Consider the following 57,671-nt stretch of genomic DNA (forward strand, 5'->3'; position numbering starts at 1 on the left):
GGCGACTACGCGTATCTCGCGCACAACCTGGAGACCGTGGAGGCGGGCATCGACATCGTCACGCCACTTGCGGGGATCGAAGCCCGGACGGGGGGCGAGGTGACGCACGTCCCAGGGTGCACGGTCAGCGGCCCGTCGACGGACGAGTTCGAGGACGCGGTGACCGCCGTTGAGGACGCGGACGTCGCGGTCGCGTTCATCGGCGCGCGCTCGACCGTCGAGTTCGAGACCGCGCCAGACGAGACGCAGACGGCAGCGTCGACCAGCGGTGAGGGACGCGACGTGACGGACCTCGGTCTTCCCGGGGTGCAGGCCGAGTTCGTGCGGGCGGTCGCCGAGGCGGACACCCCGCTCGCGGTCGTGGTTGTGAGCGGGAAGCCGCACTCGCTTGCGGACGTCGCCGACGCCGTCCCGGCACTCGCACACGCATGGCTCCCCGGCGAGGAGGGAGGCAACGGCATCGCGGATGTGCTCTACGGTGACCACAACCCCAGCGGCCGGCTTCCGGTGTCGCTGCCGAAGAACGTCGGTCAGCTTCCGGTTCACTACAGCCGCAAGCCTAACACGATGAACGAGACGCACGTGTACACGGACAGCGACCCGTTGTACCCGTTCGGTCACGGCGAGAGCTACACGACGTTCGAGTACCGCGACCTCGCGCTGGTCGACGACGAGATCGGGCCCGGCGACACTGTCGAAGCGTCCGTCACCGTCGAAAACGCCGGCGACGTCGCCGGTCACGAGGTCCTCCAAGTGTACGGCCACGACCGCAACCCGCCGCTCGTCCGCCCGGTCCAGGAGCTCGTCGCGTTCGAGCGCGTCTTCCTCGAACCGGGAGAGTCGGCGGCGGTTCACGTCTCCGTCGGCGCGAGCCAGCTGGCTGTCCGCGACAGGGACCTGAACCTGACCGTCTACCCCGGGACGTACGAGCTTCGCGTCGGCAGCTCGGCGTCCGACATCCGCGCGAGCGAAACGTTCGATGTCGTCGGCGAGCGGAAGCGCATCCCCCGGAGCAGTCGGCGCTACTTCAGCGAGACGCGCGTGGAGTAACGGGTACGGCGGTCCCGAGTGAACGAGCGCGGCGGTCGGGTCGACACGGAAGGCCCGACCGCAAGCGATCCGTTTCTGATTATCATCCGTCCGAGACGCGACGCTACGACCGTTCGACCGTAATCGCGTGGGACGGACCGGCGACGACGGCGAGGTCGCGGCCGGGCACGGTGTCCTCGCCGAGGACGATCTCGTTCGAACCTGGGTCGACGGAGACGGCGTCCGTGCGGAAGTTGGTGACCCAGGTGTGGCCATCACGCTCCGAGAGACGGACGTCCTCGGGGAGGCGGTCGCAGATAGGGACATCGGCGCGGTCGAGTACATCGACCGTGAGCGCGTCCGCCAGGTCGGCCTCGGGCCAGACGCCGACGTAGGTGGCGTGACCGTCGCCGTGGGCGTTGCGAACCACGGCGGGATTGCCAGCGGCGACGTCCGAGCGGTGATGGCCGACGACCGTCGCGCCGTCCGTAACGAGCCACTCCGCCCACGTCCGGTAGCCGTAGGCGTCGCCATCGAACTCGACGCGGGTCTCCAGGCCCGGGGAGAGACTCTCGTGCTGTTCAACGCGCGCGCCGACGACGTCGGTCAGCGGACCTGGCGCAAGTTCGTCGCGCAGCGTGTCGTGTTCGTCCTTCGTCGCCGACCGGACTGTCAGCAACAACTCGCCGCCGTCGGTGACGTAGTCCGCCAGTCGGGCGGCGAGGTCGTCGGGGACGAGGTGGAGTGCGGGCGCGACCGCCGCGGCGTAGCCGTCGAGATCGGCGTCGGCGGGAACGAAGTCGACGGTGACGCCCCGTCGGCGGAGCGCACGGTAGTACGTCCGGAGGTGCGCCCAGTAGTCGAACTCCGGCGCGTGCCGCTCGGCATGAAGCGCCCACATGCTGTCGTAGTCGAACAGGACAGCGACGTTGCCGACAGGCGCGTCGAGGTCGGGCAGTCGCGCGAATTCGGCGGCCGCCTCGGCGGCCTCGGGGAGGCCGCGGTCGGGCGAGCCGTCGTAATTGTTGAGCGCACCCCAGTACTGCTCCTGACCGAACCGGCAGCGCCGCCACCGGAAGTATGAGACGACGTCGGCGCCGTGGGCGGCCGCCTGGTGGGCCCACAGTCGCATCATCCCGTCGGCGGGTTCTGCGGAGTACGGGTACGCGCGGACGTCGCCCGCCTGGTTCTCCATAACCCAGAAGGGACCGCCGCTCGCGCCGCGGAACAGCGCGTGGTTCATGCCGGTGACGTCGGGGTCGCCAACCCGCTGAACGGTCGCAGCGGTGGCGTCCGCCGGGTCGGGCGTGTCCGGCGCCCGCTGGCCGTGCAGCGTCGGGTAGGAATCCCACGCGGCGAAGTCGAGGTCGGCGCTCACTTCGAAGGCGTCCAGCTGTTCGAAGTCGCCCATGAAGTTGTGGGTGACGAACCAGTCGTCGTTCGCCTCCCGGAGGAGGTCCACCTGCAGTCGGTTGTAGTCGACGACGCTGTCGGAGGCGAACCGGGAGTAATCGAGGAGTCGACTCGGATGGTGGTAGGCGGGCGTCGGCCCCGGCGGGTCCACCTCGTGGAAGTCGGCGTACTCCTGACTCCAGAAGACGTTCCCCCACGCCTCGTTGAGCGCGTCGATCGTATCGTACCGGTCGCGGAGCCACGCGCGGAACGCCGACGCACAGTCGTCGCAGTAACAGCGGACCGTGTCGTGACAGCCGAATTCGTTGTCGGTCTGCCAGCCGGCGACGTGCGGCGAGTTCGCGAAGCGCTCGGCCGTGCGCTCTGTGATGCGCCGACTCTCGCGGCGGTACGCCGGGGAATTGAAGCAGTAGTGTCGGCGGCTGCCGAACTCCAGTGGCGTGCCGTCGGGACGCTCCTGCCGGACGCTCGGGTACTCGTCGAGGAGCCACTTCGGCGGCGTCGCCGTCGGCGTGCAGAGGACGGCGCGCATGCCGCTGTCGCCGACGAGGTCGACAGCATCGGCCAGCCACTCGAAGTCGTACGCGCCGGGTTCGGGTTCGAGGCGACTCCAGGCGAACTCCGCCATTCGGACGTAGTCGATGCCGGCGGCCGCCATCCGTTCGACGTCGTCGGCCCACCGCTCTCGCGGCCAATGTTCCGGGAAGTAGCACACGCCAGTACGCATCGTGAACACTGTCGTCGAGCGTGATAATAACTGGCGGGGGTCGGGCGGGTGCCTCGCAAGTGTCCGGGGCGGCGAGACGCCCGTCGACGGGAAGCTGGACCCCGCAAACCGCGGATTTTTTAATCCGGGACGGTGAAGAGGCTGGCAATGTCTGTCAATCTCCGGAAGCGGAGCAACATCGGGTTGCTCCTCGCGCTGATAGTAGCGACGATCGCCGTCATGGTCCTCGGCCTGATGTGGTTCCGCGGGCGAGGTGAGCCGCTCGTCGTGGAGGTCGCGTACGGCTCGCTGGTGCTCATCGCCGCACTGTTCGTGTACGACAAGCTGCTAGTCCAGTGACCCGACGTCGGTCGCAGGGGAGCGCCGAAGCGATTAATACCCGCCGTCAGTATCGATACGTACTCTCGTCGACGGAGCTACCATGACAACGAACGACCTGTACACGGGATGGTCGTCAGTGCCGTCCCGTGAGACCCGGCAGATGATTCGTGATGCGTCCCGGCAGATGGGGAGTCTGGTCCGGAGCACCCTCGGTCCGCAGGGGATGGACAAGATGATCGTTCGGCGGATGCCCGACGACGAACTTCGCTACTTCGCCAGCAACGACGGCAGCGCCATCATCGAGGAGTTCGACGGAGAGACGGACCACCCGATAGCTAAGCACTTCATCCGGGCCGTCGAGGACCACGAGGACGACTACGGCGACGGCGCGACGACCATGACGCTGCTGGCGTCGGAGCTGCTGGCGACGGCGATGGACCTCGCCGACCGGGGCATCCACCCCAACGACGTCGTCGAGGGGTTCTCCATCGGCGCCCAGCGGACGCTCGAGACGTGGACCGACACGTCGATTTCGCTGGCGGACGCGAGCGGCAAGTTGGACCGTGAGAAACTGCGCGCCGTTGTGATGACTGGGATGACGAATGGCCGCGAGAAGGAGTGGCCGCTCGGAGCGATCGCGGACACGGTCGTCGACGCGGTCGTGCGCGTCTCTGACCCTGAGACGGGAAGTGTCCGCCTCGACCACGCGAAGACGGTCACCGTCCCCGGCGGCGAGGTGACCGACACGGAACTCGTTGAGGGCGTTGTTCTCCCGGAGACCGTCGTGACCGCCGAGCGGCTCCTGCCAGCGACCGGCCCGGTGCTGCTCGTCGACGGCGCGCTCCAGTCACGGAGCCTCTCGGCGGACGTGAACATCAACGTTGAGTCCGAGGGTGATGTCGAGCGGACCGTCGGCGGCCTCGACGAGAGCGAAGCCATCGCCGCGAACGTCGCGCTGACGGGAGCGGTCGCCGTCGTCGCGACCGGCGACGTCGACATGGCCGTCGCGAAGGAGTTGGCACACCATGGGGCGATACTCCTCCGGAACGTGAAGACGACGGACTTCAGGTACATCGCCCGCGCGACCGGCGCGAGCCCCCGTGGGCCGATCCGGCCGAACACTCTGATCGACGAGACCGTCCTCGGGAAGGCGACGGTCCGGTTCCGCGACACCGGCCGCGACGATGACTGGGTCGCTTTCGAGCCGCCCGCGGGCGTCGACGCGCCCGCCGTCACGCTCGTCGTCCGGGGGGGCACGCAGACGGCAGCCGAGGAGGCCGAGCGACGGATTCGGGACGGGAAGAACGCCCTGCGTGCCTGTGTGCTGAACCCGACGGCGTTACCCGCCGGCGGCGCCGCCGAACTGGCGGCCGCGGGGGAGGTCCGGGCGCTCTCGACCCGCTTCGACGGCCGCGAGCAGCTCGCCGTCGAGGCGTTCGCGGACGTGCTGGAGTCCATCCCAAAGACGCTCGCGCGCAACTCCGGACTGGATCCGCTCGGCGCGCTGGCGGACCTGCGCACCCGCCACGACGCGGGTCACGGCCGGGCGGCCGTCTCCGCCGACGGGACGATCGTCGACGACGTGACCGCGGACGGGGGAGGACTCGACCCCTTCCAAATTCGGGTATCGGGGCTGATCCGCGCCGTCGAGTTCATCAATGTCCTCACTCGCATCGATGGCGTGCTGCTCGACGAGCGCGAGCCGACGGTCGACCGCGTGCTCGGCGAGCCGACGTACGGACCCGGCGAGATGCCGGAGAACTAGAGGAGTTGGGTCGCGGTCACCGCGACCAGCGTCACCGGGAGCACCGAGAGGACGCTCGCCTTCTTGTCGACGTCGTACAGTTCGCTCACGACGGGGAGCATTAGGACCCCGACGAGTATCCACCCGCCGGCCATCGTGACATCGACGATCCGCATCTGGATGGTGTCTCTCACCGCCCGGTGCGTCTCCGCGACCTCCGTCGCGGGCGCGGCGCCCGCGATGACGGGGTCCGGCGCCGGAATCGTCAGCGCGAGCGCGGCCGCGAGGGCGACCAGCGGGACGAAAAGCAGCGTCAGGTAGCCACCGATCTTGAAGACGGTCGTGTCGAGCGTCGTCTTCTCGGAGAAGTAGCCCGCGAGCGCGCCGACGACGCCGAAGTAGAGGAACCACGTGAACCCGACGAAGAAGAGTCCGTAGAAGAGGTTGATACCCAGCGCGAGCGGCCAGCCGGCGAAGACGTACCCCTGCGACATCGCGAACGGCTCTGCGAGGTGCTCGAAGATGCCCCGCGAGAGGCCGTGGACGAGCAGGCCGAGCAGCGGTGGGAGCCAGCCGTATCGCTCGACGGTCCCGACGCAGTCGCGGACGCTGCCCGCGTGGGTCAGCTCGTGACCGAGTCGGCGCCACGAGCGCTCGCTCACCTCGCCGCCGCTCGACACTCGCGGGGCTGGGGTTGCGTCCGCGTCGCGGCCGAACTCGGGAACATCGTCGGTGCTCATGGAAACGAAGCGGACGCACTCGGCCGGGGAGCCGGGGCCGTTCGCCGCTCGAATCCGGCCGCCCGGAGCGTTTCGGTTCGGGTCACGGGACTCAGTCGCTGGCCTCGGCGGCGGACTCGGCCTGCGCGTCCGCGGTCGCCATCCAGCCCTTGTTCACGTTCTCGCCGGTTTCCGGGTCGAACACGTGCATGTGATCCGTATCGAGCGTCAGGTAGACGCGCTCGTCGTTCCGCTCGTAGCTGTTGGGAATCGACCCCGGGAGGATGAACGCCTTGTACTCCTCCTCATCGCTCTGCTCGTCCTCGCCGATCTCGACGTGGTCGGCGACGACGTCGTCGACGCCCGTGCCGTCCTCGAGGTCGAAGTACAGCAGGTCGTTGCTCCCGAGGGGTTCGATGATGTCGACGGTCGCAGGTACGGAGCCCTCGACGGCCGTCTCGTGCACCTCGATGTGTTCGGGGCGGATGCCGAGCAGGAACTGGTCGGCGTCGCTCTGCGCGGCGATGGTCTCGGCCTCGCGCTCGGAGATCTCGACGTCGACGTCGCCCCGGAACCGCGGCCGCTCGCCAGTCCGATCGAGCTCCGAGACGAACATGTTCATCGAGGGGCTGCCGATGAACTGCGCGACGAACGTGTTCTCCGGCTTGTTGTACACCTCGCGAGGGGAGCCGACCTGCTGGAGTTCGCCGTGGTTGAGGATGGCGATACGGTCGCTCATCGTCATTGCCTCCTCCTGGTCGTGGGTGACGTAGATGGTCGTCGTCACGAGTTCCTGCTGGAGACGCTGCAGTTCCGTTCGCATGTGCTTGCGCAGCTTCGCGTCCAGATTCGACAGCGGCTCGTCGAAGAGGAACACCGCCGGATTCCGGACGATGGCGCGACCAGTCGCGACCCGCTGGCGCTGCCCGCCGGAGAGGTGCTTCGGCTTCTGATCGAGCAGCTCCTCGATGCCCATCAGTTCGGCGGTCTCCTCGACGCGGGCGTTGATCTCCTCCGCCGAGAGGTTCGTCGACCGCTTGAGTCCGAACGCCATGTTCTCCCGGACCTTCAGGTGCGGGTACAGCGCGTAGTTCTGGAACACCATCGCGATGTCGCGGTTGCGCGGCGGCAGCCAATTGACGACCGTGTCTCCGATGTGGACTTCGCCGTCGGTGATCTCTTCGAGGCCTGCAACCATCCGCAGCAGCGTCGACTTTCCGGAGCCGCTCGGACCGACGAGTGTCAGGAACTCCCCGTCCTCGATCTCGAGGTCGAACTCGTCGACTGCGAGGATGTCCCCCTCGTAGACCTTCGTTACACTGTCGAACAAGATCCGGCTCATATTGAACTAAGAATCATATTGTAACTATTTATTACTTTGGTCCTTCTATCGGCGCCCTCGGTCGTTGTTCGATCGGCTGGTCGCACGCAACCGGCGCGAAGGCGCCGCGGCGGCGGGACGGCTACGTCTTGACCGCCCCCTCTGCGAGCCCGTTGATGATGTACTTCTGGAGGAAAAACAGGATGACGAACAACGGCAGGGTGGCCCCCAGCGCGCCGGCCATCATCAGGTCCCACTGGAGGGTGTACTGGCCGACCCAGGATCCCAGCCCCGGCGGGAGCGTCGTCTTCGCGTCGTCGTTGATGAGGATGAGTGCCATCACGAACTCATTCCACGCGAAGATCCACGCGAAGATGGCGGTCGTCGCGATCGCCGGTGCTGACAGCGGCACGACGACCCGCACGACCGCGCCGATGCGGGTGCTACCGTCGATCATCGCCGCCTCCTCCAGCGATTCGGGGAGGTTCTCGTAGAACCCCCGAAGCATCCAGATGGAGAATGGCAGCACGAACGCGACGTATGCGATGGTGAGGCCGAGGAGGCTGTTGAACAGGCCGATGTTCCGGAAGATGAGGAACAGCGGTACCGCCACCAGGATGAGCGGGAACATCTGCGTGAGCAGCAGGAACGTCGCGACGGCCTTGCGGCCCTTGAACTGGAGGCGACCGATGCTGTACGCGCCGAACGTGCAGACAAGGATGCTCAGCACCGTGGACGCCACCGTGACGATGGCGCTGTTGCGGAACCACGTTGGGAAGTTCGTCTGGTTCAACATGCGACGGTACGCGTCGAGGCTGGCGCCCTCCAGCCAGGCGCCGGGGTTCTTGATGAACGTGTCGAAGGCAACTTGGTTCAGCGACACAATGAACATCCAGAACACCGGCAGCAGGACGACGAATATCAGCGACCACAGTAACGCGTGGAAGCCGACGGCTTTCACCCACTTCTCGACCTTCGGCGATACATCGATACCGAACAGATTCGACGTGTGTCTCGGTCTGCTCGCCATGTTACTTGCCTCCGACTTCTTCCTGGTACAGCCGTAGGTAGACCATCCCGTACCCGAGCATGATGACCAGCATCACAACCGCGATGGCGGCCGCCAGCCCGAAGTTGCTGTGCATGAACGCTTGGCGGTAGATGTAGACCGGCAGCACCATCGAGGAGTTGCCGGGGCCGCCGTCGGTCATCACGAACACGAGCGTGAAGTGATTCAGCGTCCATAGGCTCATCAGCAATGTCGTAACGACGCCGATGGGCTGAAGGAAAGGCAGCGTGATGTGCCTGAACAGGTCCAGGCGGTTCGACCCGTCGACGCGGGCGGCCTCGTAGAGATCCTGCGGAATCCCCTTCATTGCCGCGAGGAACGTGATCATGAAGAACGGGAAATTCCGCCAGACGTACGCCACCATCACGGAGAACAGCGCGTAGCGGGAGCGGCCCAACCACGGGATGCCCTCGCCGAACCCGAGGACCTTCATGAGTCCGTTGAACATTCCGAGTTCGTAGTTGAACAGGAGCGTCCAGTTCAACGCGACCGCGATGAAGGGGATGGTCCACGGGAGCAACAGGAGCGTCGTAGCAATCGACCGGCCCTTGAACTCGCGGTTAAGCAGGACAGCGAATCCCAGTCCGATCGCCGCCATAAGGACGACAGAGGCGAACGACCAGACGAACGTGTTCTTCATGACGACCCAGAAGTCCGGGAGGCCGAACACTTCGACGTAGTTTTCGAGTCCGACGAAGACATCCTCGCGGAGGCCGCCGTACTCATAGAAACTCAGCGCGATACCTCGTAAGATCGGGACGACGCTTATTAGTCCGAGCGCCGCCAGCGACGGCAGCAGGAACACCCATCCCCAGAGGCTCTCCTTGGAGAACCAGTACTGGTACTCCTCTGGGATAGTAATCCCACCGAATGTCGAGGTGGTGTTTGACATGCTTTATCGAAATAGATACGTGCAACTACTTTATTTGTATGGATTATTCGCGTGACTACCGGCAAAGAGTCGCTGCTCGCCGACCAAGGACAACCCCGCGAGCGGACCTCGATTCCTCACTCATAGGGGTTGTATATCTTTGGCACTCCGTCGCCGTTAATCCACGGCTGGACAGAGTCGGGGGCGTCATCGAGCGACGGGCCCTGTTTCTTCGGCTGCAGTTCGTAGTCGGTGTAGTCGGCGTCACTTATCATTGACCGGATGTCGTTACCGACGTTACGCAACGCCGTCCTCGGGTCGTCGTCGGATCCGATCATCCCCGAGATCGGGGTCGAGTACCCGGTCGTGCTACCCTCGATCGAGCCGAGGAACGGCGCGCAGCGGCCGGCGCCGGTGATGCCGTAGCGGACGGCGTTCGGCGCCTGCTTTAGTCGCGTCTGCAGCCACGAGTCCGGAATCTTCGTCGGATTATCGGTGAACAGCTCCATCTCCTCCTGCCCCTTCCGAACCGGCAGGAAGTTTGGCGCCGACACGGGAAAGTACTTGTTCATCGTCTCCGGTTGGGTCATGTAGTTCATGAACCCGACCGAGATCTTCGCGTCGGTGTCGTTGGTGGTGACCTCCTTCCGGAACGACGTCAGACAACTGCCACCCATGAACGACTGCCGTTCGCCGTTCGGGCCGGTGGGCATCGGCGTCAGTTCCGTCGCCTCCGCGAGCTCCTTGTCCTCCTGGTTGACGCCGTCCTGTGGGTCGATGAGACTGCGGGCGAGGTCGGTCGGCAGGTGGGCGATGGCCGTTCGCTCTTCCCTGTAGAGTTCCTCGCCGGACGTGCTATCGACGCTCCCCCAGCCGCCGGGGATGATGCCCCACTGCTCGCGGAGGCTTAACGCCCACAGGTGTGCGAACAGCGACGCCGCGCTGTCGATCTCGACAGTGAACTGGCCGTCCGAGGACCCGTAGAAGGACCCCTCCGACTGGTGCGTGAAGGCGGCCATGTTTTGCCCCGATGGGAAGTCCTGCGCCCCCGGCGTCGTGAATCCGGAGGCATCCGTGTTCTCGGAGACGGCTTGGCCGGCCTCGATGAGTTCCGCCCACGTCTCGGGGGGCTTGGACACGCCCGCCTTCTCGAGGAGGTTCATATTGAGGTGGCTGGTGCGGAGTTCCATGAACCACGGGAGGCCCCAGAACTCACCGTCAAACCGCCCCCACGCGGAGATGGTGTCGTACCAGTCGTCGTACTGGTTAAAAAGCTCCGTGTTGGACCGGGCGGCGCCGCGGTTGCCGAAGTCGACCGCGTGTTCGCAGGCCATCTCGGAGACGTTCGGCATCGACCGCCCCTCGATCGAAGCGCTCCACTCCTGGAACACTTGGTCCCAGACGATGACCTCTGTGGAGACATTGATGTTCTCGTCGGCGGTGTCCTCGTAGCCCTTCGCCGTCTGTTTGATCGCTTCGGTCTCCGCGGGGATGTACCCCCGCATAGTCCACCACAGGAAGTCCTGTTCGCCGTTGCCGTCAGTTCCGCCGTCGCCCCCCAAGCAACCGGAGAGGCCCGTTGTCGCCGCGGCGCCGCCGACGGCAGCGGCTGTCTCCATGAATCCGCGGCGTGAATACTCGTCTGCCCTGTCGCTCGGGTTCTCGACGGATTCCGAATCGGAATCGCCGCTAGTATCATCTATCGACAACATGACCAGACTGTCGTAAAGAAGCATTATATAATTACCGGGGAAGGTCATCGGCCACCACGCCAGGGGGTCGCCTCACGAGTAGTTGTGGCTGAGTTCGATGACGTTCGCGGTGCTGAGCACCTCGTCGGGCAGTTCCTCCCGGAAGCGCTGGTCGCTCACGCGGTGTAGAGGACAGGAGATGCTAATCGCGCCGATGCTACGATCCTGTTCGTCGGTGATGGGCGCGGCGACGCAGCAGAGGCCGGTGAGACGCTCCTCGCAGTCGAGCGCGAACTTCTGCTCGCGGATGCGCTCGAGTTCCTCGAAGAATTCCTCGCGGTCCGTAATGGTCGACTCCGTCATCTTCGGCATGCCGTGGGTATCGAGGACGTCGACGACCTCCCCGTGCGGGCGGAACGCCAGTAGCGCCTTGCCGAGGGCGGTGCAGTGGAGGTACACCTGCTTGCCCTCGTACGTATCAAGGTCGACGGCGTTCTCCCCGCTGGCCTGGTAGAGGTAGACGCCCTTTCCGTTCTTCTCGACGAGCAGGTTCACGAGTTCGTCCGTGTTGTCTGCCAGTTTATCAGCCTCCGAGCGCGCGGAGGCGTAGATGTCCATGCGGTTCCGGGCGTACGCCCCGAGGCCGAAAAATGAGATGCCGATGTGGTACTGGTCGCCCTCCTTGAGGAGGTACTCCCTGTTGACGAGCGTGTTGAGGTGGTTGTGAACCGCACTCTTACCCACGTCGACGCGAGCGGCGATCTCCGAAACGCCCGCACCGTCGAGCTCCTGGACCACCTCGACGATATCGAGAGCCCTGTTGACGGAGCGGACGGGGTGTTTTGGCTGGGACATACCCCGCCTTACTCGCGAACCTAAATATAGATTGTTCTGCATCGGGCGAGAGCCGTTCACTTCTGCTTGTATGCGGTCGGTATAATAACCGTTTGATTAATCATGGAATAGACGTACAGCTGGCGATCCATCCGGATCGGACGACGTCGTCGGTCGACGGTCCGCCGAACTACTCCGTCACAGCTCGACCGGCCCGCGGGTGTCCGCTGTCTCGTGGATCGCGCGGATAATGCGTATGTCCTGTAGGCCGTGGCGGCCATCGGGGAAAACCGCCTCGTCGGCGAGCAGCCGGTTCGCAAAGTAATCGAATTCCTCGCGCATCTCCCGTTCGGCATCGAACACGTCGTGTTCGACTCTAACCGACAGGCCGCCCCACGAGAGGTGGAGGACGCACTCGCCGTGGAACGCGGGGTGGAGTTCGATCTGTCCCTCAGTGCCCGTGATCTTGAGCTGGCTGTCCTCGTAGGCGTTCTGACTCGACGAGGAGATCATCTGGACGTCGTCCTCGAAGACGAGGATGAATGACGAACGCTCGTCCTGAACGTCGTCGAACGCCCCAGTCGGAGAGGACGTGGAGTTCCAGCCCGGTCGTCTTCTGGTTGATCTTCACGATGCCGGCGTCGATGTCCTCGACGAACCAGTTAGCCTTATCATGGTCGTCAGTGACGATGCTCGCCGAGAGGCCGTACTTCACGCCGTTGGCGACGTCGATGGCCTGCTCGTAGTCGCTCACCGGGATGACCGACAGTACCGGCCCGAAGATCTCCTCCTGGGCGATGCGTACGCCCAGTTCGACATCCGTGAAGACGGCTGGTTCGACGAAGTAACCCTCGCGGTCGAGTTCGCTGCTGCCGTACGCCAGCGTAGCGCCCTCTTCCCGACCGATGTCGAGATACTCGAGGGCGCTATCAAGTTCGCTCTTGCCGACGTGCGGCCCCATGTCAAGATCGTCGAGGCCGTAGCTGATCTCGGCGCCGAGCGGTATCAGACAGGTCATCGCGCTCGGGTTCGCACGGCAGAGGGGGCGGCTATCTACCTCGCCAGCGACGCCGCCTCGTACGTAACGGGGGAGGTGGTGACGGTGGCCGGCGGATTCGCCGACAGTGTCCTCTGAGCCGTGGTCGTGACCCGCCATCCCGCTCGACGGAGTGCGGTTCTGACCTCGGCGAGATCTACTCCGGCACAACCATCCTCGAGGTCAGCAATAGTGACGAATGTTTGTAGATAGTAATTATCGTTCTTTAATTTAGAACAGAGGCCGTTCAGTATTCCCGTTTGGTCGGCTCTGAATTACTCGGTGGTGAATTATAATATACCAATACAGCCGCTGGACCGCCCGAAAACTGCGTCGTAGTCCCACACTATGTCGGCTCAGCGCGCGAATCTACGAGAGGAACTGAATCTGTTGCTCAACCGTCTGTTTTGTCCTGTACCACCTCTATTCTGGATTACCGAACGCGATTTCGAATGATTTCGGCAGATTACTCCAGTACCAACCCGGCCTCCGTCGGTGCATCCGCAGATTTCAACTAGGCCACCACCGAACGTCGATTACTAATCTAGAGTTGTAATTTTCCGCGCCGTAAAACGATGGGCAAACCAGCCGAGCCCTCATGACGTACCTGTCCCTGTCACAAAATCATTCGCAAACGAGCGCAGTTCGTCGTATACTCGGTCGACGTCCTGATCGCAGCTGCGACCATGCGCCAGCTGAACACGGAACTAGTTGAATAAAAGCTTCATCAGCTCTCCTGAACGACTAATCTTAATCGGAGTCAAACGCCCGAGATAGCGGTTTACGAGCTCCCTCATGGAATGTGGATTGAGGTCGCCCATTCTCCGACTTAATTCTGGTGTGTTGCTAGATATTCATCATAGAAGTCAAAATAATTTGCTAGGCTGGAGGAGTATAACTCTTTTCAGTGCTATTTTCTTAAAAATACCTGTGGCTGTTCGTTAAGGGGGCCAAATTCAATGTCCAACCATTAGTGTTTACTGTTCGATTGGTCCGGTGAGGGATCGACTCTGGTCTCAGTAGTCGAGGTAGTGGTTTAATTCTGCGAACGCAGCTATGAAGAGGATGACTTCAGCAGACACGCCGTCGACAGCGCGGACGTAGTTCGGCTCATTCCCTCGCAGACTGTCAAGAAGTAGTTGGCTTTGGTGGTACCACTTGCGAAGGTTCGTCGTCTCAAGGATCGGCTCCAGTGGTTCCCGGTTAGTGGTGTTCGCCTCCGTCGAAATCTGCCAGGTGTCTGGATCAGTCGCCTCTCGCCGTAGTTGCGCCGCTTGATCGACGAAGTAACAGGCTGAGCGATGGTTCCGATTAGGAAGCTCGACGAGATCAGGAGATGACGTTTCACAGTCCGGCTCGCAAATGGACACCGGTCACGGAAGACGCACCCACTCGGAGGTTCGCTCACATCCGCTGGTGAGCCAGAGATTGAGACGGGGGCCGTCCTCGACGGACTCGATTTCGGGGACGAAATTCTTCAGACCCATTGTATGGAATTTGTAGGTTGATGAGCACGTTTCTGACGCTCCTTTGTTTCATCACTTTCCTACCATAGAGGATCGAGAGGTCGTCGCACTTTTCGGCAATTACGCCGATCTCGTGCGTAATGAGGAGTAGTGAACTATCAATTCGATTCTGAATGTCGACGTTTTTGTCGATAATCTCAGATAACTCTGAGGCTTACAGCTGTTGTAAGCCGGGCGCACCCTCGCGGGTGTAATCGCGGCCGACTAACCGGTGGCTTCACGTCACGCTAGGTTCACGTTCCCCCGTGGTGTGAGGACTGGGCGGTTGGGTTGGTGGGATGGGTAGTGGTGAGTGCGGCTTCTCGAACGGCAGTCGACGGCAGTCATGGGGACAGCCACGGGAGAATGGTTGCTTACAGCAGGTGTAAGAGACGAGAAAGGGAAAGCCGACATCCGGCGGTGGATCGCCAACCTGGAGGACTCACTCGGCGAACCGGCCGAATCCGAAACGGAAGCGGATGCATCTCGATCCGCTTCCCTCAGCACGCCGTTAGAACGGATCGTTGCACTTCCGGATACAATGGCCGCCGAGGAGTTGACGGCAACCCAAGAGTGCGCGGTTCGTCGCGAAGGACGTGACAGACTAGGCGCGAAAAGTGCCGGCGGACTTTATGATCGATTCGAGTTCGCTGCGTCGCGAGCTAGCGGCGAAGGAGAACGGGGGTGTACATACGGAGACGGTTAGCCGCGTCATGGAGTTCCTCGACGAGTTCGGCAACGTCACTGTCGAGCGGATCACGGAGGATTTCCGTCGCGAGGTGATGCCAAGTCGGGCCGAATGGCAGGAACTCCTCTCCTCGATTCCACCTCGTCAACGCGAGTTCCTGAACGCGGCGGCCGAACGTGGGTACTTCGAGATTCCGCGGCAGGTCACGCTCGAAGACCTCGCCGACGAGATGGATATCACGAAAACGACCGCTTCGAACCACCTGCGAAAGGCCGAACGAAAACTTATCCAGTTCTTGCTTCCGTACATTAATCTCGCCGCTAAGGCCGAGTAAGTGAATCACCACTTCACGTGTAGGGAAGAGGGACGACGTCGTTCAGCTAGATGAACTCGCTGAACGCCCTATCGGCAGACTCCTCAGCGCTAGCTGTAAGCGTACAAAAGCACCCTCCCAATGTGCCGACAACTTTGAAGCAATCGGTCCCGAGCAACTCACAGAAGATCTCCGACAGGAGCAGATCACACGGATGAAAGCCGACGCCCAGATCCACGCTCGACTGTTGCAGTGTGAAGATGAACTCGGTGTCAAAAACCAGACGCACTCTCGGCTGAACAAAGCGGTAAGGACGCCCAGCAGCTCCCACAGTTAGTGGGGCTCATTCGCCACGGTGCAGACGCGATTGTCGATCGTATCTATTTCGTGGAAGGGTAGAGAGTAGACCTCCGATCGATCGAAGTTAGCCACGAATGAGCCCACCACACTAATCGACAGGCTCTGACTCCCGCCTGTCTTGACCCTGCGGAACCCCCTCCTTCTCCGATTTAGTTTTAATCGAGGGCGCTATGCCCCCTCCCTCAGCGAGCGGCGAACCCGCGAGCAGGGAGAGGATACAGCGCCCGCAGAGTTTACTGTCACTGTCTGTGGCATATTTACTATCCGCATGGTCGATTGGGTAGTAAGATGCTCTGCCACCGAAATCCTTATCACGAATTATCCATAATTCGTAATCGAGATGGCTCACTCACCTCCTCGGTCAGGCCGACCACCTATTCAGCAGTTGCAGACGGTCGCTGACCTCCTCGAAACGCCAGCTCTCTCTCGGCTGTACGCCCACATCTTGCAGCACGGTCCGGTCACCGTTTCCGAGATCGTCGACGATCTCGACATTCCACAGGGGACCGCCTACGACTACGTGAAGAACCTCGAAACCGCTGGCTTAGTGAAAAAATCCCGTGATCAGCGCCCGTACGAATACGACGGGGAGTCGATTGCACTCATGCTCTCGACGGATGGCGAGACCCAAACGATCACGCCGGCCCTTATCGCAGCCGTTGCCCGCCGTGAGGAGGACGAGGACATCGACGTTTACATCGAGCGCCATGGCCTCGACGGCCTTGCTGTCGCCTTGGAGTACGCGTACGAGTACGTCGACGGCACGGTCAACCATCGCATTGCGGCCCGGGAACTTGATCTCTCACCGCTCGAGGCCGAGATCATCCTCCAGGCGCTGGAACCAGTTGCTACCGAATACGCTAACGCGGCTGCATGACGACGGTCTCTATCGCCGATACCGGCGTCTTCGTACGCTGTGGCGGGCCGGACAAAGACAAATTCCAACGGCTTCGCCGAGCAGTTCGACAGGCCGGTATCGCATTACGTATCCCACAACGCGTCTACGAAGAGCTCGGAGGGGATCCTGCAGCGGACGCATATCCCTCGGGGAACATTCCCTATCCTGACGGATTCGAGGAGGGCTGGATCGTCGTCGCCGATGAACTCGATTACACTAACCCACTCGTTTCGACGGTGATGGACGAAGCGCGTCGGTTCATCGCCAACGAGACCGACCGCGACGAGGACATCACCGAGAAAGCGGACACGGCCCTCGTTGGGCTTGCTGCACAGGTTCTTGACACCGGAGAGGCGGACCAGGTCGTTCTTCTGACGACCGACAAACCGGCAGGGCGAGCGGCCGAGACGCTCCTGCCACAGCACGGCTTCAGCGACCGTGTCGAATTCCAGTACGTCAGCGTCGACTATCTCGAGACGATCACGGCCAACGAATTTCGTTGACCTCCTCCCACCCTTAACGGGATGGGATTCCCGAAGGGGATATTCAGGTTGCGCGTTTCCTCGGCGGTGAAGCACGCTTTCGCGTCCCGTGTCAGCGGTCGCCGTTCGGCTATGACTCCGGACATGCTTTTCAGCGCGTACAACCCAGTCAAAGGGGCCTTCCTCCCCAGTCACCCCGGGCGTCTGCGAAGCCGACAGCGAAGTATTCAGCCCGCGAAGTTGCACGGTTCGCGGCACCCAAAGTGTTACGCCGTGCATGGTTTACATGGGGTTGGTATCCTCGCCTCTCACGTGGGGAGATACCTGCGAGACCCGGGTCTGAACTCCGAAATTGTCCGATTGTCTCGACATGGATGCGGACGCGCCGCGTCAGATAGCATTCAGTACGGCCACCAAGGACGTGTACCTACCGTGCGGCGATTCAGACGACATTCGAGGCGGAACCCCACGACTTGAGTCGTGGGTAGCTTACGCCTGCCATAAACGGTGGGATTCTCTCGCCTAAGAAACCGGTTCCTGCAGTTGCGTCTGACGCACGTCAGACGTTACTTCCAGTGTTCTTGATTGACTTAAAGCACTCCTACCCGTCTTTTCCGCTGTTTTTACCTCAGCGACCGGGTTACCCCGTAGATAGGAGAGATGACAACTTAAAGGAAGCCTCAAATTAACCGTTCTATCCACTTTTCACAGGGATAAAATCGGGAGATGGGAGGACGATTTCCTTGCCGAAAAGGGTTGAAACACCTCGGTGAGAAGTAGGCTCAAATCCTTTTACATAGAGTACTGCTTGTGCGGCGTGAAAACACGCATAATAGAGCCTGTCATGATCTCTCATGCTCCTGTAGGTACCGATCTCGGCGCTCCATTACCCCGGACAACGTCGACAGGGCGATACCAATCTCCTCATGGACATCTCGGTACGTTGTACCCTTATCGACCATCTGGATCGCCGACCAGCCCGTCGGTCGACTTCTCGATTCGAGTTGCAAGCGGTCCAAATCGCTCTCGAAGCGTGTCGACGAGTTCCAGTAGGTCCTCGGTCGCCGAGCAGTTCCTCCGTGTCGCGGCGACGCCGCCGGTGACCTTCCCGCCTCCGATGAGGACGACGTGGTCGTAGCCGACAAGGTCATAGTCGTGCCAAAGACTCTGAGCACGTCGCCGTCGACGCGACGTTCGAGCGAGCTGCGGCTTCGATGCAGTCGAGCGCGACTTCACGGTGACGGCCCTCGGCAAGGGCGTCTCTATCGCGTATCATACCTTTCCTTCCACGCGACGCGTAAAAAACCGCCTCAGCGCGGGATCATCGATCGAGTGCGGACGTGGCCATGAGGTACCATCCCTGTCCATACGGCGTCACTGTCAGCGGTGCCTCGGGTCCGCCAGGCGGTCCTGCGATCCGCCGCACTGCGCCCTCCTCGTCGACGATGCGGGTCACCGCTTCGAGGGCGTCTTCCGCGGCCTGTCGGTACGTCGACTCGTCGAGTATTTCGAGTTCGATGCCACGGGCGAACGCGTACGCGAACATCAGTGTCCCCGATGACTCAAGCGGTGTGTCGGTGTCGTCGACGAGGTTGTGCCAGAACCCGCTGCCGTCCTGCAGGGGCAGAAGCGTCTCGCAGTGGTCCTCGAACAGGGCAACGAGTTCCTCGCGGAGGGGATGAGATTCGGGCAGTCGTTCGAGCACGTCGACGGAGGCGGCGGCCGTCCACCCGTTCCCCCGCGCCCAGAACGTCCCCTGTGGGTAGTGGTCGGGTGTCTCGACCCAGATGTGGCGGAACAGCCCCGTGTTCGAGTCCCGGAGGTGATCGGCGTGGACGAGTAACTGCTCGACCGCTTCGTTGAACGCGTCGTCGGCGTCCGCGGCCTCACCGTATCGGGCGAAGAACGGACACATCATGTACACTGAGTCGATCCATAGTGACTTGATACCCGCTACCTCTGGGTCATGATGTGGGATACCACCGTCGGCCGTCCGCTCCAACGACATGAGTGATTCATACTCGCTGGTCGCCGCCTTGAGGTAGCGGTCCTCGTCTATCCGTTCGTAGAAGTCAAGGACGCCGTGGCCGATGGCAGTGGTGTTATTGGTGTTTATACACTTTTTCACCGTCAGCTCCCAGCTGGCCTCGTACTCTCGGCCGTGGCTGAACACTTCAATGGGGTAGCTCGGTCCGTACCCCAATTGGCCGTCGTCGTCCTGCGTCGCGACGGCTCTGTCGACGAGGTCTTTGGCCGTTTGAACCGATTTGTCACTTCCCTCGGCGAGCAGACCGTTTATGGAGACACCCGTAATCCACGACTGGCCGTCAACGTCGAGCGAGCGAAGATGCGCTGCAACACGTGTCGCTGTTGATGTAAGGTCGTCCAGTGACATCTCAATGCTAGCCGCTTCTTCCACCTGAAAGGAAAAAGTATGCCATTACAGTCTCGGCTCCCGTCGGGACTACTAACAACATACTTCCGGAGATCTACTTGTGACCCTCGCCTCTGGAGGAGGGAATCAGTGTTCTTGAATCTTCCACAAGGTTCCATCGAGAAGTGGCGATTGTGTCTCTGAAACCCGTGTCGGCTATGCAGAGCCGAACCTCGGAAGTGATCCTGAATCCGGCGAGTTTTCCCCTTAGTACCATTCTCGACACCACTGGAACTGAAGATGACTAGATCATCACCAACGAAACTCGTTGACGGCAAGGTTCTAAATTTCTTCGACAACGAAAGTAATTGGGCAGTATAGTACACTAGCCCAGTGCGACATAGGGAGTTCAATAGGAACAACGGTTATTACGGCGTACAGCCAAGACCATTCGCCGTTGATTTTGACTGCGGTCTCGTCGTCCGCGCCCCGCGACAGCTGCGCCGTCGGCGTGTCTGGCACGCTGTCAGCCAGCCGAGGTACTCAGTGCCATACAGCTTGGTGCGACCGTTCAACGCCGAGTGATCGAAGAATCGCTTGTGTCTCTCGAAGCGAATACCCGGTAGCGTGAAGATGGACGGCGAACACCCTGACGAGCATCGCCGTCCGCTTGCGCTCCCAAGTTTCATCAAATTCCGTCGAATAGTACGCGCTTAGCAGGTCTGCGAGCGTCATTGCTAAACTAGCTCTACGACCTGCTCGCCTCTCAACCCGTGCTAACTAGACGGTGCCCACACTTGCCAGATGTCAGTACTGAGGTAGTCTATCTCCCCTTCAACGCTAGCCTTCAGCGTGAAGTCGGTGAGACGCCCAACATGAATGATGTCGATTAGGATTTAGCGGTCGGCCGACGTAGTCGAGCGAAACCTGATCAAAAAGTGATTTCACACCCCCAAAGATAAGCGTCGACCGGTTCAGTAATTCGTGGGCTGGCAGTCGGTCAAATGTTTGCAGGTGGTTTGGTCAATTCGCACAATTCCTTTCAACGACCGCATCAATTGTTCAACGGACGAACGCTAATCAAGGAGGTTACTAACCAGACAGTGCCACTCTTTACATTCTGCTGCAACCACTATGCTTTACTCACCCCCCGAACTTTCTAAACAGTATTCATTTCCGGAGTCATTGTGTGATGTAATGGCGGTCGAGGCTTTTTATTCATGTTTAAGTATCTATTTTTCTAAGTTCATTATGCCGGTTTCCTAAGATCTCTCGAACTGAATCCACCTCATCGCCTACTCGAAGGATGCGGTAGCCTCTTTCAAGAAGACTAACAGCACCTTCGGTGTCATGTTTCGGAATACCGATGGGAACGCCAGCGTCAGCGCAGGCATCCTCAACTATCTCGATGGCATTGGTCACTTCAGGATGATCCGTCTGCGCGGGATACCCCATAGAGATGGAGAGGTCCATCGGCCCGATAAAGACGAATCCTAAGTGTGGCACGTTAAGGATGTTCTCTATATCCTCCACAGCCGCCAATGTTTCTATCATTGTTCCAACAATGACCGACTCGTCCTCACGCTCAGTGAAACCTTCAACGTCGGCACCCCACATAGCGTCGCGGCCACCGCCGAAGCCTCGATTGCCCGGTTCGCCATCAAATGAGAAGCGGGCAGCCTTGACCGCACGTTGGACCTCCTTAGCACTCTCGACTTGCGGAATCAAAAGTGACGAGACGCCTGTGTCGAGCACTTTATGGATAAGCGCCGGGTCTTCGTTCGGTACCCTGACGAGCAGTTCGATGTCAACACTTTCAGCCGCCCTGACGATTGATTCAAACCCGGTACTATCGTAGGGGCTCTTTCCAGCGTGCTCGAAATCAAGCCACACAAAATCGAACCCCAACTGGCCGTATACTTCGACGAGCATCGATGTCATTGTCTTTGAGCGCGCACCGAGCACTGCTTTGTCGGACTCAAGTCGTCGACGAAAATTATTCTCTCGTAGCATCTATTGACGACTCGCAAACTGGCGACAAAACGCTTTTGAATTTAATTTTGATATATTATAAATTAATTAAAATAAAAAAGTATAAAATACAACTTTTGATAGAGTAAGCCGACACATTAGGCAATATCGTAAATAGTAAATCTTCCTATAAAAAATTTATTATAATTTAATAAAATGCAGAGTATAAATTTTTCATGATGTCCATACTGCAGCCCCAGTTGACGCTGCCGAAATGATCGAAATCGCTGTTCCGCAGCGCCGCCATCTAGTTTTCCTTTCCTATTACCCCAGGCTCAGGTTTGGTGCCTTGGAAGATCTCGACAGTTGCACTGGGATGTTGACCGTGTCATAGTCTGAATCAATAACGCTCACCGTTGTTATACTTTTATGACATCTTTCCGTATGAAATTGAAAGTGCTCTACAACTCACGGTGACTGACTGTATTACCAATTGCACCTAATCTACGTACTTTGAATCAATACTGTTGGTTGAGTCATTCACCACCTCAATTACAGACGCAATTTTTAGCTGCCAATTTCTTGTTTGCTATGGTCGCACACTTTAATGTGAGATACTAACCTATACATTACGAATCTATGTTTGTCATGCTCTCAGTCCCTTAACTCGCTATCGTTCGCTAAGATACCGCTTGAAATGGAGCTCATCACCCGTCTAAGCCGTGAATTCTCTTTCTGCTCTTTGGCCAGTTTACTAATCAACGTGGTTTCTTAGATATGGTTAATCTGTTTAATATCGTCGTACGATGGTGTGTGTGTGTGTGTGTGTGACTCTCTCACTCATGTGCAGGCATTATGCCACTGTTTTCGTCAAAGTAGGGCTCCCTTCTACCTATCAATATTCACTGAATTAATTTTCGAAATAAGTTCAATGAACGCCTTAACCTCCGTGAATTCTAATTTGCCTACTTGAACAATTCTCCGAGCCTAGTGGGTTCTCAATAGAGAAACAGATTTTCTCCATTGACGAATAAGGTGAGATACTGTTTCTCAGGCGGAGTGGGCTGGATAGAACCAATGGAACTAATTCAGTAAAACCGACGGTATTTTCGAGCGGTGGCGTATATGATTCTGGACATATAAATACCTTCAAAACTGTGCCAACCCGTTGGAACATGCAGATCGAAGATTTCAGGTGAGGATTTAATAATCAATAGCATGAGTTATAGGTATGCGACGGATTGACGCACCTGAGCTAGAGTCGTTAGTCAGGGAGCTTGTTTTGTCACTTGATACGTCTGATCGAATTGCCGCCGAGGTGGCCGAGTCACTAGTCGAGTCTGACCTCCGCGGCCACGGTTCTCACGGATCTATCCGGATGGGAACTCTTTACCTTGAGATGGTCAGGAGCGGTGAGATCCGCCCTCAGGCAACTGTCGAAGTCGAACGGCTAAGTCCAACAACCGCGCAGGTAAACGGTAACTTCCAGTACGGTCAGGTAGTTGGCCGTCGTGCCGTTGACATCGGCGTCGAACTTGCTCGTGACGGAGGCTCTGCCGTCGTTGGTGTCCGTAATGCCACCCACCTCGGCCGCATTGGTGAGTGGGCCGAGCGGGCAGCAGCCGCCGAAATCGGCTTTGCCGCCTTTGTCAATACCGGTGGTACTTCCCCGCTCGTGACAATACCAGGAAGTGCCGAACGCCTACTGTCGACTAATCCGTTGGCGTTCGGCATTCCCACGTTCGACGTGCTTCCACACCCGGTCGTCCTTGATATGGCCACTAGTCAAGTCGCCCACGGAAAAATAACAAAACGTTCCGTGGAAGATCGAACAATTCCCAAGGAATGGACTGTCGACGAGTCAGGCGAAGCCATCACTGCAGCACGGGTTTTCGAAGAGGAAGGACAAGGAGCAATGTTACCTCTTGGCGGTCTCACGACAGGCTATAAGGGATTTGGTCTCGCGATAATAGCAGAACTATTTGCAGGTGTTGTTGCGGACCATCGTGTCTCCGGACAATTCGACGAACGAAGCGTCAATAATGGCGCGATGTTCGTCTTCGTCGATCCCATAAGCTTTTCGACGCGGAAGGCAAATCGACGGCGTATAGAAGCACTCGTCAATTTGGTCCATAATGCCGATCGCTCAGATGCGGTACCCACGGGTCCTTCAGCGAAGGGTGATAAAATGGTACTTCCAGGTGAAATCGAATACAAAAAGCGCCACAAGCGCCTCGAAGAAGGTGTCCCGTTTCGCAATGAGGCGCTCAAACTGCTCACAGAGGTCGCTAGACAGTTGAAGGTTGAGGATTCGATTCCAGACTCCTTCGACGTTTAAGCCGATCAATGATCGGTGATCTCGCAAAGAACAGTTCTACTTGAGGTAAACATTCCAGGGAACTCCGATAAACAATTTAAATGAAGCGAGACATTGCTCTGTTACGGATATACATATCGACACTAATTTTGGCGGTGTCAGGAGAAGGTTTAGTACTGTTCGGGAGTATCGTATCTCTTATGACAGGAGAGCTAGCGATCATCGGTGCAGGGAACATGGGACACGGCCTCGCTGCCCACTTTGCGCTATACGGCTGGAATGTGACGCTAATCGATCACCGGCAGTCGAATCTCGACAATGCTCGAGAGCGTATTAGGAAGGTCGTCCGGTTTCACGACGAAGAGGGGCTAATGTCGGTAACTCCCGATTCGGCTCTGAAATCAATTTCGTTCACTCTTAATCGGGCAGCAGGAGTCAGTGATGCTGAGGTCGTCATTGAAACCGTTACAGAGGATCTCGATGTCAAACAGAAGGTGTTCGCAGAGCTTGCTGACTTGGCACAGACTGACGCAATATTGGCGACAAACACCTCGGGCATTCCCATCACCGATATTGCAGCGGACAACGAAGCAGCCGACAGAATCGTCGGCTGTCACTGGTGGTACCCACCGTATCTCCTGAGACCTGTGGAAGTCATCCGTGGCAAAGAGACCCGTGATGAAACAGTGAATCGGATGGTAACGTTTCTCGAAGCGGTCGACAGAACTCCGGTAGTCGTCGAGCGAGACATACCTGGTTTCGTCTGGAATCGAATTCAGTTCGCTGTCATCCGCGAGTGTATGCACCTCGCAGTGGAGGGTGTTGCCTCGATAGAGGACATCAATATGGCCGTTCGGGACGGATACGCCCGCCGGACGTCCGTTATTGGTCCGTTCGAGACAACCGATATCGCCGGCCTTGACCTCTTTAAAACCAATGCAAGGAATCTCTACCCCCACCTCTGTGATAGCGACGAACCGAGCATCTTGTTCGAGGAGTATCTCCAAGCGAATCGTGGCGGCATAGAAGACGGCGCTGGATTCTTCAAGTATGACACCTCTCCAAAGACGATTACCCACCGACGGGACAAACGGCTGGCGGCGCTCAAACAGCTATTAGATGAATAACACTCTCTCGTCGTGGCCAAAGTTTTGCAAACGGTACAGTCGTTGAATTCCGGCGGTAGACACTTTATCTCTCGATCGTTTCTACAATAATGATATGACACAGGTCACATCAAAAAGTTTGCCCTCACAAAGGGAGCCTCTCAGATTGAGCGAAGTAGGTATGGCTGATTATGTGGGCCGCAGGCGCAAAACCTCGCCCTTTAGGGCGGGGATACGCGCCGTAAGTTGTTCTTCACACCCGGCGACGAAAGCCGGGCCGGGATATTCCACACCAATTGGTAGTATTATGTTCTCGGGCTTCATAACTGGTTATGGAGCCCGAATCAGATGCGGACCCACCGAACATTCGAAGCGTCGATCACAAACCCACGGCAGGTGAGTGACGACCTCGATCAACTCGGACGGGCCGCGTCGAAACTCTGGAACGTCGGTCGCTACTACGCACAAGAACAGTGGGACGAAACGGGCGAGATCCCCGACGACGGGGAACTCAAATCCGAACTCAAAGGCCACGAACGCTACACGGACCTCCATTCTCAGTCCAGTCAGCGCGTTCTCGAAGAACTCGCTGAAGCGTTCAACGGCTGGTTCGCAAAGCGTCGGAACGGCGATGGCCGTGCCCGACCGCCCGGCTACCGCAAACGCGGCGATTCGCACCCACGTTCAACTGTGTCGTTCAAAGCGGCTGGCTTCAAGCATGATGCACAGTTCACCCGCGTTCGACTCTCGAAAGGTCGCAACCTGAAGGAACACCGTTCGGACTTCGTTCTGTGCGAATACGAGCTACGCCCCGACGTAGACCTCTCCGAGTGGGACATCCAACAGGTTCGGGCCGTCCACAAGTACGACGAGTGGCGGCTTCACTTCGTCTGCCGAAAGGTGATCGATCCCGAACCGCCGGGCGACGAGACTGCCGGGATCGATCTCGGTATCTCGAACGTCGCCGCACTTTCGTTCGGCGGTGAATCGATCCTCTTTCCCGGCAACGCTCTGAAGGAGGACGAATACTACTTCGGACGAAAGAAGGCGAAGTGCGACGATAGCCGCTCGAATGAACGGCTTCGGTTGGATCGGAAGCGTACCGAACGCCGAACCCACTTCTTGCACACTCTCTCGAAACATATCGTTTCGGAGTGCGTAGAGAGGGGCGTCGGAACCATCGTCATAGGCGATCTTGGCGGTATCCGCGACGACGAGAACGGCAAGTCACGCAACTGGGGGAAGCACGGCAACCTCGATCTTCACGGCTGGGCGTTCGACCGCTTCACGTCGATACTCGACTACAAGGCGGAAGCCGAAGGGATCGACGTGACCGTTGAGTCCGAACGCGATACCTCAAAGACGTGTTCGGCCTGTGGAACGAAAGACGGCAACCAGCGCGTCGAACGTGGGTTGTACGTCTGCGAGGAGTGCGATACCGTAGCGAACGCGGACGTGAACGGTGCGGAGAACATTCGGCGAAAAGTAACTCCGAGTCCTTCCGACCGGGAGGATAGGAGTAACGGCTGGTTGGCACAGCCTTCAGTCCATCTGTTCGATCGTAGCGAGGGCCGTTTCGCCCCGCGAGAACAGGTCGTGGACTGTAAACCTTAATATCCCAACGCGGAGGGAATCTCGCCCCTTCAGGGGCGGGAGGATGTCAAGGGCATCATTCACAAATATGTGTGATATAAAAGAAAGAGGCCCGCTATGTTCGCAACGCCTCGTCGGACTCTTGGAGCATCCGAAGTCGATAAAGAAATGACTCTTGATCCAATTGGACATCCTGGACGGTAACAATCTCATCCTTTTCAACATCGGATATGAGCGTCGCCCCGTCAAGCAATTCAAGGGGAACATGGTTGGCCAGCGTAGCCGTCTCGGCGTCTTCGATCAGACCGTAGACTGTGTATCCGCCGCCGCCATCAAGTTCTTCGCCAGCCGAAAGACCACGCTTAGCTGCGCCAACAACCTCGGCCTCACGCTGTTTTGGGACGCCAGTCGGTTCGTTCCGGAGTGCCGCATTGGCAACACTCACGGAGGTTTCGGTCCCAGGGAGGTGGAACGGGCGGTAGAAGAGCTGGTACTTACCAGCGCTTGCGACGTACATTCCAGATCCTCCATATTGGTTGAGGTACTCTTGGACACCTTCATTCGGCGTCGTAGTGACGATCCAGACTCCAAACTCGATGTCGTTTTCGACCTCACTCCCGTCGGGATGTAGCGAGCTTATTGTATCGACGACGCCAGAGTTTTCGAGTAGCCCGCCATCCTCCTTTGGGCGCATATATTCTGGTATCTCTTCAAGTTCGGCTGCCGGTAGGTGCATGCCCGCAACGTCTGGTTTCATTCCCGTCGCGTTAGCGACAGCACACATCTCGACGGCTACCTTTGTCCCGTCGAGGAAGGAGTTGTACATGTACGGGTTGAGCTGGTTCTCCTTGACAAACTTTTCATCGAATCCCCAACGCTCGAAGACGTCGTCTGGTGTCCCATACCTGTACTCATCAATGAATGGGTTTCCCTTTCCCGCGGCGACAACATCGAGTCCGACGGTCTGAGCCCAGTCGTACAGCTCGGCGATGAGTGCGGGCTGGTCACCATACGCCATCGAATAGGTCACACCGGCCCTATCGGCGAGCTTTGCGAGAGTTGGCCCAACGACGGTGTCTGCCTCGACGGTAACCATCACGACATGCGTCTCATTCATGATGGCTGTATAAGCGTGGCGGGCGCCCACTTCAGGGATACCTGTTGCCTCAACAACAACGTCGACATCGCTCTCGGCTAGAACCACACCGTCATCGACAATCGCCCGCATCCCGTCAGCGATGGTCGATTTGAGTGTGTTAGGTCCATCAACCTGCTTGACGTTGTCAACGTTGGCCCCATTGAAGGCATCTCCCGCTTTGTCCAATTCTAGATCGGCGATGGCGACCGTCTGCATGCCAGGAGCACGTTCAACTTGGTCGACTAGCCGCCTACCGAACAGTCCGGCGCCGATCACGCCGACCTTAATCGGTTCATCGAGTTCGGTGAGTTGTGACGGAATGTTCAACATAATTCTCAGTCTTCTAGTTCCTCGACGAGCTGAAGGTAGATTCCCTTGCTCATCTCTACATCCATGTCGAGGAGTTCACATCCCGGGAAGGTTGGCGCGAGGATGGCTTCGTCCCACTCAGGTTCGAGGCCGTGCTGAGCGAGCGTTTCGACTGCTTGATCAAGATCGTTGACTTCGTATGCGACGTGGTTTAACCCGTTACCGTGTTCTTCGTGAAATGCCTCTATTTCGGGGTGTCCCTGTGGCTCTTGAACTTCGATGTAGGTTTCTCCAACTCGGTAGACTGCCGCATCATAGCCCGCATCTGGCATCTCTCGGTAGTCGACGAATGTCATGCCGAGGATCTCCTCGAAGAACGGGCGGTAGCCATCAATATCGTCGACAGTGTATGCTACATGATGGATGCGCTCAAACACTCCGTCGTTCGCACTCATCACGGATTCACTCCGAGAGCAACTCGACCACGTTACCGTCTGGGTCGTACATGTAGGCTACTTCGGCTCCATTGTCGAGGGTCTGTGGTGGATTGATGAATTCAACACCCTCTGACCGGAGGTCATCGTAGACCGAATCGAGGTTGTCCACTTCAAGACAGAAATGGGCCGCGCCGACGTCATTGTTTGAGACACCGTCGTTGGCATCATCTCCTGGTGGATGATTGTATTCGAGTAGTTCGACCGCACAACCATTCGCATCGAGGAAGACGAGTTCAACGTCGACATCCTCCACGCCAACGAATTTGCTAAACTCCTCGCTCGCAAAGGAAAGCTGGTCGAGTTCTTCCATGCCAAGTGTGTCACGATAGAACTCAAGAGCGTCATCCATGTTCGATACTGTCACGCCGTAGTGGTGGGATTTTCCAATCATTGTTGTCTCCGTGTATTTAGTCGTAGTTGTGGTAAACTGTCTTCAATTGTGTGTATTTGAGGAAGCCGTATTTTCCGTCTTCGCCGCCAAGGCCAGACTCATTCCAGCCAATGTGGTGGCCATGCCACGATTCACCGAGCGTCCGGTTAATATACGTCTCACCGAACTCTAGGTCTTCGGCGACGCGCATGGCTGTTCTGTAATTATCCGTGAATACGTACGAGGAGAGTCCATAACGTGAGTCATTAGCATATTGAATGGCATCTTCCAGTGAATCAATTTCCATGATAGGCGTCACTGGACCGAATACCTCGTTCTGCATGATGTCCATGTCCTGCTTGACATCGGTAATGACTGTTGGTTCGTACCAGTAACCTCTCTCGAAGTTGGTGCCCGATGGACGAGAGCCACCTAACAATACCTCCGCCCCCTCGTTGCGTGCCCGTTTGACAGCCGCCTCCGTCTTTTCGAGTTCCCGCGAGTTGACCTGGGGTCCCATATCAGGATTGTCCTCAGGACGACCGAGAGTGACGTTTTTGGCCGCTTCGACGTAATGTTCTTCGAACTCTTCACGGACATCGCCATGAACATATACTCGCTCGGCGCATGTACATACTTGCCCAGTGTTGGTAATTCGCGCAGTCAGAATATCCTCAACGGCTTGGTCGATGTCGGCATCCTTCCAGACAATAACCGGGGCCTTCCCGCCGAGTTCAAGCGAAACTTTGGTTAGATTGTCGGCGGCTGCCTCCATGATGGCCTTCCCGGTTTCGACGCTTCCCGTCATCGATATCATGTCGATAGCGTCAGATGAAACCAGTCGAGTACCGACTTCACCGCCACCAGTGACGATGTTTAACACGCCATCGGGGAGATCAAGCTCCTCATCGATGAGTTCGGCCAACCGGAGCGTCGAAATGGGTGTTTCCTCACTCGGCTTTGCAACGAGGGTGTTCCCGGCAACAAGTGCAGGCGCGAACTTGCGGATGAAGACTGCGATGGGATAGTTCCACGGAATGATTCCCGCCACAACTCCAAGTGGATGTCGCTGCAAGTGAATTGACTCTCGGCGTGTATCGCCGGGAAGGATGTCACCCTCAATACGACGATCCCACTCGGCCATGTACTCACAGAGATCCGCAGAGGCCTCGATCTCTCCGAGTGCCACGTTGCGAGGTTTTCCCTGTTCTTCGACGATGAGGTCAGCGAGTTCCGATTGGTTGGTTAACATAAGTTCTGCAACCTCACGGACGAGCTCGCCTCGTTCGTGCGCCGGCCGGCGTCCCCAGTCAATTTGGGCCTCGGCGGCGGAGTCGATAGCCGAATCGATCTCCTCGGGGGTCGCATTCGGGATATCGGCGATTACCTCTTCGGTCGTTGGATTACGCACTTCTATGCTCTCTGTTCCAGAAGCCTCTCGCCATTCGCCAGCGATATATTGGCCTCCAAGTTGATTACCTTCCGACATCAGTACGTACACTGATTGGGTCTCACATATACTTTATTGTAGGTTGTAGGATATGTGGCTGAAATGAATGCCGCACCAATTCGTTGGGATAATAATCACGAAATACAGGAGTACACCCTATCCTTGAAGAGAATATACTATCTAGTGCAACAACGTGGATGTCGAATAAATCTTCGGATAATTCCTTCGAACGGAAGGTAGACCCCCATGACATTATGCCCATAATAGGCTACCTCGCGAGCGAAACGGCCTCAGACGTTACCGGCAGTACCCTTCAGGTGAGTAGTGAAGAGGTTGGCGTACTACCGAAACCCGGATATGTACGGCTGAGCTACAGTGGAGTTGGGGGGTCTGTCAATTAACTTGTTGAACGGTTCGAGACGGAAATCGTCGCCGGTATCGACCTCGCCCAGTCCGAGACGCTAATCGGACGACAGTACGGGATTGGGCCAAATGATGTAGATGTTAGCCATCGCGTCGGGCTCGCTCAGCGCGCACTAGGACGTCACGTAGCTGCGTAATGACCGGCTTGTCGACGGCGACGCCGTCGATAGTAACTAGTCCCTCGTCCTGCGCCTCGAAGGTTTCGACGAACCGCTTTGCACGCTCAACCACTTCCTGGGACGGAGTGAAAGCATCATTGATAACACGAGCCTGTTCGTTAGTCATGGCAAATTTGGCGCTGTACCCCATAGCAGCAGCTGCGTCAGCCTCAGCTCGGAGGCGCCTGGTATCGTCAACGTCACAAAGGGTGGGTTTGTCGATGGGCAAAACGTCCGCACTGTGAGCAGCCATTGAGATGAGGTATTGGGGGACTGAAAGGTCGTTCTCGTCAAGGATAGATATTCCCATTTCCCTTTGATAGTCAATGGCAGCGAAGCCTAACCCGTAGACACTATCGTTCACGTTCGCGATCTCCTGTGCTGTGAACACCGCCGACGGCTTCTCAATGAGCGGTAGTATGTCGACATCTGCGCCGTGGGCGTCGAACACCGACGAGACAATTTCGAGCTCGTCAGGGCCGTGAACGTCCGGAAGGACGACGAACGCCGGTTGCTTGTCGGCCGTCGCGATGGTCTCGGCGTCAGCCAACCCATAGGTGGTGTCTAGGCCATTGATTGTGAACTACTCCGACCTCCCGCACTCGGGCCTACCCGGCCCTCGCTTGTTGAGGTCGGAGCTTCCTGTTTCTGTGTCGAAACTTGCACCCGAAGGCACAGCGGTTCCAGACTCCGCAGGCGACTTCCCGTTACGGGTGGTTCGGAGTGTCCCACTCCTACCAAATGGACACTCGGCCATACCCGACGGTGCGCGCTTATTGTCGCGCTTGAACACCGCCGGGAGCGTGGTGAGCATCGTACTACCTGCTTCGACCGCGCGGGTAGTAAAGTTGCCGCAGGCAGTGAACGTGAACTATGCGGGCGCTGTCTCCCCTCCCTGCTCGCGGCTTCGCCGCTCGCTGAGGAAGGGGGCGTAGCGCCCTCGATTAAAGCTAACTTACAGCCAATGAATTTATGCACCATCTTCGTCACCGGAGTCCAGTGATGATGAGATGTATGGTTCAACATTCAACGTGTACTCAGTCCGCCAAGGAATGCCGTCAGTTCGTCGATGATGCTAGCCATGATTTCGATATTACGAATCATAAACTCGATCTAATCACTTCAGGTTCGAACACAATTGAGGCTTTATGTTGTGGCATCCGCGTCGGTCATCCGAAATTTGGCATCGTACTTCCAACTTCAGTTCAGAGGCCCGTTCGATCCTTCAAGTTGATATGTGCTATGTAACGACTAACCGGTGAACCTCTGAAAGCTGTTGTCGGAGGATGACGGTTATCGATTCTGCAGCAAAGGGGAAGTGAATGACCGCCAAGACATCTTAAATAAGTCTGCCTCTGCTCTTGCTTCGGCTCTCCTCGGTTGACTGAATGTCTCTATCAAACACCTCTGAGTAAAATTGAAGTAGATCTGGATGCGGCCGGTCGCCGTAACCGGCATTCATACCCTCTCGATGGAACTGCTCGACGAAGTTTCCGAGTGGGAGGTACGTCTCGTACTTGTCGGCAAGGTCCTTGAGTTCGACAAGATCCTTGTGGGCGACATCGAGGTGAAATTTATTTCGGTAGATTCCCTCAGTGTCATCAAGGGCGAAGTGTTCATCGAATTGTTCGTCGAATTCATTGGAGAAAAACGAATCCAGCTTATCGTCGTAAATCTGGGTCCAGTGCCGGAGCGTCCGATATAATGTTGAGGGATCAACGCCGAACTTGTCGGCTAGGAAAACCCCCTCGATGAAGATGACGAGCGTAGTCTGGCCAACGTGGTTGTGAATGAGCTTGACGAACTGTCCATCGCCGACATCGCCGATATGGTAAACGTTGCGTGCGATGGCCGAGAGAATATCTTGCTGGGCCTCAATACGGTCGGGGTCGCCGCCTATCATTATCGTGAGTTCGCCCGCTTGAGCTCCGACCTCACCCCCTGTGATGGGGCTGTCAAAGTAGTACATGCCCGCTTCTTCGGCCATTTCGCCAAGCTCGCGTGCAGTCAGTGCGGAGAGTGTGCTTGTGTCGAAGATATCAGTCCCGGGCCTACCGTGTTGGATTATGGCATCAACCGCGGCACGACTTGCGTCAGGATGGGGTAATGAGAGTATGACCACCGATGCTCGCTCTGCAACCTCGGCACTGTCCTCTGCGATTTCGATACCCTCTTCGGCGGCGGCATCGCAGGCTTCCTCCGAGAGATCAAACCCCACCGTCTCGAATCCCTGCTCGATCAGATTTTTGCCGATACCATTTCCTACTTTTCCTAGACCGATGACTCCTACCGTCATGCAATCATAACACACAATAATGGGTGGTAAGTAAGTTGGGGTATCGGTTAATTCTGTGGTACTCTCCATGATTGGGTCTCGACGACGGAGCCTATTTGGGGAAGAGTCACGAATCCCCGTCAATGTCGTCGAATGCACAATTGTTGACCGTTCGTTCGAACTGGTGGTGGAGCCATGTTGCAGTCATCGTGTGGACGATAGTACTTGATGTATTTCTATTCATGGGAAAATCGTTGAATTTAACTCAGTCGGAATCGTTATTAGCCTTTCAATCATGGCTCTTCGTATTCTTGACGTTCACTATTGCTGCAATGTTTGGATTCTACTACGACGCAAGAGAGATTCAAGACGCCGGAAGGGACTGGGAACCGAAGTGGTGGGCGTACATCATCGGATCGTTCATCGTGACACCGTCGCTTACTTCCGCAATCTACCTGTTTCAGCGGTATCGCCACGTCGGAATTTACTACCGAAGGTGGCAGTTCGGACCGTGGGAATAACATTGTACGCAAGACGACGTTGTTGAGAGCTCGTACAAACGGACGGCGAGCGCTTTATGGTTACATTTTGGCGGTTTTGATGCGCATCCACCCGATATTCCCGAAGCATTAAAAGGGTTAGAAACCTCCAGCGTGATAATGGCTGACAAAACACAGAATTCATTCGTTGAAATGACCCGACTTACAGGTGGGGAGTTTCGAGAAGAGTCGTTTCGGGCGGCACAAGCGCTCGGACAGGTCCTACGTCCCACGTACGGCCCCTGTGGCAGAGACAAACTCCTCGTCGATCATCTTGGAACTGGATACATATCGAAGCAAGGAACGGACATTCTCGACCGAGTGAACGTTGACAATCCGGTGGCGCAGCTCATCGCCGATTCTTGTAAATCTTCTGAATATTACGCGGACGGTTCGACGTTTGCGGTGCTTCTCGCCTGTGCACTGCTCGAAGAAGCTGAAGCTCTTGTCGAGTACGGTCTCGCCCCTGTTGAGATAGCACACGGTTTCGAGCGTGCCCGCGTCACGGCCGAAAAAGCGCTCAAAGATATGGCCGTCCCGCTCGAATTAAACAAGCGCGAACAGTACGCACTTGTCTCAACGGCAACTAGCGGACGACTCACCGATACACAGATCAAACACCTTCGGCAGGTCGCCCTGGATGCAGCGGCAGTGCTCGCACCTAACGTGGAGATTAAACAGGTATACTTCGAGGAAAGTATTCGTCTAAGTCTCGACCGTTCAAGAGTAGTCGCAGGTGCTATCTTACGCGCTAACCTGCCTCACCATGATATGCCCAAAGACATCGTTGACGCCGACATATTGCTGCTTTCCGCCCCCGTCACAAAGTCAAACCCGAAGGAATTAATCGGCGAAGAAAGTGTCACATTCGGTAGTGTAGAGGCAATTGATGGTATTACTGAATCCGCTCGTCAGGTGTTCGAAGGGCGCGTCCAAGCTATTGTTGAGAGTGGAGCCGACGTGGTTGTTTGTCGAGGGAACCTCGACAGCTCCGTCATTTATGAGCTCGCCGCTGAGGGAATACTCGTCTTTCACAAAAGCGACGTTTCAGCGGAGGACTTCGCACGTGTGCATAGGGCCGTCGGTGGGACCACCGTACCTCCTGAGGATATCGAGAGCGCGAGTCTCGGACACGCTGGCCGGGTAACGGTAACAAATATTGGTTCAGGCACCATCAATGGTGTTCTCTTCGCCGACTGTGAAGACCCTGATATTGTCTCGATCGTTGTCCATGCTGGGACGGCCTCAGGATCAGATCAAGCAAAACGTATCCTGAAGCAAGGTATTGGATCGATCGCGGCCGTCTACGACGACCCGCGGGCTGTTCCTGGTGGTGGAGCATCGGAACTCGAAGCTGCTCACGCAATTAGAGATGTCGCGACCCGTGTTGGGGAGCGGACGACGCTCGCCACAGAGGCATACGCCGACGCGCTCGAATCGACTGTTATACAGCTAATACAAAATGCCGGCTATGACGCACTGGACACCTTGCCACGGCTGAAAAAGGCCCATGCCGATGGGACCGATGACGCGGCCCTCGACATAGAAAATGGCGATATAACCCTGGCCTACGAGTGGGGAATCATTGAACCACACGAATCGAAACGCCTCTCACTCCAGTCAGGAACCGAGGCGGCGATTTCGATCCTCCGTATCGACGCCTTGCTTCCGCGAACCGGCGGAGAGGTACCTGACCTCGGACCCGACGGAAATCCAATGAGTCCGCCAGGTGTTGGGTGGGGGAGTGGGGATCTCACATAGCGGGCAAACTCTCGGTACTCGTATCCTTCAGCATTTATTGACGAGTTGGATTGGAGGAAATTAATTACATTTATGTATTTCCATTCCTATAAATTGGTGTCCAGCGTATGGTAGAGAGTGTGCATCACACCACTTGACACCATCTATCATGCGAGGAGGCATGTGAATCACTATGCCACTTGAGAACGATAATACGGAAGTTAAAGAGGGCCAAGAGGGAACTGGCGACCGACCGAAAGCAGTTGACGATGGGGAATCCCGTCGAAACTTTCTGAAGGGAGTTACAACCGCGGCTGCGGCTGGAACTACGCTGCTGGCTGGCTGTACCGGTGGTGGCGGTGGTGGCGGTGGTAGTGGGAACGAATCTGGGGGTGCCCCAAGTAAGGAGGCTGTACACTATATTTCAATGGAGCAGTCCCCAACGTTCCAAAAATTCTGGGATAAGACTGCCAGTAAATTCGAAGAGGAAAACGGACAGAAGGTCGAAATCACATATGCTTGGGACACAGGCTACAACGAACGCATCGCCCAGCTCGTGCAGGCTGGTAATCCTCCGGATATCATTAATCTCGAGGACTTCAACGTTGGTCAGTACGTGGGCGATAACCTGCTCCGGGATGTTACGGGCTTCGTTGACGACTTCATGAATGAAGTGAACTTTACCAAGGAGTTCCGAATCAAGCAGGACGGTAAGGACAGATGGTGGCCGTCCTTCTGCTGCCCGAATGTACGTTGGTACCGCGGCGATGTAATTGAGGACATTGGGTTCGAGGGTAGCGCCAAAAACGGTACCCCTGGCACCTTCGAGGAATGGGGAGAGTTCCTCCAAATGGCTGACGAGGCTAACAACAACCTACGCGGCGGAGCTCTCGGTGTTAGTGCAGAACTCTACGGGACTAATACCGCCCTGTGTCATCTCTGGGCTCGTGGCATCACCATGAGCAAGCGGGAAGGGGACGAAGTGAAGGTTGCCCTGGGGGATCACCGAAATGACATTGGTGAATTCCTCAAAGGAATGAAGGAGCACTACCAATACGCCCCCAATACCAGTACCTGGAGTTGGACTGAAGCCATCGACTCCTTTGCGGACGGCAAAGTAGCGGAGGCGTTCTATGGCGGTGCTCGTCCTCAGCTACAGGCTTGGGAACGTGATCGGGACTTTGCGCAGGACGTCCTTCCCGGCCCGTTCCCAAACGTGGGGAACGCTGATAACTCATGGGATTATACGTTCCCATCCGGATGGGGCTTCGTAGAGGGCAGCAGCCAGCCAGAACCTGCAAAAAAATATGTCGCCTCTATAATGATGGATCAGGACCTATGGATGGAGTTGCTTCAAATGGCCCCTGTCCACAACGCGCCCCTCGGTAAGGAAATGCAAGACCCGACGCACGAGGTTTGGGATGTCGATATGGTCAACGAATCGATGACAGAGGAGCAGCTTAAGATGTATCTTGATCAGATACCGAAAGGTCGGGCACTATCCTACGAAACGAGCCCACCGAATCCCGAGACGTCAGATATGTTCATGTCGTTGGGTCTTGGTAATATGATATTCCAGCATGTGGGCAACAATAAGTCAGTTGAGGAAGCAATAGACACTGGAATTAGTGACCTTGAGGAATCATTGTAATTAATTAATGACCAAAAAATTAAAATATATAAATGAAGGTGAGAAATTATATATACGATTGGGTTATGAGAGATAGACACAAGGTCTAAACCATGGGTGAATCACAGTTATGAGTACAATCGACGACACGGTATTAGACCGGATTAGTAAGACTCGACAATCCTATGAGAACATTCTCTCGTCGCTGTTCGAGCGGGATGCCATATTATTGGGTATGACCATCGGGCCGGCCTTGGCATTGATGATACTAGCCGCGTTTATACCCGTCATATGGGCACTCAACCTCAGTTTCCACGAAGCTAGTGCACTTAGCCCAACGTGGACGTGGGTCGGGATGGAGAACTATACTGCTCTGTTGGAGAGCCAATCATATTGGGCTGCCTTCAAGAGAAGTCTAATATTCGGATTCGGATCGGTGGGGCTCCAATTAATAGTTGGCGTAGGAGTGGCGCTGATGCTATCGCGAGAGTTTCGAGGAGTCATCCTCGCCCGCGCGATGATCTTCCTGCCGTATCTCATTCCGACTGTTGTCGTAGCATTGGTCTTCCGACTGATGCTTAACGGTAGCTACGGAATCCTCAATGTTTTCCTCATGGATATTGGAATTCTTAATAAACCTATTAGTTGGCTCTCAAACCCCGATCTCGCAATGGGTAGCCTCATCGTGCTCAACAGTTGGAAATTCGCTATTTTCATCACTATAATGGTCCTCGCCAAACTCCAGTCCATCCCTCAACAGTTCTACGAGGCAGCGACGATGAACGGTGCAGGGCCGCTTCGGAAGTTCCGGGATGTCACCTTCCCGCAGATCAAGGGTGTCATCCTGCTCGTCCTGCTGCTGCGCGGCATCTGGATGTTCAATAAATTTGATATTATCTGGGTTGCAACTGGTGGCGGTCCTGGAGACGAAACTAATACGCTCCCAGTCTACATCTACGAGACTGCGTTCCTTAACTTTGACCTCGGTACGGCTGGCGCTATCGCTGGGACGCTGTTCGTGTTCCTCGGCTTTGGTGCGATAGTCTACTTCGCTGGGTTCAGCCCGGCCGAGGAGGTGGGTAGGTAATGGTATACACAGACCGGATTGCAAATAAGATCGCTTCGTTTACCGAATCAGATAAATTTCCCCACAGGCGGAAGCAGAAGATCCGTAAATATGGACTCTACGTGCTGGTGACATTAACATGTTTGATCTTTATGTTCCCTGTATACTGGATGATAGTCGCGTCGGTTCAGCCATACGACGCAATCATCCAGAGTCCCACTTGGATTCCGATCGATGTCATTTCACAGTTGACCGTCGGGTCGTACGTCCAGATCTTCGTCAATCGAGCTTTCGGGCGATGGTACCTTAACAGTATCTTGGTAGCCATCATCGCAATCGTCGTGACCGTGGCTGCCTCGACACTAGCAGGATACGGGTTGACGCGCGTGCAGTTCCGTGGTCGCAAGACGTTTGCTCGACTCATCCTATTCAGCTACATGTTTCCGCCGATCCTGTTGGCATTTCCTCAATATCAGATATGGCGGAAGATAGGCTGGTTAAACACGTATCACGGCATTGCAGTTGCTCACATCGCACTTTCGTTACCGTTTGGAATGTGGATGATGTGGAAATTCTTCCAGACGGTACCCATCGCCTATGAGGAATCTGCATGGATGAATGGCGCGTCCAGATTCCACTCGTTCAAGGACGTCGCGATCCCAATGGCGAAACCGGGAATGGTAGCAGTTGCTATCTTCACGTTCGCAGTCAGTTGGAACGACTTCACGATGGCCACGATCCTCCTTCCGAATCAGTCAATGCAAACACTTCCACCCGCTGTACAGACGTTCACAGAACAGAACACTGTCTATTGGGGACAGATCATGGCAGCATCGGTGCTAATGTCTATTCCCCCGTTCTTATTGGTGTACAAGTTGCAAGAGAGTATTCTCGAAGGATTCCGAACTGGAGGTCTCTAGTATGAGCAAATCCAAAATCAACACACAAATAGCACTTCAAGACCTACGAAAAGAGTTCGATGTCCCAACGGGCGTCGAGGTCGCAGTCGATGGTATCGATCTCGAAATCAACGAAGGCGAATTCGTCACATTAGTCGGACCAAGTGGCTGTGGAAAGACGACGACGCTGCGATGTATCGCCGGACTTGAGACGGCGACCGAGGGGACGCTCCTCATCCAGGGCGAGAATGCGCTCGACACAGCGCCACAAGACCGTGACTTGGCAATGGTGTTCCAGCGGACAGCGCTCTATCCGCACATGACTGCGCGGAAAAACATCGAATATCCCCTCAAATTGGCTGGGCTGACACGCGACGAGCGAACGAAAAAAGTTGAGCGGGCCGCCGAAATCGTGCAAGTTGATGAGCTCCTTGACAAGTACCCCGGTGAACTCTCCGGTGGCCAGCAGCAGCGCATCGCCATCAGCCGCGCTATCGTCCGTGATCCGGTCGGCTTCCTAATGGATGAGCCGATGAGCGACTTAGACGCGAAGCTCAAGCGCCAGATGCGCAAAGAACTCGGCAAAATTCATCAGGAGCTCAACGCGACGATCATCTACGTCACCCATGATCAGGAGGAAGCAATGACGATGTCGGACAAGATTGCCGTGATGAACGACGGAAAGATTGAGCAGGTTGGTACTCCGCAGGAAGTATATCAAGAGCCCACAAATAGCTTCGTGGCGCAGTTTATTGGCTCGCCTGAGATTAACATGATCGACGCCACTGTTGTCGACATCGACAAGGATCGGACGGTGGTCGACATCGAAGGTGGACCGAGTCTGTCGTTCGAAACCGGTGAGTACCTCCCCGAGAAGGCCGACAAGGACGCCGTCTTAGGATTCCGTCCGCGTAAAGTTGAGGCCGCGGAGGGGTCCGCCTCGGGGATCGAAACGACAGTTTCGCTGCACGAGCCCCTTGGCGACGAGACGCTGATGTACCTTGATGGACCGCAGGGGGAACTTCGGGCGGTCGTCCCCATCGACACAGAGATCCCCGAGGGCAACGAGGCGACGATCGTTCCTGAGGTGGCGGCCACCTATCTGTTCAATCGGAGGACGGGTGAGCGGTTCTCTCGCGGGTATTTGGACATCGACGAGGTGGCCGAAACCGTGGAGACCCGGCGCGCCGGACAGTAAGTCGCAGCGACCGCTTTCTCACGGCGTCCTGCGAGCGTTACTACCAGCCGTCGGCGGTCGATGCAACACGATCCGTCTTCACAAGATTGTAGGGCGAGGAAGCCCACGATTTCAGTCGTGGGAGGAATCGCCCGTCTTTGGTCGCAAACGCCGGAATCGGAAGGCTTAGGCCCCTTCCCGGCGTATCTATGATACTCTCGGTGGCCAAAACGGACACCGTGGAGGGGCCACCGTAGGCTGGCCCTGAACTCGGGGACTGTGACCGCGAACGTGACGCCACTGGCCTCTCCGTTCCCACTGTTGGGATTGAGCGTGAGAACACCGGGAATTAAAGCCGGGTGAGTCGGCTTCGGACGTCGACCACGGGACGGAAACCCACGCAGGAATCCCCTCCGTGTGCCCGTCCTGCCGCCGTGAACCGCGCCCATGAGTGACCGAGTCGTGCGCCGAAACCGTCGGGGGAAAGCCCACGACTGTAGTCGTGGGTAGCTTACTCCGCTTGTCTAATTGCCGCCTGCAGACCGTCGATCGGCGGGACTGTTATACCGATTGGGGATCGTTGACCGAGCATGCGCGGCCTCACGGTGGATGAAGTCAGGGAACTGGCGCGGCACCTCGGAATCGACGTTCAGGCAGACGAACTGGCCGCTGTCGGAGAGGCGATCGGGTCGCTCCTCGACGGCGCGACAGCCATTCCCGACGTCACCGAGTCGGTCGCCGCCGAGTGCCATGTGTCGCGGACGTGGCGTGAGCCCTGAAACGACCCCCACAACGCAATCGTGAGTGAGTGCACCACGGAACCTGACATCGACTGCGGACCGCTTTCGGGCGTGCGCGTCGGTGTAAAAGACGCCATTATGGTCGCCGGCGTGCCGATGGAAGTTGCATCCGGGGTACTCAGCGGATTCGTTCCGCGAACGGACGCGACAGTCGTCCGCCGCCTCCTCTCGGCGGGCGCGTCTATAACGGCGAAGACGAACCTCGACGAGTTCGCGGAAGTGCGCGTGGGACGACCGCCGCGTCAGGGCCGATCACGAACCCGTGGGACGAAACCTGCACCGCAGGTGGATCTTCCGGCGGTAGTGCGGTCGCGGTAGCTCGCGACAGAGTCGACGTTGCGCTCGGCACCGATACCGGCGGATGATCCGTATCCCGGCGACGTTCTGCGGCGTCGTCGGCGTGAAACCGACCTACGGTCTCGTTCCGCTGACCGGTGTCGTCGAGAACACCTACACGCAGGATCACGTGGGGCCGATGGTGAACTCAATCAGAGACGCGGCTCGGACCCTCGAAGCGATAGCCGGACCGGATGAGAGTGATCCGGCAAGCCTCACCCCGACAGGAAGGGAAAACTACCAGACTGGCGGATACATGGACGCAGTCGAATGTGGACGAGAGCCGAGCAATCTGACGATCGGTCTGCTCCGGGAGGGAATGATCACAGGGGTCGACGACGCCGTCGTCGAGCGAACCGGCGCGATTCTTGATCGGCTCGCCGACGCGGGAGCGTCGTTGCAGTTGGTCTCCGCCGATGGGTATGAACACTTCAAAGCGGTGAAAAACGTCGTCAGCGTCTCCGAGATCGTCGCTCACTGGCAAGCGTCCGCGGCACCGTATCGACGAGACGGGCGGGTCGAGCCTGCCTATCAGGCCGCGTTCGCCGACGGCAGGCGCGACGTGAGTCGCACCGTGAACCACTTCTACAAGGGAAAGATACTGGCCGGGGCGTGCCTCATGAGGGAATCCTCCGGGACGCTATACACGCATGCACGGCGGTTTCGGGAGGTCCTTCGAAAGGAACTCGAAGAAGTGTTGGCTGGCGTAGGCATCCTCGTGACCCCGACGACGCCGTCGACGGCACCCCGCCTCGAGGAGGCCGACGATCCGGGGTTCGACTACACGCTGAACACCCGTCCGGCGAACGTCACCCGCCTGCCTGCGGTGACGATTCCCAACGGTATGGTCGGCGGATTGCCGACCGGACTTCCGCTGATAGGGTCTGTCTTCGACGAGGCGGAACTCCTCGCCGCCGCGGCGGCACTCACCGAGGTGACTCCCGGAGCGTGAGCGTTACTCGGGACGCAACGCCGCATGGATGATCTCGTGGTCAAACTCGTCGCCGGGGAGCTGGCGTTCAATCGCGGTCTCGGCCTCCCAAACCGGGAAGGTGTGTGTGTTGATCGCGGCCACGTCGTCCGCACGCTTTTCGAGGATGGCCATCGCCCGCTCCACGTTGTGTGCCTGACCACGTCCGCCGAGCACCTGGATCTCGTCGTGGACCAGTCGATCAGTGTCAAGTTCCGTTTCCGTCCCCATGATACCCGGAAGGACGATCTTCCCGAGGGGTGCGACCACGTCGACAGCTAACTGGAGTGCCTTCGAGGACGGCGCAGTAACCACGACCACCTCCGGACCGTCGTCATCAGTGAGGACGGCGATCTCCTCCACGGGGTCGCCCTCGTCAACATGAATCACGTCCGTAGCGCCGAAGGACTTACCCAGGCGAAGGCGCCGATCGTCCGAAGAAAGGCCGGCGAGGACGAGTCTATCGGCGCCCGCCTCGTCTGCGACGATCACCGAGGCGAGACCCTGCGCCCCTGGTCCAACGATGACGATGTCCTCTTGGGGATCGACGTCTCCTTTCGTCAGAATCCACCGGACGCCGTTGCCCACGACCGTCCCCAGACACGCCGCCTCGGCCGGGACGTCGTCAGGAACGGGGTGCACTCTTGTGTTCGGGTCTAGGTACATGTACTCCCCGTATCCGCCCCAGAGGTGCGGCGGGACGTCCGCCGAGATTGTGACGCCGTAGCACCGACCTTCGTCGCACATGTGGTAGTTTCCGGTCTGGCAGTAGTGACACTCATGGCAAGGGATGTACGGTTCCGGCATGATCCTGTCGCCCACCTCGACGCCGACGCGGTTGAGGGTCTCGGGATCGCCGTCGGCAATGCGGCCCACCACCTCGTGGCCGAAGACGAGCGGGAACGTATTGTGGTAGGACTCGCCGGTGTATATCCCGATGTCCGTCCCACAGACGGAGGTCATCTCTACGTCCAGCAGCATGCCACCATCATCCACGTCGGGGACGACGAATTCGCGTGGACGGAGTTCGCCGACGCCGCTCAGCACCATCGAGGTTGCGCTGTCGGACCTCGCCATGGCGTCTCTGCAATGCGATAATACATAAATCTATACCACCGACGGAGCCGTCACACTTCGTGGCGGACGCTCAGCGTGAGGCCACCGTCGACTACGAGGGTCGTGCCCGTGACGTACGCTGCCTCATCGGAGACGAGATAGAGAACCGCGTACCCGTGGTCTCGGGGGTCCGCCCACCGCCCTGCAGGGATCTTCTCCCGCGTGTGCTCGCGGCTCTCCTCAGTCGTGGCTTGTTCGATCAGTGGAGTCAGCGTGCCGCCGGGACAGAGCGCGTTCACCCGGATCCCATCGTCTCCGAGGTCCCAGGCCATGTGCTTCGTGAGACCGATCACACCCCACTTCGACGCGGTGTAGTTTGCTGGTCCTTCGTAGCTGAGATTCAGACCGGCGATCGAGGCGATGTTTACGATACGACCGTCACCCTGCGCGACCATGGCCGGGACGATCTCCGAGGAGACGTTGTACATGCCGGTCAGGTTGACGTCGAGAACTCCCTGCCATTCGTCCGGGGAGAGTTCTCCGAACGACTCGCCCTCTGCGACGCCCGCGTTGTTGACGAGCACGTCGACAGAACCGAACTCGTCGAGCGTCGCGTCCCTGAGCGCCGCGGCGTCCTTGTGGGAGGTCACGTCGCAAGTCACCGCTAGTGCCTCGGTACTCTCCCGTCGGAGTTCAGCCGCCGCTTTCTCGGATTTCTCCCCGTTCACGTCCGCGATGACGACGTTCGCGCCGTTTTCGCCCAGTACATCCGCGATGCTCCGTCCGATTCCCTGTGCCGCTCCGGTGACTACGGCCGTCTTGCCGTCGACTCGGAAAGCCATACGAACGAACGCGCTCACGAGGATCATAAATCTGTTGTCGTGAAGCGGACCTAAACGCTACGCGATGCGATCGATGGCGGCGTAGATTTCGGCGGCGCCGGGCAGCACCTCGCCTTTAATGGGCAGGCTGAACGGGATCAGCGTGTCGGAGACACACACGCGCAGGATGGGCGCGTCCAGCAAGTAGAACTTCCCTTCGGTCACTCAGGAAGCCACCTCGGCGCGGAGAACATAGGAGAGTGGGCTCTCGTCAGCGACGCCAAGCCGTCTGGTTTTGCGGATGCTCGCCTCGATCGTATTGATGTCGAACGGCGACAGCGACTGCGGATCGATGACTTTGGCGTCGACTTCCAGGCGGTCCTCGGCGGTGTCCAAGGCTTTGCTAGCCGCTGTGTCGCGGCGACGCTCACGTCTGTTCCTTCGCGGAGAATCTGCGCTTCGACGATGAGTATCGTGAAGTCGGGGGCCGGCCCGCCTGTAAATGGTCTTGTTCTCGAAGAAGACGACCGAATCGTTGGACCGGATGGCTCGTCTTCGTGAGTCCCTTCGCATCATAGGGTCTCGCGGGCTTAACCGCTTTCACGCCCGGAAGGTGCACGACAAGCGAGTGAACTGTATTGGAGCGTTGGGCCGCGGCGTGGAGGCTGGCACCTTCGACCTCACGGACTGTCAGCGGGACCTCGGAGGTGACGCCGAACATGTACCGCGTATTCTCGGCCTAGTTCATGATCCGATCGAAGCAGACGCCGATGAAGTCTGCGAAGCTGATGTTCTTGATAGGGCAGATTCCGGTGACCGCCGCATCTCGATTCCTGCCGAGCGTGCGCTGAGACTCGCTCAAACTGAACGGCGGACCGACGCGGTAGAGAGGAACCACCCCGATTAGAGACCTCGCGGACGACGGCGGGACTCTCGTGGCATCTGAAATTGGACCAGGCCTGTTTCTTCGATTCCAAACTCCTGTTACACAATGAGGAATATTTATGTAGAATACGTGCCATGGTAGAACACGCCATGTCACAAGCAAAGGAGGCAAAGCACCCAATCAAATCGTCAAGGACCACCTTCCGAATCGTGGAGGCACTGAAAGAACTTGACGGGGCGGGCATCACGGAGGTAGCTAACTACCTAAACCTCTCGAAGAGTAGCGTCCACAATTATCTCGACACCCTCCGCCACGAGGGATACGTTATGAAGCATGGCCAGCAGTACCACGTTGGGCTCAAATTCTTAGAGTTGGGCGCGTACGCTCGACGCCGACGGAAGTTATTCGAAATCAGTAAACCCGAAGTCGAACGGTTGGCCGATGAGACGGGGGAGGTCGTCAACCTCCTGGTCGAGGAACAAGGAAAGGGAATCTACCTCTGTCGGGAAAAGGGGACGAAGGCCGTGAAGCTGGATACTTCGACCGGGATGTTCGTCCACCTCCACCAGACTGCCTTCGGAAAGGCGATCATGGCGTACATGGATCGAGAACAAGTGGAGTCGATCATTGATCGCCACGGATTGCCGGCGAGAACCGAGAACACAATCACTGATCGCAAGAAATTGTTCGAGGAGCTCAACCGGATCCACGAGCAGGGGTACGCACTCGACATGGAGGAGTATCTCGACGGACTTCAGGGCGTGGCGGTACCGATCCTGAACAACGGTACAACCGTCGAAGGAGCGATCAGTATCGCTGGCCCGAGTTGTCGAATGCGGGGCGAACGGCTGGAAGAGACGCTCCCCCGAAAAATACAGAACGTCGTGAACGTCATCGAACTGAATATAACTCATTGCTGACTTTTCGACGGAACCGCGGACTTCTTTTCGAACTGTTGACCGAACTCACTCCCCGTAGGTTCCCTCAGCTGACCGACGCTAGCGGCAGATGCAACTCGCGAACCAAGATTCCTTCATTGTCCAACGAGTGATCGCCATTAGTGAACATCGTGCATGACGAGTTATCGATACAGGAATCTGGTTTATAACTCTATGATTGTAATGGCTATCCGATTGAAGGGGTAACGTCCTGTTCCCACGCCGATGGCCGAGTGATTCGGAGCTGAACGTCGTCACGATGTCCTGATTATTACTTTCTCACATTCGTGGAAATTATCCAATGCCAAACGCTACCGCTCAGGAATTCACCGTCGTCCGGGTGCGGCCGAGTCCCGCACGCGGCGCGGGGGCGGCACTTTGCGATCTCGGTCGCCGTCGACATGGCGACCGATCATACGCGTACTGGATCCTGGCGCTAGATGAGATGGCGACTCGCGAGAGCGGTAGAGTCATGCGGGCGGGAGCAACGGCAGTATTTACGTCTCCTGACGCCGTGCCCACTTTCCCAACGTTTTATTGTTCGCGCCGCTACCACTAGGCCTGATAGGCACTGTCTTGATAAGGATGAACAGGTCGAAGAGCTAGTGTTTAATGCCGCTCAAAGACCTGCTCAGAGAGAGTTTAGACACAGCTACGCTTGAATGTTGGCAGCGGGAGCGGACGGCGACGCCCTGACGGATGTCGCCGTCCGCCTCCACGCTGCCGGATTATCGCTCAGAGAGACAGAAGCGATGCTGCACTTAATCGGTGTAGATCACTCATTTCAGGCAATCTTCCAGTGGGTTCACCGACTGGCCGACAGCGTTCCTGACCCGCCTTCGGCGCAGCCGAAGCGGGTCGCGGTCGACGAGACCGCTGTCAAGATCAACGGTGAGTGGTTTTGGTTATACGCTGCAATAGACCTCGACACAAAGTTACTCCTCGATGTCCAGCTATTCAAGCGACATAGAACCGATTCGGCGGCTGCATTCCTTCATGGCGTCGCTGAGAAACACTACTGTGAAGACACGATGTTTCTGGTCGATCAGTTCGGCTATCGGACTGCCCTCTCTTGATTAGGATTGAGCGGTCGGGTCGACTACACCGGTTCCACGGACGTACTTGAGGTGCTCAGCCGACACGGCGTCCGAACCGCGCTCTTTCTCGAACCGCTGGGGTCCGACAATCTCACTGGTCGCTTCGCCGACCTACAGGCGATCGGCGTCGCGGAAGAGAGCCGATCAATGACGTCCGCGGAGGTGGACGAGCATCTGCGGGAGACATTCAAGGCGATTGAGGAACTTGATCCGACCTTGTTCCAGTACAAGGTCTGCTCGACGTTCGATTCAGACCGGATCGGGGGAGCATCGGCCACGCGATCGATATCGGCCAGGATGTTTTCGACTCGTCATTCTAATCGGGCACCGCGGATGATCCGTGGGAACTTTGACCGGGTTTCTTCGTCGCTTACCAGTACAAGGATCTCCGAATCGTGACGGACGCAGGCGAGGCCTATGGATCAGGATGCCACCAACAGAACTCATCCATGAAATGTACAAATCGATGGAAGTGATCGGGATGGGGCGTGACGATACCTCTGGCGTTATTCAGGTGCTTGAGCGTCTTGCTGGGACTGAAGCACGCATCGAAGAATAAGAGGACACAACGGACGGATCACTTTTAACGACTAAAGTTAACCGGATGTCTAGTTCGCATGAGCGTTATTAGATATCGTTATGGGAACGCTCGACAGCAAAGAGCCGGCAACATGGATGTGAAGTCGAAAGTATACTTACTTGTACTACGTAATGGAAAGTATGGTTCACCAACGACTGAAGCACGCTAACAATGCCAACACGCCACTAATTGGGTCATGGGCAGCTATTCCCAGTCCCGCAACTGCGGAACTCCTAGCAGGTCTCGGCTACGATTTTGTTGCCCTCGATGCCGAACATACGCCGATGTCGTACGAGACAATGGAGAATATGCTCCGAGCAGTGGACGCGGCGCCTTATGAGACGGAGACGATCGTTCGCGTTCCAGACGACGACCCGACTACACTAAAACGGACGCTCGATCTCGATCCGACAGGGATCCTCGTCCCGATGGTCGAGACGGCCGACCAGGCGGCGGCCATCGTCGAAGCGACTCAATATCCGCCCGGAGGACGGCGTGGTCTCGGGATCACCCGGGCATCGGAGTACGGCCTCTCAATTAACAACCATATCAAGTCTGTAGAAGAAACCCTGGTCAGACACGTCCAATTGGAGTCCGTACCTGCTATCGAAAATGCTACTGAGATAGCTGCTGTCGACGGTATTGATGGTGTGTTCGTCGGTCCCGTAGACCTCTCAATGTCGATGGACTGTTTCGGCGAATGGGAGGACGAGGCGTTTCTCGACGCAGTAACACACGCAGTCGAGGCAGCACACAATGCCGGTATCGCTATCGGGACTCTGGCTACTACAGCGGACCAGCGAGCGGCTCGCATCGAGTGGGGAGTGGACTATCTCGCCGCGAGTGTGGACTTGACTCATCTCGCGGATGGTGCCGCCGAGGCTCTCGACCACTGTCTGGCCCTCTCCGATCGGGAGAACAAAATTGAAAGCACGGATCGATAAGAGCCAGCAACCATGAGGAATCGATAGTCGCGATTGGGTTGCGGCGTGGTGTACTTCTCGTCGTCTTTCGCTCTCAACCATACCTGCAAGGAAGGGAGAGATGGACTTCACCGCTGGTTGAGTACGGTTGGAGATGGATTCTTCATAGATCTATAGTAGAGGTTAGATTTGTAGATGGGTGGTTGCTCTTTAAACAACAAAATACGAACACCATCTTTTGGTTAACAGCAGTTGTCCCAATTCAGTATCGACCTGTGTAGTGGCGTAACCTACAAGTCGTACTTCTCTGTACCTCTACTGGGAATGCTCAATTATCCAATTATATATGATTAGATTATTGGGTTTTCATCAGTAGATCAGGGAACAAATCGACGAGTGTGTTATAACCCCTCATCTCAATATGTAATCGGTCGAATCAGTGCACGAAATCGAGTTCAGTTACGTTGGTGACGTTTTGGGAAGTGTAGGGAACTCCTGTCTGAAACGTCTTCCTCTCATCCGATTGACTGAACTCGAGATACTGATGGCGGCTTCGACACCGCCGTCCCCATTACGGATAGGTACGGCAACGGAGTGAAGCCCAAGTTTCCGTTCTTCACAGTCGAAGACAACCCTACGTTCGAGGATTTGTTCCAATTCCTTTTGAGCGCGCGCCTGTTGACAGTTGTTTGTTCCGTCACAGAGGGAAGGTCGTACTGATTCAAAATCCGCTCGACCCGCTCTGCTGGGAGATGGGCGAGAATCGCCTATCCGGGGGCTGTCCTGTGGAGGTACACACGTTGACCAGTAGGAGTATCGACAGTCACGCCCGCTCCACTGTCTCCCGGTGAACAAAGATTTCGCACACACCCTCTTCCATTAGCAGATTGATGAGTTCACCTGTTTCCTTGATGAGCCGCCGCATCTCCAGTTTTGCGGCCTCGTAAACGTCATCTCGGTTGCGCGCGATTTCACCGAATTCGAGGAAGCGAAGTCCAACGTGATATTCGGTTCCCTCTTTCGTGACATAGCCCATCTCCTGAAGCGTCGAAAGGTAGTTGTAGACGCTGCTTTTCGCCATTCCAAGGTTGTCTGCGACTTCCGTTACACCGGCACCGTCAGCGCGTACAAGTATTTCGACGATGCTAAACGTCATGCGTGCAGCCTTAATCGGGTTCTTAGCTACATCAGCCATAAAATTCCATTGAAGTAGTATATACAAAAATATTAACTCATGCCTGTATCCTAACGAGTTGGAATACAGAATTCCGACACTGCCGAAGGGTAAACGTCTGCCGCGAGACGCTGATACAGCCAGTCAATTGACCGGCACGATTTATTACCGGGGGGTCGTATTGGTCCTTTCATAGCATCGAAAATAACACTCATTGAGAGCACTGATTCCGTTATACGCTCAAAGACGTCGATGCTGAGGGAAACGAATTCGACTTAATCTACGCGTCGGGGATGACAACAGAACAAAAGCTGTTTGCGCCGCGCATTCATACCGACGAGGAAACTTCGGGCGAGTACATCGGCGGCAACTCGCCTACAGCTGCCCAAATTAGCACCTTCGCGAACTACCTCACCAATAAATATCATTTAGAGCGCGAACGACGCTGGATCGAGAGCGAACGCGCACTCATCAAGTACGACAGGATGGGAATAGACCCAATCGACATCGACCTGTGGAATCCTGCGGGAAACCAGTTAACGTTTGTCCGCCACGGTTAACGAGTCTGGCTTCCGACAGTCACGTCTCAGCGTTGAATAGCCCATACGGTGTGTCAATAGTCGCGTCCGGGGTAGGCCCCTCATTTTCAGTCCGCGCGTGAGCGGTGACGTGGATGCCCGGGATACCAGCCCGCTGAGCGCCTCTAATGTCCGATTCGAGTGAATCTCCAACCATTGCGACGTCACCTTCGAGACCAGACAGCGCTTGCTCGAATAGCTCTGGGTGTGGTTTCCCGATGATGGTTGGTTCTCGTCCCGTCGCGGTTCGCAGAGCAGCTACCAACGCACCCGTCCCTGGTGCAATCCCCTCGGCGGTAGGGTACGCGTTGTCGTTGTTGGCTGCGACGAATGCCGCTCCGTGGTCGCTTATGAGCCTCGTGGCGGCCGCGAGCTTATCATAGGTCACCGTTCGGTCAAGGCCGACGGCAACAGCATCGGCGGTGACCACGCCGGCACCGTCAATTCCATGGGTTGCATCAGTCCGTTTCACCCCCTGTCGGGCCATCTCGGCCGCGAATCCGTCACCGCCGAGAACGTAAACCGACTCAGACCTCATGTCGGCTAGGTGAGCGGCTGTGGCCGACGCGGCAGTGTACATCTCTTCGACGTTCGCCTCGATGTCGAGGTCTCGAAGGTGCTCACAGAGTGCTTGACGGGTCGAACGGGAGTTGTTCGTTACGAATCGAATCGGTGTCCCACGCTCGCGCAGACGAGCGAGTGCGTCGACCGCGCCGTCGACAGGGTAATCGCCGACGATGAGGACGCCATCAAGGTCGAACAGGAACGCATCGTATTGGTCGGCCAACATCAGGTAGGGATTTCTATGCCACCAACTTGAGTCTCACCGTTAACGACAGGTGGTGAGTGAGGAGTGGAGCCGACTCCAGCACCCAAGATTATAAGACAGTTTGAGCTGTGGGGACACACATGTCTGACGGCGTTCACTCGCTTACCGAAATGAATTGCATCCAATGGCCAGGGAGAGTAGAGTACGGTATCGGAGCAACCGCCAAGCTCGACTCTTTCGTCACATCCAAAGCTATTGACAGCGCACTCGTTATCACGGATGCTGACATCGTGGCAGCGGGTGTCATCGATCCCGTCAAGGACGTGCTTGATGCCGCGGGCGCTACTGTCGAGGTCTTCGATCGCGTCAAGCCCGAGCCCAAGCTTTCGATGGCCGAGGACGCGGCAGCAACCCTTCACGATGGAGATTTCGACTTCGTCGTCGGCGTCGGCGGGGGTAGCAGCATGGATACCGCGAAACTCGCGTCGGTTCTCGCAGTCCATGACGTTCCGGTTCGCGACACAGTCGGTATGGGGAACATTCCCGGCGCAGGTCTACCGCTCGCACTACTACCAACAACCGCCGGAACCGGCAGTGAGGTGACTCACATCGGCGTCTTCTCAGACGCCGAGGACAATGGCAACAAGGTTGTCGTCTACGACGAGCACTTGTTTGCAGACCTCGCGCTCGTCGATCCCGCGTTCACCGAATCGCTCCCGGCAAGAGTCGCCGCCGCGACTGGGATGGATGCGCTCACCCACGCGATCGAAGCGTACGTGACAATGCTTCGGACCCCCTACACCGATGGGCTGGCCCGCGACGCAATCGACCGAATCGGGGGCAACCTTCGTGCTGCAGTCCACCAAGGTGCGGACAACGACGAGGCGCGCTATGAGATGAGTTTCGCAGCAATGGTCGCCGGACAGGCATTCGTCAACTCCGGACTGGGCGCGGTCCACGCGCTCACCTACCCGCTTGGCGTTGAGTGTGGCATTGGACACGGTCTCGCGAACGCCGTCCTCCTCTCGCACGTCATGGAATACAACGTCCCAGCTGAACCGGAACGATTCGCCGATATCGCGCGGCTGCTCGGACAGGAATGTGCACCGGGTGAGACGACGCTCGACCTCGCGTACAAGAGCGTCGACGCGGTCCAGGAACTTAACGATGACATCGGAATACCCAACCGAATCAGGGAACTCAGTGACATCGACGCCAAAGAATTTGGACGGTTCGCTGACGTTTGTTTGGAGTACTCTGAACACAACATCGATCGAAACCCGCGCAATCTCGACCGCACAGATCTCATCAAGATCTTCGAGAACGCGTACTGACGGATCGCAATCGGATGCCCAATTATCTCCGCGCGTTCAGGTGATACTCTACACTGCCTTCACCGAACGGCGATCGAACAACTATTTCTCACCGGAATCGTTCCTGGAGTGCTCCTTGGACTTACACTCACGGCGGTGGTCTTCCTCATCTTCTAACAGAATTGAGAATGTCGATCAATCAGTTCGTCGAAGGCGAATTGAGGACAGCGTTCATAGAGGCGTTTGCAGTCCTCCTTGCATCGATCCGCACCATTGGCGGAGATCCCGGTGTTCACGCCGGGAGGGAGATCATGAATAGGTCATATTGAGCTCCGTGACGTTCGCAGCGCTTTGAACGAGCTCTGGAATTTCTTTAGTGAACTTTTCCCCCCTCATGCGACTCTTTGGTCCGGAGACGCTGATTGCGCCAACGGCGCGTCCATTCTGATCAAGGACAGGCGCGGCGATGCAACGGAGTCCGGGGAGGCGCTCGCCGTCATCTTGGGCGTACCTACGTTCGCGGATGTTCGCGAGTTCTTCCTCGAGTGTCTCTCGATTCGTGATCGTTTGAGGAGTCCGCTCGGGGAGGCCCCATCGATTGATGATGACGTCCACCTTCTCCTCGGGAAGGTACGCCAGGATCGCTTTTCCGAGCGACGTGCAGTGAAGCTTCACCCGCATCCCAGCGCGTGTGTCGACCTGCACGGCCTGTGAACCCTTTGCTCGGTAGATGTATACACCCTCGCCGTGCTCCTCGACGAGCAAGTTGGCCAACTCGCCGGTCTCTTCTGCGAGAAGGTCAACCTGCGGTTTCGCCATGTCGTAAAGGCCCATTCGATTACGCGCATGTTCACCGAGGTCGAGGAACTTGAGTCCGACACGGTAGGTGTCCCCCTCCCGCATGACGTACTCATTCTGTCGCAGCGTACTAAGATGACTGTACACCGTGCTCTTCGGGATGTTCAACTCCTTTGCCAATTCCGTGACCCCGGCGCCCCCCAGACGCTTTAACGCCTCCAGGACGTGCAGCGAGGTTTCCAGCGCCCCGATCCGTCCATCGGTTTGTGCGGCCATGGCTTGGTGTTTGTTCACACTCATCGCACAAAACGCTTGTTCATCATTATTGGAAAATAGAAATTAATATATTTTTAACTTGTTTATAATTACTAATATTTAGTAGATTGTGGATACACTCTAGTCTTTACGCTGAATTTCTCGATTGGACCGTTTGTATAGGATTATACATGAGGTTTAATTTCGGTATTCAGGAAGTCGATCGCTTTCGTCGGACGAGCTAACGGGTATGACGAGTGGCTCTTTTAGTGCTATGAATATTAATAATATGAAATTATTAATAATTAACAGTAACATAGTACAATTACAAATATTTGATCGAGCTAGACAAATAGTTCTTCCGTGAGTAAGAAAGCGCCAGCGAGGACGATGGACGAAAAGCTTCGTGGTGGACGGTTCTACCGTCGGATCCAGAGCGAGATATCCTCTATATGCGCGTTCACGACTGTTAATCGAAAACAGACGATGACCTGTTATTAACCATCCTGTCAACCGAGATCGTCAGGATATCTATTCTCTGTTTTCGAGATATGGTGCCCACATTCACGAGTATCGCGTCGCTGATGGGGCCCATAACTACGTCTCGAAAAAGGGATACAGAGGAGGGATTCCCACGACCACCTTCTTTATATCTTCTCGTTCTAGCTATGAAAATAAATTTGGTGCTCAAAAATAGTTGTATAGAATCTGTAGTCATCTACAACCACTTCATTTCGTTCCCGATTCGATAGTCGTTTCTGAGATGCGCTCCCATCCAGCCGAGAGGACAAACCTACCGAAGATCCGTTGAGGCGTGACTCCGAGTGGCGGCTTTCGGAAACCCATTTCGGAAACCACGAGATGGAGCAAAAAATCGTCCGACTGAGAAACGGCATCACGTCACACCAGGTGAGTTGCGTCCGTACAATGAATTAGTCTCGATATGGCTCCGCCTCGACTCGTTTGAGGCTGACTGCACTGAGTGCGTGTCCGACCGCCAACAATCAATCCACTGCTAAGACGTGCTTAGTTCTCGCCGAGCAGATAGCGACATGCTCTATGCGTATCTCTACGCGGACCTGGATGAGACATATCCAGTGTTGGCCGATGATGTGCGCGTCCTCGAATGTATTCGAGAGACCAAGCGAGAGATAATGCAGGAACTCACAAGATGTGCCTGATCGATCACGTTGAAACGAGCTCACAAGTTGATAACCTCTCGCGGTGAGCGGGTCACAACCCACACTGTGGCCACGACACGTCCCTCACGTGCAGGAATCTCCCGACAATAGGTTGCACTCACTGCCTGCACTAGCTAGAAGTTGCGTTTGTTTCGTGGTATCAGAGATGACGCCACCCACGTCTTCGAGGGAATCGATCCGTGTTGACTTGGTAGACGTCATAGCTTATGAGGCGGCGATGTGGATTCGCGAACCTGGGAGGGATTCTGCTCATTCTCCAACGGAACGCAGGCTACCACCGACCTTTTTGCATGTCTTATTTTATTTGTCACATTGACATTGGCGAGAAATAGTGCTTAAGTGGGATCGGTCCCGACCGTACGACTTGAAAGAGCTCCTCTGGTGGATATGCGTTGACGAGTAGGGTTCATCGATGATGAACGAACGAGGAATTTTCCTACTTTAGGAACAATAGCCAATTACATATAGTATTGGCTATTTAACGGGAAAGAATGTGGATTTAACAGGATTATTTGGATTATCTACTCACTATTATAACTTTGTGGTGGGGTATCTCATGCCCATTGGAGATCATTTGGTCCGGCAATAGTGAACAATCATCACAGCTTGATTGCCCCAACGTACCTTATGCAAATAGAGTGTTATTCCTACATAAATCTTACAGTAGATGCCTAATTGAGCCCGCAAACCGCTGGCAAGTGACAGATTTGTTCGAGGAGCAGATAATGACAACTAAATCTTATTTTGCTGCTTCCGAGTTGGATTACAGTAGTACATCTGTAACAGAATTCGTGAGATGGTTCATTATCATCGCACAGCTATCTAACAGACAACAATTCCACAATACAGGCCCAAAGAGCAGCCGAATCAGCGAATCACCTGTTCTTTATCTGTATTCATATCGATGATAATCATAGCTAAAAACAGCAGCGAAATGCGATCTTCACCGGGATTTTACCGGTCCCCTTAGTTCGACTTCCAAAAAAAAATAAATAGTTCGGAAGAAATAAACACACTACCGCGTTATTCCGCAGAAGGTCACTCGTTGAGAGCGTAATTCGGTCATTGCTGGCTCTATGAATCTTTGGACCAGTATATTCAACGTCTGATAACAGACTGACCGTCGTATAACGTCCGAATGAAAAGTAATTGCTATTCTTGGAATTAATAGAGTAAAAACATGTTTCAGAGTGAAGCTCATAGATTCTCGGAGAGGAGAGTCTCAGAAGCGCGGTGACAAGATACTCTTTAATTTCAGCACTCTTATGAAACAGATAGTTGGCTCGCCCAGCTCTCGACTGAAGCCAACACTCTTCGAGTGGATTTAATGGAGGATACAACGCGAATGCGTCGGTGGTGACGTGGGAAAAGGACTATATATAGTACTCGAAGCATTTGACGACTTTCAGGTTGAGTGACTCGTTCGAACTACAACCCGATTCTCGATCGGAATTCCGGAGTTCCGCTGACGGCTGGCTCGATGCGATACAGTGCGCCTGCGCCCTCTCCCTCGATCTCCTTCGTCCCTCCAGGGCCGAGTGCTGTCGTCACGTAGGCTTCGTCGTAGCCTTCGCCCCCGAACGCGACGCTCGATACTTTCCGTGCTGGGAACTCGATTCGTCGCTCTTCCCGTCCCGTGGTGGGGTCGTATCTGGCTAGATACCCACCGTCCCACCGCGCCGACCAGAGATGTCCCTCGGAATCGACGGTCATCCCGTCCGGAATCCCCGGTTCGTCCGCACTCCCCAAGAACAGCTTCCGGTCGGAGAGCGCACCGGTCTCCTCGCTGTAGTCATACCGATAGATGCAATGCGCTTCCGACTCGGTGAAGTAGAACTGTTCTAGGTCGGGAGCGAACCCCATTCCATTCGGAATCGCGAGTCCATCTTCCAAGTGGGTGTACGTTCGGTCGGGATCGAGTCGATAGAGACGGCCACCGTGGTCCGTTGTCGGCATCGTGCCACAGAAAACCCGTCCCTTGGGATCCGCGATGACATCATTGAACCGCGAATCGATCTCCTGTGGGATCTTCTCGATGATCGTCTCGGTCGTTCCGTCACGCCACACTTCGACAGTTCCACGGTCCTCGAACAACAACAACGATCCGTCGGCCTGTATGGTAATGCCTCCGATGGCGGTCGTTTCGTGACACTGTTCGTGGTCGTTCGTCTCGGGGTCGTACCGAAACAGTCGTCCATTGTGGATGTCGACCCAGTAGAGTCGCTGTTCGTCGGGGTGCCAGATGGGCCCTTCCCCGATGTGACACCCGTAGTCCGCGATGAGGTCCAACTCGACCATGGTCGTCCGATACTTGTACCCCACACATATAGCCCCTGGGGCACCCGTCTTTAGGCTAAGAGAAGAACCGCGTAACAGCAGCGGCTTATCGAGGAGAGCTTTTGTGTGGAATGAGGAGGCAAGAGCAGTGTCCAACAGCGCCTCCTCATCGAGGATCATGCGTCGGCTCACTACACTGTTTCCCTCTGAGTATCTCGAAGAGCACGTCGAGGAACTCAGCGTGGTCGAGCGTGAGGGCAAACTACAGATGCCAGTTCCTCGTATGGGCGCTCGTGTTCGGCTTCGCCGCAGGCAACCGTCGAACACTCGCTGGGCTCAGACGCAGCTACAACTTGCCGGCTGATGAGACGATCTCTCCGGGCGGTTTCTATCACCGGCTGACGCCGTCACTCGCAGAATACCTCCGCGACCTGGTTGAGCGCGGTCTCGACGAGGTCGCTGTTCCCGATGCTATTGACGCTGACATCGACCGGTTTAGGGACGTGATGATCGCCGATGGAACCGTGCTACGGTTGCACGAGTTCCTCTCTGATGAATTCCAAGCCTGTCACGTGGAGCAGGCTGGAGCGACGCTCCACCTGCTCCACAACGCCACCGACCAGACGAGTGAACGAATCGACGTGACTGACGAGAAAACGCACGACAGCACGCTGTTCAAGACGGGATCATGGCTGCAAGGACGGCTGGTTCTGCTCGATTTGGCGTACTTCAAGTACCGCCGCTTCGCATTGATCGACGAAAACGACGGCTACTTCGTGAGTCGGCTGAAGCAGAACGCGAATCCGCTGATAACGACGGAGTTACGGGAATGGCGCGGCCGCGCC

The 57,671-nt window shown here is 56.9% G+C and carries 49 protein-coding genes and 8 pseudogenes (2 of these 57 cut by a window edge); 28 read left to right on the plus strand and 29 right to left on the minus strand.

What is annotated here, in order from left to right; translation table 11 throughout:
• Positions 1–1,050, plus strand: partial view of a glycoside hydrolase family 3 N-terminal domain-containing protein gene (locus C3L37_RS07100; RefSeq protein WP_129113898.1) — the final stretch only. 1,248 nt of this gene lie to the left of the window's left edge; the window shows 1,050 of its 2,298 coding nt (coding positions 1,249–2,298); its start codon lies beyond the left edge, outside the window; the stop codon is at positions 1,048–1,050.
• 103 nt (positions 1,051–1,153) lie between these two features.
• Here C3L37_RS07100 and C3L37_RS07105 read toward each other — a convergent pair whose 3' ends face one another.
• Positions 1,154–3,169, minus strand: coding sequence for a beta-galactosidase (locus tag C3L37_RS07105; protein ID WP_129113899.1), 2,016 nt, complete (start codon positions 3,167–3,169; stop codon positions 1,154–1,156).
• A 147-nt stretch (positions 3,170–3,316) separates the two neighbouring features.
• On the opposite strand from C3L37_RS07105, the gene C3L37_RS07110 reads away from it, so the two are divergent.
• Together C3L37_RS07110 and C3L37_RS07115 are read left to right on the plus strand one after the other, a co-directional pair.
• On the plus strand, positions 3,317–3,508 hold the full coding sequence (locus tag C3L37_RS07110; protein ID WP_129113900.1) for a hypothetical protein: 192 nt from the start codon (positions 3,317–3,319) through the stop codon (positions 3,506–3,508).
• A gap of 82 nt (positions 3,509–3,590) precedes the next feature.
• Positions 3,591–5,255, plus strand: a complete 1,665-nt coding sequence (locus C3L37_RS07115; protein WP_129113901.1) for a TCP-1/cpn60 chaperonin family protein — start codon at positions 3,591–3,593, stop codon at positions 5,253–5,255.
• Here C3L37_RS07115 and C3L37_RS07120 read toward each other — a convergent pair.
• From C3L37_RS07120 to C3L37_RS25710, 8 genes and pseudogenes are all read right to left on the minus strand, one after another.
• On the minus strand, positions 5,252–5,974 hold the full coding sequence (locus C3L37_RS07120; RefSeq protein WP_129113902.1) for a hypothetical protein: 723 nt from the start codon (positions 5,972–5,974) through the stop codon (positions 5,252–5,254). The genes C3L37_RS07115 and C3L37_RS07120 overlap by 4 nt on opposite strands.
• Before the next feature lie 91 nt (positions 5,975–6,065).
• Positions 6,066–7,295, minus strand: coding sequence for an ABC transporter ATP-binding protein (locus C3L37_RS07125; RefSeq protein ID WP_129113903.1), 1,230 nt, complete (start codon positions 7,293–7,295; stop codon positions 6,066–6,068).
• 121 nt (positions 7,296–7,416) lie between these two features.
• Complete coding sequence (locus tag C3L37_RS07130) at positions 7,417–8,304, minus strand: carbohydrate ABC transporter permease (protein ID WP_129113904.1); 888 nt, start codon at positions 8,302–8,304, stop codon at positions 7,417–7,419.
• 1 nt (position 8,305) lies between these two features.
• A complete protein-coding gene (locus C3L37_RS07135; protein ID WP_129113905.1) occupies positions 8,306–9,235 on the minus strand; it encodes a carbohydrate ABC transporter permease in 930 nt (309 codons plus the stop codon).
• Between the two features lie 116 nt (positions 9,236–9,351).
• On the minus strand, positions 9,352–10,833 hold the full coding sequence (locus C3L37_RS07140; protein ID WP_228546147.1) for an ABC transporter substrate-binding protein: 1,482 nt from the start codon (positions 10,831–10,833) through the stop codon (positions 9,352–9,354).
• Between the two features lie 165 nt (positions 10,834–10,998).
• Complete coding sequence (locus C3L37_RS07145) at positions 10,999–11,760, minus strand: IclR family transcriptional regulator (RefSeq protein WP_129113907.1); 762 nt, start codon at positions 11,758–11,760, stop codon at positions 10,999–11,001.
• A gap of 177 nt (positions 11,761–11,937) precedes the next feature.
• A pseudogene (locus C3L37_RS07150) lies at positions 11,938–12,315 on the minus strand (gfo/Idh/MocA family oxidoreductase); the annotation flags it as partial.
• 13 nt (positions 12,316–12,328) lie between these two features.
• Positions 12,329–12,721 (minus strand): annotated as a pseudogene (locus tag C3L37_RS25710) (aldehyde dehydrogenase family protein); the annotation flags it as partial.
• A gap of 57 nt (positions 12,722–12,778) precedes the next feature.
• On the opposite strand from C3L37_RS25710, the pseudogene C3L37_RS25715 reads away from it, so the two are divergent.
• Positions 12,779–12,874 (plus strand): annotated as a pseudogene (locus C3L37_RS25715) (SDR family NAD(P)-dependent oxidoreductase); the annotation flags it as partial.
• A 968-nt stretch (positions 12,875–13,842) separates the two neighbouring features.
• Here C3L37_RS25715 and C3L37_RS25720 read toward each other — a convergent pair.
• A pseudogene (locus tag C3L37_RS25720) lies at positions 13,843–14,440 on the minus strand (oligopeptide/dipeptide ABC transporter ATP-binding protein); the annotation flags it as partial.
• Between the two features lie 553 nt (positions 14,441–14,993).
• On the opposite strand from C3L37_RS25720, the gene C3L37_RS07160 reads away from it, so the two are divergent.
• From C3L37_RS07160 to C3L37_RS07170, 3 genes are all read left to right on the plus strand, one after another.
• Positions 14,994–15,302 (plus strand): helix-turn-helix domain-containing protein, encoded by a 309-nt coding sequence (locus tag C3L37_RS07160; RefSeq protein ID WP_228546148.1) that lies wholly within the window; start codon positions 14,994–14,996, stop codon positions 15,300–15,302.
• Between the two features lie 679 nt (positions 15,303–15,981).
• Complete coding sequence (locus C3L37_RS07165) at positions 15,982–16,518, plus strand: DUF7437 domain-containing protein (protein ID WP_129113911.1); 537 nt, start codon at positions 15,982–15,984, stop codon at positions 16,516–16,518.
• The gene (locus C3L37_RS07170) at positions 16,515–17,042 is read left to right on the plus strand and encodes a hypothetical protein (RefSeq protein WP_129113912.1); all 528 of its coding nucleotides are present in this window, start codon (positions 16,515–16,517) and stop codon (positions 17,040–17,042) included. The genes C3L37_RS07165 and C3L37_RS07170 overlap by 4 nt, the downstream gene beginning before the upstream one ends.
• Before the next feature lie 930 nt (positions 17,043–17,972).
• On the opposite strand, the gene C3L37_RS07175 is transcribed toward C3L37_RS07170, so the two are convergent.
• The 4 genes and pseudogenes from C3L37_RS07175 to C3L37_RS07190 form a co-directional block, all read right to left on the minus strand.
• Positions 17,973–18,257 (minus strand): hypothetical protein, encoded by a 285-nt coding sequence (locus C3L37_RS07175; protein ID WP_129113913.1) that lies wholly within the window; start codon positions 18,255–18,257, stop codon positions 17,973–17,975.
• A gap of 85 nt (positions 18,258–18,342) precedes the next feature.
• Positions 18,343–19,416: a glycoside hydrolase family 88/105 protein gene (locus C3L37_RS07180; protein WP_129113914.1), complete on the minus strand. Its 1,074-nt coding sequence runs from the start codon at positions 19,414–19,416 to the stop codon at positions 18,343–18,345.
• Between the two features lie 405 nt (positions 19,417–19,821).
• Positions 19,822–20,130: pseudogene (locus C3L37_RS07185) on the minus strand (IS6 family transposase); the annotation flags it as partial.
• Between the two features lie 489 nt (positions 20,131–20,619).
• Positions 20,620–21,408: an HpcH/HpaI aldolase family protein gene (locus C3L37_RS07190; RefSeq protein WP_129113915.1), complete on the minus strand. Its 789-nt coding sequence runs from the start codon at positions 21,406–21,408 to the stop codon at positions 20,620–20,622.
• 1,189 nt (positions 21,409–22,597) lie between these two features.
• Here C3L37_RS07190 and C3L37_RS07195 point away from each other — a divergent pair.
• The 3 genes from C3L37_RS07195 (at position 22,598) to C3L37_RS07205 (ending at position 26,403) form a co-directional block, all read left to right on the plus strand.
• The gene (locus C3L37_RS07195; RefSeq protein ID WP_129113916.1) at positions 22,598–23,704 is read left to right on the plus strand and encodes an Ldh family oxidoreductase; all 1,107 of its coding nucleotides are present in this window, start codon (positions 22,598–22,600) and stop codon (positions 23,702–23,704) included.
• A gap of 179 nt (positions 23,705–23,883) precedes the next feature.
• Positions 23,884–24,810: a 3-hydroxyacyl-CoA dehydrogenase family protein gene (locus C3L37_RS07200; RefSeq protein ID WP_129113917.1), complete on the plus strand. Its 927-nt coding sequence runs from the start codon at positions 23,884–23,886 to the stop codon at positions 24,808–24,810.
• Between the two features lie 327 nt (positions 24,811–25,137).
• Positions 25,138–26,403 (plus strand): RNA-guided endonuclease InsQ/TnpB family protein, encoded by a 1,266-nt coding sequence (locus C3L37_RS07205; RefSeq protein WP_129113918.1) that lies wholly within the window; start codon positions 25,138–25,140, stop codon positions 26,401–26,403.
• 94 nt (positions 26,404–26,497) lie between these two features.
• On the opposite strand, the gene C3L37_RS07210 is transcribed toward C3L37_RS07205, so the two are convergent.
• The 6 genes from C3L37_RS07210 to C3L37_RS07235 form a co-directional block, all read right to left on the minus strand.
• Complete coding sequence (locus C3L37_RS07210; protein ID WP_129113919.1) at positions 26,498–27,850, minus strand: NAD(P)H-dependent oxidoreductase; 1,353 nt, start codon at positions 27,848–27,850, stop codon at positions 26,498–26,500.
• Positions 27,851–27,855: 5 nt separating this feature from the next.
• Positions 27,856–28,284, minus strand: a complete 429-nt coding sequence (locus C3L37_RS07215) for a VOC family protein (protein WP_129113920.1) — start codon at positions 28,282–28,284, stop codon at positions 27,856–27,858.
• Positions 28,285–28,291: 7 nt separating this feature from the next.
• Complete coding sequence (locus C3L37_RS07220; RefSeq protein ID WP_129113921.1) at positions 28,292–28,717, minus strand: VOC family protein; 426 nt, start codon at positions 28,715–28,717, stop codon at positions 28,292–28,294.
• Positions 28,718–28,733: 16 nt separating this feature from the next.
• Positions 28,734–30,185 carry an aldehyde dehydrogenase gene (aldA, locus tag C3L37_RS07225; protein WP_129113922.1) on the minus strand — a complete coding sequence of 484 codons (1,452 nt, stop codon included), beginning with the start codon at positions 30,183–30,185 and terminating at the stop codon, positions 28,734–28,736.
• Positions 30,186–30,650: 465 nt separating this feature from the next.
• Entirely contained in the window at positions 30,651–31,304 is a 654-nt protein-coding gene (locus C3L37_RS07230) for an HpcH/HpaI aldolase/citrate lyase family protein (protein WP_129113923.1), read from the minus strand.
• Positions 31,305–32,066: 762 nt separating this feature from the next.
• Complete coding sequence (locus C3L37_RS07235; RefSeq protein WP_164974706.1) at positions 32,067–33,023, minus strand: NAD(P)-dependent oxidoreductase; 957 nt, start codon at positions 33,021–33,023, stop codon at positions 32,067–32,069.
• 638 nt (positions 33,024–33,661) lie between these two features.
• On the opposite strand from C3L37_RS07235, the gene C3L37_RS07240 reads away from it, so the two are divergent.
• From C3L37_RS07240 to C3L37_RS07280, 8 genes and pseudogenes are all read left to right on the plus strand, one after another.
• Positions 33,662–35,302 (plus strand): TCP-1/cpn60 chaperonin family protein, encoded by a 1,641-nt coding sequence (locus tag C3L37_RS07240; RefSeq protein ID WP_129113925.1) that lies wholly within the window; start codon positions 33,662–33,664, stop codon positions 35,300–35,302.
• A 172-nt stretch (positions 35,303–35,474) separates the two neighbouring features.
• The gene (locus C3L37_RS07245; RefSeq protein ID WP_129113926.1) at positions 35,475–36,932 is read left to right on the plus strand and encodes an ABC transporter substrate-binding protein; all 1,458 of its coding nucleotides are present in this window, start codon (positions 35,475–35,477) and stop codon (positions 36,930–36,932) included.
• Positions 36,933–37,041: 109 nt separating this feature from the next.
• Positions 37,042–37,998 (plus strand): carbohydrate ABC transporter permease, encoded by a 957-nt coding sequence (locus tag C3L37_RS07250; protein WP_129113927.1) that lies wholly within the window; start codon positions 37,042–37,044, stop codon positions 37,996–37,998.
• Entirely contained in the window at positions 37,998–38,897 is a 900-nt protein-coding gene (locus C3L37_RS07255; RefSeq protein ID WP_129113928.1) for a carbohydrate ABC transporter permease, read from the plus strand. Before C3L37_RS07250 ends, C3L37_RS07255 begins: the two co-directional genes overlap by 1 nt.
• Before the next feature lies 1 nt (position 38,898).
• Positions 38,899–40,074: an ABC transporter ATP-binding protein gene (locus tag C3L37_RS07260; RefSeq protein ID WP_129113929.1), complete on the plus strand. Its 1,176-nt coding sequence runs from the start codon at positions 38,899–38,901 to the stop codon at positions 40,072–40,074.
• A gap of 569 nt (positions 40,075–40,643) precedes the next feature.
• Positions 40,644–40,832: a hypothetical protein gene (locus tag C3L37_RS07265; RefSeq protein ID WP_129113930.1), complete on the plus strand. Its 189-nt coding sequence runs from the start codon at positions 40,644–40,646 to the stop codon at positions 40,830–40,832.
• 99 nt (positions 40,833–40,931) lie between these two features.
• A pseudogene (locus tag C3L37_RS25725) lies at positions 40,932–41,218 on the plus strand (amidase family protein).
• Entirely contained in the window at positions 41,215–42,141 is a 927-nt protein-coding gene (locus C3L37_RS07280) for an amidase family protein (protein ID WP_129113931.1), read from the plus strand. Before C3L37_RS25725 ends, C3L37_RS07280 begins: the two are co-directional and overlap by 4 nt.
• A 3-nt stretch (positions 42,142–42,144) precedes the next feature.
• On the opposite strand, the gene C3L37_RS07285 is transcribed toward C3L37_RS07280, so the two are convergent.
• Genes C3L37_RS07285 through C3L37_RS25270 form a run of 4 tightly spaced genes read right to left on the minus strand, consistent with a single transcriptional unit; the run spans position 42,145 to position 44,432 of the window.
• Positions 42,145–43,236 carry a zinc-dependent alcohol dehydrogenase gene (locus tag C3L37_RS07285; protein ID WP_129113932.1) on the minus strand — a complete coding sequence of 364 codons (1,092 nt, stop codon included), beginning with the start codon at positions 43,234–43,236 and terminating at the stop codon, positions 42,145–42,147.
• A gap of 50 nt (positions 43,237–43,286) precedes the next feature.
• The gene (locus C3L37_RS07290; RefSeq protein ID WP_164974708.1) at positions 43,287–44,057 is read right to left on the minus strand and encodes an SDR family NAD(P)-dependent oxidoreductase; all 771 of its coding nucleotides are present in this window, start codon (positions 44,055–44,057) and stop codon (positions 43,287–43,289) included.
• A gap of 57 nt (positions 44,058–44,114) precedes the next feature.
• Complete coding sequence (locus C3L37_RS24245) at positions 44,115–44,261, minus strand: hypothetical protein (RefSeq protein ID WP_164974709.1); 147 nt, start codon at positions 44,259–44,261, stop codon at positions 44,115–44,117.
• The gene (locus tag C3L37_RS25270) at positions 44,262–44,432 is read right to left on the minus strand and encodes a transketolase C-terminal domain-containing protein (protein ID WP_164974710.1); all 171 of its coding nucleotides are present in this window, start codon (positions 44,430–44,432) and stop codon (positions 44,262–44,264) included.
• A 262-nt stretch (positions 44,433–44,694) separates the two neighbouring features.
• Here C3L37_RS25270 and C3L37_RS07300 point away from each other — a divergent pair, with 262 nt between their 5' ends.
• From C3L37_RS07300 to C3L37_RS07325, 6 genes and pseudogenes are all read left to right on the plus strand, one after another.
• On the plus strand, positions 44,695–44,943 hold the full coding sequence (locus C3L37_RS07300; RefSeq protein ID WP_129113935.1) for a hypothetical protein: 249 nt from the start codon (positions 44,695–44,697) through the stop codon (positions 44,941–44,943).
• A 128-nt stretch (positions 44,944–45,071) separates the two neighbouring features.
• Positions 45,072–45,842 (plus strand): IclR family transcriptional regulator, encoded by a 771-nt coding sequence (locus C3L37_RS07305; RefSeq protein WP_129113936.1) that lies wholly within the window; start codon positions 45,072–45,074, stop codon positions 45,840–45,842.
• A 630-nt stretch (positions 45,843–46,472) separates the two neighbouring features.
• Positions 46,473–46,933, plus strand: a pseudogene (locus C3L37_RS07310) (IS6 family transposase); the annotation flags it as partial.
• A 9-nt stretch (positions 46,934–46,942) separates the two neighbouring features.
• Entirely contained in the window at positions 46,943–47,356 is a 414-nt protein-coding gene (locus C3L37_RS25730) for a four-carbon acid sugar kinase family protein (RefSeq protein WP_394345782.1), read from the plus strand.
• A gap of 28 nt (positions 47,357–47,384) precedes the next feature.
• A complete protein-coding gene (locus C3L37_RS25275; RefSeq protein WP_267195306.1) occupies positions 47,385–47,516 on the plus strand; it encodes a hypothetical protein in 132 nt (43 codons plus the stop codon).
• 161 nt (positions 47,517–47,677) lie between these two features.
• Complete coding sequence (locus tag C3L37_RS07325; RefSeq protein WP_129113937.1) at positions 47,678–48,481, plus strand: HpcH/HpaI aldolase family protein; 804 nt, start codon at positions 47,678–47,680, stop codon at positions 48,479–48,481.
• 438 nt (positions 48,482–48,919) lie between these two features.
• Here the strand turns inward: C3L37_RS07325 and C3L37_RS25735 are convergent, their stop codons facing one another.
• Positions 48,920–49,330 (minus strand): IclR family transcriptional regulator domain-containing protein, encoded by a 411-nt coding sequence (locus C3L37_RS25735; protein WP_129113938.1) that lies wholly within the window; start codon positions 49,328–49,330, stop codon positions 48,920–48,922.
• Positions 49,284–49,655 (minus strand): helix-turn-helix domain-containing protein, encoded by a 372-nt coding sequence (locus C3L37_RS07335; protein ID WP_129113939.1) that lies wholly within the window; start codon positions 49,653–49,655, stop codon positions 49,284–49,286. Before C3L37_RS07335 ends, C3L37_RS25735 begins: the two co-directional genes overlap by 47 nt.
• A 272-nt stretch (positions 49,656–49,927) precedes the next feature.
• Here C3L37_RS07335 and C3L37_RS07340 point away from each other — a divergent pair, with 272 nt between their 5' ends.
• Positions 49,928–50,194 (plus strand): hypothetical protein, encoded by a 267-nt coding sequence (locus tag C3L37_RS07340; RefSeq protein WP_129113940.1) that lies wholly within the window; start codon positions 49,928–49,930, stop codon positions 50,192–50,194.
• A 19-nt stretch (positions 50,195–50,213) separates the two neighbouring features.
• On the opposite strand, the gene C3L37_RS07345 is transcribed toward C3L37_RS07340, so the two are convergent.
• On the minus strand, positions 50,214–51,002 hold the full coding sequence (locus C3L37_RS07345; RefSeq protein ID WP_129113941.1) for an HAD-IIA family hydrolase: 789 nt from the start codon (positions 51,000–51,002) through the stop codon (positions 50,214–50,216).
• Positions 51,003–51,121: 119 nt separating this feature from the next.
• Between C3L37_RS07345 and C3L37_RS07350 the strand changes: the two genes are divergently transcribed.
• Positions 51,122–52,315 carry an iron-containing alcohol dehydrogenase gene (locus C3L37_RS07350; protein ID WP_129113942.1) on the plus strand — a complete coding sequence of 398 codons (1,194 nt, stop codon included), beginning with the start codon at positions 51,122–51,124 and terminating at the stop codon, positions 52,313–52,315.
• Between the two features lie 288 nt (positions 52,316–52,603).
• On the opposite strand, the gene C3L37_RS07355 is transcribed toward C3L37_RS07350, so the two are convergent.
• On the minus strand, positions 52,604–53,368 hold the full coding sequence (locus C3L37_RS07355) for an IclR family transcriptional regulator (protein WP_129113943.1): 765 nt from the start codon (positions 53,366–53,368) through the stop codon (positions 52,604–52,606).
• 1,001 nt (positions 53,369–54,369) lie between these two features.
• Here C3L37_RS07355 and C3L37_RS25970 point away from each other — a divergent pair.
• Positions 54,370–54,528, plus strand: a complete 159-nt coding sequence (locus tag C3L37_RS25970) for a DUF7260 family protein (protein WP_449267279.1) — start codon at positions 54,370–54,372, stop codon at positions 54,526–54,528.
• 1,449 nt (positions 54,529–55,977) lie between these two features.
• On the opposite strand, the gene C3L37_RS07360 is transcribed toward C3L37_RS25970, so the two are convergent.
• Positions 55,978–56,847, minus strand: coding sequence for an SMP-30/gluconolactonase/LRE family protein (locus tag C3L37_RS07360; RefSeq protein WP_129114013.1), 870 nt, complete (start codon positions 56,845–56,847; stop codon positions 55,978–55,980).
• Between the two features lie 157 nt (positions 56,848–57,004).
• Between C3L37_RS07360 and C3L37_RS07365 the strand changes: the two are divergent.
• Positions 57,005–57,671: pseudogene (locus tag C3L37_RS07365) on the plus strand (IS4 family transposase); it runs 608 nt beyond the window's last position.

Source organism: Halegenticoccus tardaugens (assembly GCF_004116405.1).
Lineage (GTDB): Archaea > Halobacteriota > Halobacteria > Halobacteriales > Haloferacaceae > Halegenticoccus > Halegenticoccus tardaugens.

Bases quoted from the DNA above. Each gene is read 5' to 3' on its own strand.
- C3L37_RS07105 (WP_129113899.1), bottom strand. From the start codon at position 3,169: ATGCGTACTGGCGTGTGCTACTTCCCGGAACATTGGCCGCGAGAGCGG.
- C3L37_RS07110 (WP_129113900.1), top strand. From the start codon at position 3,317: ATGTCTGTCAATCTCCGGAAGCGGAGCAACATCGGGTTGCTCCTCGCG.
- C3L37_RS07115 (WP_129113901.1), top strand. From the start codon at position 3,591: ATGACAACGAACGACCTGTACACGGGATGGTCGTCAGTGCCGTCCCGT.
- C3L37_RS07120 (WP_129113902.1), bottom strand. From the start codon at position 5,974: ATGAGCACCGACGATGTTCCCGAGTTCGGCCGCGACGCGGACGCAACC.
- C3L37_RS07125 (WP_129113903.1), bottom strand. From the start codon at position 7,295: ATGAGCCGGATCTTGTTCGACAGTGTAACGAAGGTCTACGAGGGGGAC.
- C3L37_RS07130 (WP_129113904.1), bottom strand. From the start codon at position 8,304: ATGGCGAGCAGACCGAGACACACGTCGAATCTGTTCGGTATCGATGTA.
- C3L37_RS07135 (WP_129113905.1), bottom strand. From the start codon at position 9,235: ATGTCAAACACCACCTCGACATTCGGTGGGATTACTATCCCAGAGGAG.
- C3L37_RS07140 (WP_228546147.1), bottom strand. From the start codon at position 10,833: ATGGAGACAGCCGCTGCCGTCGGCGGCGCCGCGGCGACAACGGGCCTC.
- C3L37_RS07145 (WP_129113907.1), bottom strand. From the start codon at position 11,760: ATGTCCCAGCCAAAACACCCCGTCCGCTCCGTCAACAGGGCTCTCGAT.
- C3L37_RS07160 (WP_228546148.1), top strand. From the start codon at position 14,994: ATGGAGTTCCTCGACGAGTTCGGCAACGTCACTGTCGAGCGGATCACG.
- C3L37_RS07165 (WP_129113911.1), top strand. From the start codon at position 15,982: ATGGCTCACTCACCTCCTCGGTCAGGCCGACCACCTATTCAGCAGTTG.
- C3L37_RS07170 (WP_129113912.1), top strand. From the start codon at position 16,515: ATGACGACGGTCTCTATCGCCGATACCGGCGTCTTCGTACGCTGTGGC.
- C3L37_RS07180 (WP_129113914.1), bottom strand. From the start codon at position 19,416: ATGTCACTGGACGACCTTACATCAACAGCGACACGTGTTGCAGCGCAT.
- C3L37_RS07190 (WP_129113915.1), bottom strand. From the start codon at position 21,408: ATGCTACGAGAGAATAATTTTCGTCGACGACTTGAGTCCGACAAAGCA.
- C3L37_RS07195 (WP_129113916.1), top strand. From the start codon at position 22,598: ATGCGACGGATTGACGCACCTGAGCTAGAGTCGTTAGTCAGGGAGCTT.
- C3L37_RS07200 (WP_129113917.1), top strand. From the start codon at position 23,884: ATGACAGGAGAGCTAGCGATCATCGGTGCAGGGAACATGGGACACGGC.
- C3L37_RS07205 (WP_129113918.1), top strand. From the start codon at position 25,138: ATGCGGACCCACCGAACATTCGAAGCGTCGATCACAAACCCACGGCAG.
- C3L37_RS07210 (WP_129113919.1), bottom strand. From the start codon at position 27,850: ATGTTGAACATTCCGTCACAACTCACCGAACTCGATGAACCGATTAAG.
- C3L37_RS07215 (WP_129113920.1), bottom strand. From the start codon at position 28,284: ATGAGTGCGAACGACGGAGTGTTTGAGCGCATCCATCATGTAGCATAC.
- C3L37_RS07220 (WP_129113921.1), bottom strand. From the start codon at position 28,717: ATGATTGGAAAATCCCACCACTACGGCGTGACAGTATCGAACATGGAT.
- aldA (WP_129113922.1), bottom strand. From the start codon at position 30,185: ATGTCGGAAGGTAATCAACTTGGAGGCCAATATATCGCTGGCGAATGG.
- C3L37_RS07235 (WP_164974706.1), bottom strand. From the start codon at position 33,023: ATGACGGTAGGAGTCATCGGTCTAGGAAAAGTAGGAAATGGTATCGGC.
- C3L37_RS07240 (WP_129113925.1), top strand. From the start codon at position 33,662: ATGGCTGACAAAACACAGAATTCATTCGTTGAAATGACCCGACTTACA.
- C3L37_RS07245 (WP_129113926.1), top strand. From the start codon at position 35,475: ATGCCACTTGAGAACGATAATACGGAAGTTAAAGAGGGCCAAGAGGGA.
- C3L37_RS07250 (WP_129113927.1), top strand. From the start codon at position 37,042: ATGAGTACAATCGACGACACGGTATTAGACCGGATTAGTAAGACTCGA.
- C3L37_RS07255 (WP_129113928.1), top strand. From the start codon at position 37,998: ATGGTATACACAGACCGGATTGCAAATAAGATCGCTTCGTTTACCGAA.
- C3L37_RS07260 (WP_129113929.1), top strand. From the start codon at position 38,899: ATGAGCAAATCCAAAATCAACACACAAATAGCACTTCAAGACCTACGA.
- C3L37_RS07265 (WP_129113930.1), top strand. From the start codon at position 40,644: ATGCGCGGCCTCACGGTGGATGAAGTCAGGGAACTGGCGCGGCACCTC.
- C3L37_RS07280 (WP_129113931.1), top strand. From the start codon at position 41,215: ATGATCCGTATCCCGGCGACGTTCTGCGGCGTCGTCGGCGTGAAACCG.
- C3L37_RS07285 (WP_129113932.1), bottom strand. From the start codon at position 43,236: ATGGCGAGGTCCGACAGCGCAACCTCGATGGTGCTGAGCGGCGTCGGC.
- C3L37_RS07290 (WP_164974708.1), bottom strand. From the start codon at position 44,057: ATGGCTTTCCGAGTCGACGGCAAGACGGCCGTAGTCACCGGAGCGGCA.
- C3L37_RS07305 (WP_129113936.1), top strand. From the start codon at position 45,072: ATGTCACAAGCAAAGGAGGCAAAGCACCCAATCAAATCGTCAAGGACC.
- C3L37_RS25275 (WP_267195306.1), top strand. From the start codon at position 47,385: ATGCCACCAACAGAACTCATCCATGAAATGTACAAATCGATGGAAGTG.
- C3L37_RS07325 (WP_129113937.1), top strand. From the start codon at position 47,678: ATGGTTCACCAACGACTGAAGCACGCTAACAATGCCAACACGCCACTA.
- C3L37_RS07335 (WP_129113939.1), bottom strand. From the start codon at position 49,655: ATGGCTGATGTAGCTAAGAACCCGATTAAGGCTGCACGCATGACGTTT.
- C3L37_RS07340 (WP_129113940.1), top strand. From the start codon at position 49,928: ATGACAACAGAACAAAAGCTGTTTGCGCCGCGCATTCATACCGACGAG.
- C3L37_RS07345 (WP_129113941.1), bottom strand. From the start codon at position 51,002: ATGTTGGCCGACCAATACGATGCGTTCCTGTTCGACCTTGATGGCGTC.
- C3L37_RS07350 (WP_129113942.1), top strand. From the start codon at position 51,122: ATGTCTGACGGCGTTCACTCGCTTACCGAAATGAATTGCATCCAATGG.
- C3L37_RS07355 (WP_129113943.1), bottom strand. From the start codon at position 53,368: ATGGCCGCACAAACCGATGGACGGATCGGGGCGCTGGAAACCTCGCTG.
- C3L37_RS07360 (WP_129114013.1), bottom strand. From the start codon at position 56,847: ATGGTCGAGTTGGACCTCATCGCGGACTACGGGTGTCACATCGGGGAA.